This is a genomic window from Streptomyces sp. NPDC027189 (genome assembly GCF_055566975.1).
The window spans coordinates 1-57671 of record NZ_JBVHRI010000009.1; the positions used below are offsets into that span (position 1 = coordinate 1).

Below are 57671 nucleotides of genomic sequence, written 5' to 3' on the forward strand. Positions count from 1 at the left end.
GCTTTCCTCCGGGCGCTTCCCTTCGGTCTTGCGTTTCCGACTCTATCAGATCGTTTTCCGGTCCGATTTCCTCGGTGCTTTCCAGGTTTCCGCTTTCGCGTTTCCCTTTCCGGCGGTTCCGACTCTATCAGATCCTTTCGGGCCTGACTCCCAGTCAGCGGGGCTTGTCTTCGCAGCTGTTGGGCCGTTCTGACGTCCCAAACTTTAGCGGATCCTCTCGGCAGTTCCTAATCGGGCCGCCGAACCCAAATCGAATTGAATTCGGGCACGCCGAATTCCATCCCGTTGGGAGATCGTGCTGGTGGTTGGGTTGCCGCATCAGCGGCGGAGGTGCCACCGCAGAACCGTTACGGCTCCGTGGCAACTCGAAGAACCTTACGGATCGGGCAGGGTGATGTCAACCGCCCCTGTCAAGATCTTTAATCGAGGTCGCTGAGCCGGCCGCCCGCGTCCGGCTGGGCGTGCTCCACGCGTCGTAGAAGACGGGTCAGAACCTCGCCCAGGACGCCGCGTTCATCGGCGGACAGGTCCTGGAGCAGGTCCTCCTCGAAGACAGTGGCGAGGCGCATCGCCTCAAGCCACTTCTCGCGGCCCTCGTCCGTGAGCTCCACGATGACGCGTACCCGATTGGACTCATCGCGCTCTCGCGTGACCAGCCCCTCCGTGACCATGCGGTCGATGCGGTGGGTCATCGCGGCGGGGGTGAGGCCCAGTCGTTTGGCGAGGTCACTCGGGCCCATGCGGTACGGAGCCCCGGAGAGAACGAGGGCCTTGAGGACCTCCCACTCGGCGTTGCTGATGCCGAGCGCGGCGGTCTGGCGACCGTAGGCGACGTTCATCCGCCGGTTGAGGCGGGAGAGGGCCGAGACGATCTTCTCGATCTGGGGGTCGAGGTCCTGGAACTCGCGCTGGTAGGCGGCGATCTGTTCTTCGAGTGTCGGCTCGCTGACGCCGGGGGTGTCGCCCATGGTCGCAGTATCGCACGACGTCGCTTGGCGTTGAAGTCCTTCGAGGTGTACAGTTCAACATCTAACTTTAGCTTCGAAGTCTTCATGTCTGCATCGATGCACGGGGAAGCTTCACGACCAAGGCAGGTGAAAGTGACCAGGGCGATGGGCGCAGAGATGCGCCGGATCCACGTGGGCAACGCACTCAGCGCGTTCGGGCTCGGCTTTACCGTCCCCTTCCTCTACGTCTATGTGGCGCAGGTACGGGGACTCGGCTCCATGACGGCGGGCATCGTGCTCGCCGTCTTCGCCGTGGCCGCTCTCGTCGTGCTGCCGTTCGCCGGGCGGGCCATCGTCCGGCGCGGCCCGCGGCCGGTCCTGCTCGCCGCCCTGGTCACCGCCGCCTTCGGAGCGATGAGCCTGGGGCTCGCGAACAGTGCCACGACCGTGCTGCTGTCGGCGGCCGCGCTCGGTGCCGGACAGGCCGTGATGCAGCCGGCGCTCGCGACGATGATCGTGGACTGCTCCACGGCGGACACTCGCTCGCGCGCCTTCGCCATGCAGTTCTTCCTGCAGAACCTCGGGCTCGGCATCGGTGGTCTGATCGGCGGCCACATCGTCGACACCTCGCGGGCGAGCTCGTTCACGCTGCTTTTCGCGATCGAGGCGGCGATGTTCCTGCTGCTCGTCGTGATCATGTCGACCGTACGGATGCCGCACGCGCCGAAGGTGGAAGGTGCGCCGCAGGCCAAGGGCGGCAGCTGGAAGCAGCTGCTCGGCAACCGAGCCATGGTGCAGCTGTCCGTGCTGGGCTTCGTGCTGTTCTTCGCCTGCTACGGGCAGTTCGAGTCGGGGCTCTCCGCGTACGGCGTCGAGGCGGCCGGGATCTCCACCTCCGCGCTCGGTACGGCGATGGCGGCGAACACCGCGATGATCGTGGTCGCCCAGTTCGCGGTGCTGAAGTTCGTTGAGCGCCGGAAGCGGTCCCGGGTGATCGCCGCGGTCGGTCTCATCTGGGCCGTCGCATGGCTCGCGGCCGGTTACGCGGGACTCGGTCACGGCAGCCGGACCATGGCCACGGCGGCCTTCGTCTCTACGTACGCGCTCTTCGGGCTCGGCGAGGCGATGCTGTCGCCGACCGTCGCGCCGCTGGTCGCCGACCTGGCACCGACCGGCATGGCCGGTCAGTACAACTCCGCCTTCGCCCTGGTGAAGCAGCTCGCGCTGGCGGTCGGTCCCGCTGTGGGCGGTCCGATGGGGGCCTCGCTGCACGGCCCGTACATCGTGACGTTCCTGCTCTTCTCGCTCGGCATCACATTCCTGGCCGTGCGGCTGGGGCGGCAGCTCACCCCCGTACAGAACCACCCGTCGCTCGCGAAGAGCCGGGTGGTCGCGCAGGGCGGGGCGCCGGCGGAGCCGGTGCCGGTCCCGGCGAGCTCCTGACGGACCGATGCACGACGGCCGCGACCACCTGCACGGTGGTCGCGGCCGTCTTCGTGTGTCAGCGAACCCCCGTCACCAGGTTGGCGGTGAAGGGGAGGGTCGCGCTGCCGTCGGGGGCGGTGCGGTCCGCGAGGCGGGCGTGGACGGCGCGGCCTGCCCGTACGAGGGCGTCGTCGCCGGCGTTGTCGACGATCGACTGGCCCCAGGATGTCGACGAGAGCTGGCCGGGGGCGTATTCGGCGAGGGGCGGGAAGGCGATGCCGAAGCTGACCTCTCGTGATGTGACGTCGTGGAAGCCGGCGGAGCGCAGGGCGGTGGTGAGGCGCTCGGCGGTGCCGGAGAAGGCGCCCTCGTAGTCCGCGGCGATCTCCGGGAGGCCGTACTCCTTGACGGCCTCGTACTGGGCCACGAAGTACGGGATGCGGTCCCTGTCGGCCCAGGCGGTCGCGACGAAGCGGCCGCCCGGGCGGGTCACGCGGGCCGTCTCCGCGAGGGCCGCGGGCAGGTCGGGGAAGAACTGGACTCCCTGCTGGCACACGATCGCGTCGAAGGTCGCGGCTTCGTACGGGAGTTTGTCCGCCGGGGCCACTGTGAACTCGATGTCCGGGTACATGCGGGGTGCGTGTTCTCTGGCCACCCTGATCATGCCCTCGTTGACATCCGCGCCCGAGACACGGCCCGCCGGGCCTACGCGGGCGGCGGCCGCCCTTGCCGCGAAGCCGGTGCCGCAGGCCAGGTCGAGGACCGTGGCACCGGGGAACAGGTCGGCGGCGTCCAGGATCGCCGCCACGAAGGGCGCCATCAACGGCGCGGCGTACTGCTCGTAGCGCTCGGGAGCACTGCCTTTGAGCTGAAAGCCCGTTTCGTCTGCCATGGGGGAGCTAATAGCACTGGGCGCGGTGGGCGGCCAGGTGACGCGCGGAGGTGCGGGTGAGTGTTTTTCGCCCCCTCCGCCCCTTCCTTTCCCGTACCTGGGGGCTGCGCCCCCAGACCCCCGCTGAAAGATCGCGCAGTTCCCCGCGCCCCTTATGAACTGCGCGACCAGCCCCCACGGTCAGGGCCGGCGAGGGCGAAAAACTACCCACCCGGCAGGCCGAACTCGCACCAAACCGCCTTCCCACCCCCCGGCGTACGCCGCGACCCCCAGCCGGAGGCGATCGTGGCGACGATGGCGATGCCACGCCCGGCCTCGTCGCCGGGCTCGGCGCGGCGCCTGCGCGGCAGGTGGTCGTCACCGTCGGTGACCTCGATGATCAGGCGGCGGTCGGTGCGGCGCAGACGCAGACGCATGGGCGGGGTGCCGTGCTGCAGCGAGTTGGCGACGAGTTCGCTCGTGGCGAGCACGCCCAGGTCGTGCAGATCGGGCGGAAAGCGCCAGCTGGTGAGCACGCCGGAGGCGAAGGCACGCGCGCGTGGAGCCGCTTCGACGCCGCCGAGCAACTCCAGGGCGGCGTTCCGGAAGAGCTCGCCGTCCGGGCCCGTACGCGCCGGGTGTTGGAGGACGAGGACCGCCACGTCGTCGTCGTGGTCGGCCGTGACACCGGCCGAGCGGACCAGGCGGTCGCAGATCACCTGGGGGGTGCCCGTGGCGCCCGCCAAGGCACGCTCCAGGGACGCGATGCCCTCGTCCAGGTCCTCGTCGCGGCGCTCGACCAGGCCGTCCGTGTACAGGACGGCTGTGGAGCCGGGGCCCAGCGGCACCGAACCCGACGCGTGCAGCCAGCCGCCGGTGCCGAGCGGCGGCCCGGTGGGCTCGTCGGCGCGGTGGACGGTGCCGCTCTCGTCGCGGACCAGGATGGGCAGGTGGCCCGCCGAGGCGTACACCAGCCGGCCCTCGTTCGGGTCGTGGACGGCGTACACGCACGTGGCGATCTGGTTGGCGTCGATCTCGGTGGCGAGGCCGTCGAGGAGTTGCAGGACCTCGTGCGGAGGGAGGTCAAGGCGGGCGTACGCGCGTACGGCCGTACGCAGCTGGCCCATGACCGCTGCCGCGCGGACCCCGCGGCCCATGACGTCGCCGATGACGAGCGCCGTGCGGCCGCCGCCGAGGGTGATCACGTCGTACCAGTCACCGCCGACCGCGGCCTCCGTGCCGCCGGGCTGGTACGTGGCGGCGATGCGCAGGTCGTCGGGCTCCTCCAGCTCCTGCGGGAGGAGCGAGCGCTGCAGGGTGACGGCCGTTTCGCGCTGGCGGCGCTCGCTGGCGCGCAGCCGTTCGGCAGCTTCGGCGTGGTCGGTGACGTCGGTGGCAAAGATGAGTACGCCGCCGTCCTGGCCCGCCGGGGAGGTGTCGACGGGTGTGCAGGTGAAGGTGTACGAGCGCCCGCTCGGCACCTTGCGGGACTTGACCGTGCGGGGCTTCGCGCTGCGCAGGACCTGGTCGAGGAGCGGCAGCAGGCCGAGTTCGTCCAGTTCGGGCAGTGCCGCGCGCGCGGGCTCGCCGACGGTGCGTACGCCGAAGGTCGCCGTATAGGCGTCGTTGACGTACGCGACGCGGTGCTCGGGACCGTGCACCAGGGCGACGAGGGCCGGGATGCGGTCGAGGACCTCGCGCACCGGCAGCTCGTCGACGGCGAGCGCGGGCGGCGCGTCGTCATTCAGCCGCTCGGCGCGGGCCGCGGGCACGGAGCCTTCCCCTCGTCGGTCCGGGGAGACCGTGTGCTCGGTCCGCGCTGCGGCGCGGCGCTGCGTTCCGGGGAGCCGGGCGCTCCAGCGCGTGAAGTTCACGAATCCTTGCCTCGTGTTTGTGGACTACGGCCGGCACCGGTCGGTCGGGGGTCCGGCCCGCGGCGGAGCCGCTGTTGAGTGCTGCGTGCCCCGGGGGACTCGGCACAGTGGGGAAAAGCCTCGTGGTTTCAGAAGGGCGGGCGGTGGGCCCGCCCAAGGTCGTGGACCAGTCTGGCCGACCGGACCGACATCCGTCAGACGCCGGCCCAACCGGGGAAGTTCCTGGGCCCGGTCAGGACGACCCCTTCGGGTCGAGCTTGGGGTCGAGAGGATGCTTTCCACCGGCCGCGAGTTCGAACTCCGCACGGGGATGTTCGAGCGAACCGAGGGAAACGATCTCCCTCTTGAAGAGCCCCGCCAGGGTCCATTCGGCGAGCACACGGGCCTTGCGGTTGAAGGTGGGCACCCTGCTCAGGTGGTAGACGCGGTGCATGAACCAGGCAGGATAGCCCTTCAGCTTGCGCCCGTAGATGTGTGCGACGCCCTTGTGCAGTCCCAGGGACGCGACCGAGCCGACGTACTTGTGGGAGTACGTCTCGAGCGCCTCGCCGCGCAGGGAGTGCGCGATGTTGTCGCCGAGGACCTTGGCCTGGCGCACGGCGTGCTGGGCGTTGGGCGCGGTCTCCTTGCCGGGCTCGGCGGTGACGTCGGGGACGGAGGCTGCGTCTCCCGCGGCCCACGCGTGCGTGACGCCGTCAACGGTCAGCTGGGGGGTGCACTTGAGACGGCCGCGCCCGTTCAGGGGGAGGTCGGTGGCGGCGAGGACGGGGTGCGGCTTCACGCCGGCCGTCCACACGACCGTACGCGTGGGGAAGCGCGCGCCGTCACTGAGGACGGCGATGCGGTCCGCGCAGGAGTCGAGGCGGGTCTCCAGGCGTACGTCGATGTTGCGGCGGCGCAGCTGGCTGATCGTGTATTTGCCCATCTCCTCGCCGACCTCGGGGAGGATGCGGTTCGAGGCCTCGACGAGGATCCACTTCATGTCCTCGGGCTGCACGTTGTGGTAGTAGCGCGCGGCGTAGCGGGCCATGTCCTCCAGCTCGCCGAGCGCCTCGACGCCGGCGTATCCGCCTCCTACGAAGACGAAGGTCAGGGCCGCGTCGCGGATCGCGGGGTCGCGGGTGGAGGAGGCGATGTCCATCTGCTCGATGACGTGGTTGCGCAGGCCGATCGCCTCCTCGACCGTCTTGAAGCCGATGGCGTAGTCGGCGAGCCCGGGGATCGGGAGGGCGCGGGAGATCGAGCCGGGAGCAAGGACGAGTTCGTCGTACGTGATCTGCTCCGCGCCCGCGCCCTCCTCCTCGGTGGCGAGCGTCGTGAGCGTCGCGGTGCGCTTGGCGTGGTCGATCGACTGGACCTCGCCGATGACGATCCGGCACTGGTCCAGGACCCGGCGCAGCGGGACGACGACATGCCGCGGCGAGATCGAGCCCGCGGCGGCCTCGGGAAGGAATGGCTGATACGTCATGTACGGGTCTGGCGAGACGACCGTGATCTCGACCTCGCCCCGTTTCAGTTCAGGCTTCAACTTCTGCTGCAGGCGCAGAGCTGTGTACATCCCGACGTAGCCGCCGCCGACAATGAGAATGCGCGCACGTTCCTTCACCATCCCATGACGCACCCAGCTCTGGAGTTTGTCCACAGGCCCGGCAATTTGTGTGACCGGACGCCGACAACGCGCAGGGTTGGCCGATTTGCCGGAGTACGCGGAAGATGCGCAGGTCAGCAGGGATGAGCGGGGTGCGCGGAGGGGGCGCAATCGGGACGTAACCGCCCCGTACTCCGATCGGGGGGCGCTCCGTGCGGAACCTGCCCCTTCTGAATTGACCCCCTCTCAACTATGTTCGTGTGTCGACGGGGTGTAGGGGGATGCGCTCGACGAGGCCGCAGAGCGGACTCGTGCACACAAGCTTGTTCCGCACGCTCCGGCTACCAATGGCGGGGAGAGTCTCCGGGGGGAGACGTCATTACCGGGGGAACGCTTATGCACATTCAGGACTCTCATTGGTCTTCCGCGTCTGCCATCGCATCCGGTGGCACGGTCGGCGCGGCAGCGAGCGGCAACGGCCGCGGTCCGGGTGAAGGATCGCGCACAACGCCGCTGCGCGTGGACGCACAGCGCAATCTGGAACACGTACTGCGCGCGGCGCGCGAGGTCTTCGGCGAGCTGGGGTACGGCGCGCCGATGGAGGACGTGGCGCGGCGCGCGAGGGTCGGTGTCGGCACGGTGTACCGGCGCTTCCCGAGCAAGGACGTCCTGGTGCGCCGGATAGCCGAGGAGGAGACCTCCCGGCTGACCGACCAGGCACGCGCGGCGCTCGGCCAGGAGGACGAGCCGTGGTCGGCGCTCTCGCGCTTCCTGCGCACGTCGGTGGCCTCGGGCGCCGGTCGGCTGCTGCCGCCGCAGATACTGCGGGTCGGCGTCGCGGAGGACGGGGTCGAGGCGGACGAGGCGCGGGTGCCTCAACAGCGGTCCCAACTCACGCCCGAGCTGCGGCTCGTCGAGCGGCGGCCGGTACCCGAGGAGTCGGCGATCTCGGCGGCGGACGACGCCGGTGCGGCGGCGCTGCTCGACGTGGTCGGCCGCCTGGTGGAGCGGGCGCGCGCCGCGGGCGAGCTGCGGGCGGACGTCACCGTGGCGGACGTACTGCTGGTGATAGCGACGGCGGCGCCCTCGCTGCCGGACGCCGCCCAGCAGGCCGCGGCATCGGCCCGGCTGCTCGACATCCTGCTGGAGGGGCTGCGCTCGCGCCCGGCGTGAGCCGTCCCTCAAGCCCTCAAGTACCGGACCTTCACGGAGTTCGAGGTTTCCCGGAGTTCGGGGTTTCTGAGGTACTGGGTTTCCTGAGGTACTGGGTTCCTGGAGTAACGGGCTTCCCGGGATACCGGGTTCTCCCGGAGTAGCGGCCGTCCTGGACGCGGGTGCTGCGGCACTCGCGTACCGGGTGCCGCCGGTTACGCTTCGGACATTTCAGGCGTCGCGGCAACTCATGTGAGGGGGCCTTTTGTTGACCATTCCCCGAACGAGTGACCGCTAGTGCTGTCGTGTGGGAAGTCCCCACGGACGAGTGGTTGGTCCGTACTGAGGGAGGTCAGTCCCCTGAAGCGTGTGGCACTCTTTCCCGGTAGTCGGGTCCGAGTGTGCAGGCGGGGGCTTTCCGCGATGAGCTTTGACGGGCGGGACGAGTCGCTCGATGACGGTGGCGCGGACGGCGGCACGGGAACCGGCGGGCCGTCGACGCCACAGGTGCCCAGTCAGGGCGGGCGGCAGGGCGGCACCCCGGGCGCCTCGTCCTCGGATGACTTGTCCTCGGATGCCACGCCGTCCGGTGCCACGCCGTCCGGTGGCGCGCCGTCCGGTGGCGCGCTCGATGCCAGCGTTCCGTCGCAGCGGGACCGGTTCGACCGGCGCGACGGCGTTGCCCTGCCGCCACCTCCGGTCGATCTGCCGCCGTCCGACGCCGATCTGATCGAGCGGATGCGCGCGGGCTACGACACGGCGTACGAGGAGCTGTACCGGCGCCATGCGCAGGCCGTGCGCCGGTACGCCCGCACCTGCTGCCGGGACGCGCACACCGCCGACGACCTCACGGCCGAGGTGTTCGCCCGCATGCTGCAGGCGGTACGCGGCGGCAGCGGCCCCGAGCACGCCGTACGCGCGTATCTGCTGACGACCGTCCGCCGCGTAGCCGCGAACTGGACGAAATCGGCAAAGCGGGAACAACTGGTCGACGACTTCGCGGTGTTCGCGGCACAGGCCCTGCGCACCTCCGAGGTCTCCGACGACGACACACGGGACCTGGGCCCGGACGTCCGCGCGATGCACGAGGCCGAACAGTCCATGGCCATGCGGGCGTTCCGGTCGCTGCCCGAGCGCTGGCAGGCCGTGCTGTGGCACACGGAGGTCGAGGACGAGTCGCCGAGCGAGGTCGCCACGCTCTTCGGGCTCGACGCCAACGGCACCCGGGTCCTTGCCAGCCGCGCCCGCGAGGGACTCAAGCAGGCCTACCTCCAGGCACATGTGAGCGCCACGCTCACCATGGACGAGGAGTGCGCCCGCTACGCCGACCAGCTCGGCGCCTACGCCCGCGGCGGACTGCGCACGCGCGCCGAGCGCGGGCTGCGCAAGCACCTGGAGGAGTGCGCCAAGTGCCGGCTGGCCGCGGGCCAGATCAAGGAAGTCGCCAGCGGGATCCCCGCGGTCGTGCCGGTCGCGGTCATCGGTTGGTTCGGTGCCGCCGGGTACGCGAAGGCCGTCGCGCTCATCGCCGGTGGCGCCGGAGCGGGCGCGGCCGGAGCCGCGGGCGCGGCCGCCGCGGCGGGCGGCAGCTCCGGGGGCGCGAGCGCGGGCGGCGCCGCGGCTGCCTTGGAGGGGCTCGGCGCGCCGGTCAAGGCCGGTATCGCGGCGGGAGTCGTCGCGGTGGCCGTGGCGGCGGTGGCGCTCGCCCTGGTCGGCAACGACAGCCCGGCCAAGAAGCCCGATGCCAAGCCGCCCGCCTCGCCCGCTGTCGAAGCGCCGCTGCCGTCGCCGAAGCCGCCGAAGAAGGCACCCGCGCCGAAGCCGCCGGTGGCGGCGCCCACCCCGACTCCTACGCCGCCACCTTCTCCGACGTCCAAGCCCACCCCGAAGCCCACCCCGAAGCCCACGCCCAAGCCGTCGCCCACGCCCACGCCCAGCCCGACGAAGGCCGAGCCGAAACCCACGCCCAAGCCGACCCCGACCCCGACCCCGCCTCCTCCCGCCCCGGTCGTCTACCAGTGGAGCGAGCTGAACTACGGCGTCAACGGCGACCACACCAAGCCCGAGATGCGGCTCGGCGAGAGCAGCTGGGTGTGGCAGCGCGAGGGGGTGTCGGTCGCGAACAACCAGTACGCGCACGGCGTGACCGTCCACGGCCAGTCGTCCGTCACCATCGACCTCAACAGCGGCTGCTCCTCGTACGACGCGATGGTAGGCGTCGACGACCTGACGATGGGGCTCGGCAAGGTCCGCTTCTCGGTGTACGTCGACGGGTCCCAGGCCTGGCAGTCGCCGATGATCAAGGGCGGCGACCAGGCGGTCCCCGTTCATGTGAACCTCACCGGCCGCAGGACGATCCGCCTCGTCGTCGAGCCCCACACCCCCTTCGACTCGGCGGCACTGGCGGACTGGGCGGAGTCGAAGTTCCTGTGCCAGTGAGCGCGCGTCGGATACGCCGTTATTCGTCGGCGTGCTCCTTGAGCGCCTCGGCCAGGTCCCGCAGGGCGTCCTCCGTGGTGAACTCCGAACCCGTGGCGCGTTCGGACTCGTAGCGGACCGGGCCGAGGGCCGCCATCGCGGCGGCCTCCGTGCGCTCGGCATCGGCGCACTCGCGCGCGGCACGCGGATGGCCACCTCGCCACCGCGTGGCGGCCGCGAGCAGACGGATCGCGGGCGGGTGGTCGCCGAGCTCGGCGAGGAGGCCCGCCGCGACATCGACGAGGCCGGCTGCGACCACATCGGCGCACCGCGTGTCCAGTGCCTCCCGCAGGGCGTCGAACAGCTTCCGCAGACCGCGCTCCGGGCCGGACTCGGCGGCCGTGACGAGCGCATCAATCCAGTTCAGCGCCGCCATGAACTGCGGTGGCGGGGTGCCTTGAGAACTCTCCTCGCGTGCCAGCTCGAACAGTTCGCGCGCGAAGGCGACCTCGCCGTCGTCCAGGGCCAGCTGGGCGCGCAGGATGCGGACGAACGCCCGGGAGTCCGTCACCCCGTACCGGTCGGCCGCCGCGCTCGCCTCGTCCAGGGCGGTCAGCGCGCTGGAACGATCGCCCGCGCGGTAGGCGATCTCGGCAAGCCGCGCCATCAGGAAGGGCACCTCGGCATACGCGCCCACCTCGTAGGCGAGCCGCAGCGCCTCCTCGTACTCCCCCTTCGCCTCGTCGAAAAGGCTGCGCGCCATGGCCGCCTCACCGGCCGCGCTGCACACCTGGGCCCACATCCAGCGGTCTCCCACCCGCCGGCTGAGGTCGCGCAGCTCCGCCAGGTCTTCGTCCACCCCGTGCATACCACCCGGCGCGTCGACGACCATGTGCGTACGGAACATCAGGATGACGCCGATTTCCCACTCGCCGCCGTACGCACGGCAGTTGGCGACCGCCGCGTCCATGGTGGGCCGCATGTCTTCCGAGCCGTTCAGGAAGACGGCGGCCAGCGGCCAGGCGATGCCAGGCATGCGTGCCGCGTCCGGGCCGCCCTTCTCGAAAACGGCCCGCACCCGCCTCGCGTACTCCCGCATCCGGCCGTCGTCCCGCCCCTCCAGTGGTTCGACTTCCAGCTTCATGAACAGGTGGAGCATGCGCAGCCGCATCCGCATACCGCGCAGAGGGTGCTCGTCGCTCTCGGGGGCGTCGAGGAAGGCCCCCACCGGGTCCACTGCGTCCAACGCGGCGAGGTGGGCATCACCGGCGGCGCGGGAAGACCCGCCCGCCCGTCCGGTGATCCCCCCGACGGGCAGATCGCCGAGACTGATCGCCGCGCCCAGCCGCAGCACGAGATCCGTCCATTCCGTGCCCTCGCGGCGGAAGTTGCGCAGCCACCAGAACCAGCCCATGGCGAGAACCAGGGCCCCGGCCTCCTCCTCGTCAGCGGCGACGATCGCGCGGTGGAGGGCTGCCCTGATGTTGTCGAGCTCGGTCTCCAGGCGCCTGATCCACGGGAGTTGCTCGGCGGAGCGCAGCAGTGGTTCGGCCTCCTCGACGAGCCCGCGCACCCAGGCGCGGTGGCGCCGCTCGGCCGCGGCGCGCAGCTCGGGGACCTCGGCGGCGCGCTCGGTCGCGTACTCGTGGATGGTCTCCAGCATGCGATACCGCATGCCGCCACTGCCGTCCTCGTCGTCCGGGGTGGCGACGAGGAGGGACTTGTCGACCAGCGCCCCGACGAGGTCGGCCGCGGGCCCGGTGCACACGGCCTCCGCGGCCGCCAGGTCCCAGCCGCCCGCGAACACGGACGCCTCGCGCAGCACGGTCCGCTCCCGTTCGTCGAGCAGGTCCCAGGACCAGTCGACGACGGCGCGCAGGGTCTGCTGGCGGGGCAGCACCGTGCGGCTTCCGGAGGTGAGCAGCCGGAAGCGGTCGTCGAGCCGGTCGGCGATCTGACGAGGGGTGAGCAGCCGCAGCCGGGCGGCGGCCAGCTCGATGGCCAGGGGCAGACCGTCGAGCCGTCGGCAGATCTCGTCCACGGCCGCCGAGTCGTACGGCGCGGCGCCGGCGTGCGGGCGGACGACCGACGCCCGCTCCATGAACAGGCGCCGTGCGGGATCGGGCGGCAGGGGCTCGACCGGACGCACCAGCTCGCCCGGCACGCCCAGGGGTTCACGGCTGGTGGCGAGGATCGTGAGCCCCGGGCAGTGCGTCAGCAGGGTCTCGGCGAGCTCGGCCGCCGCGCCGATGACATGTTCGCAATTGTCAACGATCAGGAGCTGGCTGCGCGGGGCGCAGTACTCGACGAGCAGGGCGAGCGGGTCGTCCTGCGGGACCGCCATCTCGTTGGTGATCAGCACGGTTTCGCGCAGACCGAGGGCGCTGACCACAGCGCCCGGGACCGCCTCGGGCCGGTCGAGCGGAGCCAGCTCGACCAGCCACGCCTGCGGAAGCCCGGCGGCGGCTTCCTCGGCGAGGCGGGTCTTTCCCGAACCGCCTGGTCCGGTCAGGGTGACCAGGCGTGCCCTCTGAACATCCGAACGGATGGCCTCGAGTTCGGGTTCCCGGCCGACGAACGAGTTCAGACGCGGACGAATGTTCCCGTTCCGCGGGGCACGCGAGGAGTCTCCCGGCTCGGCGGAGCCCGCGTGCGACGTCCCACCGGCGCGGGCTTGGTGATGAGCCGTGCCGCTCCCCGGCCACGTCCCGTCCCCCTCGTCCCACCGCGGCCGGGGATCCAACAACTCCTCGTACAGGGCACGCAGTTCCGGCCCGGGATCCGCGCCCAGCCCCTCCATCAATGCGCGGCGCACCCCCTCGTACGCGGCCAGGGCGTCCGCGCCGCGGCCGGCGTCGCGCAGGGCGCGGATAAGCAGAACATGCAGCCCCTCGTCGTACGGGTGAGCCGCCGTCAGCTCTCTCAACTCCGGTACGACGTCGGTGGCGCTGCCGAGTCGCAGGTCCGCCTCGATGCGGGTCCGGGTCGCCTCCTGGCGGAAGGCCTCCTGGCGGGTCGCGGCGGTGCGGTCGGGGAGGTCCGCGAGGGCGGGGCCACGCCACAGGGCGAGCCCTTCGCGCAGCCGTTCGGCGGCGGTCGTGGCGTCGCCGCGCTCCAGCGCCGCCTTGCCCTCCCCCACCAGCCGCTCGAAGACGAACAGATCCACGTCGTCCTTGGCGGCCCGCAAGCGGTAGCCGCCCGCCTCGGAAGCGACCGTGTCCTTGCCGATGGCTCGGCGCAGCCGGCCGACGAGGGCCTGCAGTGCCGCGGGGGCGTCCAGCGGGGGATCGTCCGCCCACACCTCGTCGATCAGGGTGTCCGGGGTGGTGGTGCGGCCGAGGCGCTGCGCCAGCGCCGCGAGCAGCGCGCGCACGCGGGGGCCTCCGACGGCGACCTGGGCCCCTCGGTCATCCTCCACCTGGGTGACCCCCAGAATCCTGTACCGCACCCACCCATTCTCACCGCCTCCGGTACCGGAGACATCGGCTTTTCCCGGCGAGCCTCCGGCTTACCCGACGCGGTGGTGCGAGCGAGCAGGGTTTTCGCCCCCTCCGCCCCTACCCGTCCCGTACCTGGGGGCTCCGCCCCCAGACCCCCGTATCGGCCATGACGGCCACGTCCTCGAACACCGGACGGGCTGAAAGATCAAGCCCCGGCCGGGGGAAAGGGAGCGGACTGGGTGGGTGGGGAGCCGGGAGGACGCCGCAGCGTGAGAGGCGATCCGCCGGGACAAGAGGGATGGAGCCCCGCGGGTGCGGTACGGCCGGTGGTGGATCGGGCTCATCGCCTCGTCATCCCACTGGACAGGTGAGTTCCCGGCCGGTGTGAACGGTGAAGGCAGAGTCAGTGCGATGCACCCACAGCCGCCCACCGCACGCCCCCACCCATCCCCGGCCGCAAAAGGCCGCACGCCCCACCCATCCCCATCCGCAACAGGCCGCACGCCCCCACCCATCCCCGGCCGCAAGAGGCCGCACTTCCCACGCACCCGCAGTCGCCAGACCACGGAAGGGGCCGTGCCGGTACATCACATGCCCCGTCGCTTACGTGGTTGCCAACAAGCAGAGCCATGCAAGCCAAGCGATCTGCCACCGGCGACGGGGCGGATGTACCGGCACGGCCCCGACCCACCCACCGGCGGAAAGGCGGAACCACCCACCGACGGAACGACAGAGCCGCCCACCGACGGAACGGCGAAACCACCCACCGGCGGAACGAGGAAACACCCACCGACGGAACGGCGAAACCACCCACCGGCGGAACGGCGGAACCACCCACCACCGTGACCCGACCACGCACGGGCGAAAGGCGCACGCAGCCGCCCGCCCCCAGCTACCCCCGCCGAACCGCCCCGGCCCCCGCCCCCAAAGCCCGCCCCTGCGGCACGATCCCCGCAGGCACAGCCCGCTGCCGGGCAGGCGTCCCCGTCCAGCAGGTCCCCCGCCGGGCCAGCAGCCGCCGTAGCCACAGCTCCAGGGAGACGAGGTCGGCCAGCCCGTCCAGGGGCAGCGGCTCGCCCTCCGCGGCCGCGCGCAGCGCCTTGCGGACCACGCGGGCCTCGACCAGGCCCGCCTGGGCGAGCAACGGCGTGTCGAACAACGCGATCAAGGAATCCGCGGCCACCCGCAACCCCGTACGCGCGGCCGCAGCCGAGGACGCGTGGGACGGCGCACCCCACCCAGCGGGGAGATCGGCCACCCCCGCCCCCTCCAGCACCGTACGCAGAATCGCCGCCCGAGCCCCGGGCTGCACCCGCAGCGCCTCCGGCAGGTCACGGCACGCGCGGACCACCTGGTTGTCGAGGAACGGCGCGTGCAGCCGCTGGAAGCGGATCTCGGCGGCCTGCTCCAGGACACGCACATCCGCCGCGTGACGCGCGAGCGCCGCACGCGCGCGGAAGTCGCCCGGCCGCTGCCCGGGACCGACCCCGGGCCGCCCCGTCGCGCCCTGCAGGCGAACCGATACTTCAGCCAGCGCCTCCCCGGTCAGCCAGCGCGCCGCAGGCCCGGGTCTGGCCCAGGTGAGCGCGGCGAGCGACGCCCCCACAGCACCCCCCGGCTCCTCGAACCGCCGGTGCAGCAGCCGGTCGGCGAGCTCGTCGACACCGGTGCGGTACGGCGTACGGGCCAGCTTCCGCGCGGCGCCGTACACGCGCGCGGGGACCATCACCGACCCGTCGGCCTTGGCCAGCGCAGCGACGGGCTTCACCAGATGTCGCCGCTTGCGGTCCATCAACAGGTCGGCGAGCCGCGCCGGGTGGGCGTCCAGGACCTGCCGGGCGCCGTACCCCGTGAAGTGGTCCGCGCTCCCCGAGGAGAGCCGCGCGCGATGCCGGGCGGCCGTCACCAGCGACGGGCCCGGCTCGTCCGTCAGCGGGCCCTCCAAGTCGGCGTAAGGGAGCACCTCTTCGCCCCCGGCGACGACCACATGGTGCAGCCGGGGATTCGCGGCCAGCGTCCCGGCCCGCTCCAGCTCGGCCTCCCGCCCGCCGACGGCAAGGTCGTTGAAGGTGACCGCGAGAAGACGCTCACCGGCGCCCGTGCCGTGCCCAAGGACGGTCCCGGGCGCCCCCGGAAGCCCGGCCGCGAGCAGCGCCAGCGTCCCCGAGGCGGGCCCGCCCGAGAGGTCCGCGCCGATCCCCGGAACCGGCATCCCGCGCGCGGCACGCCGCTCCGCGGGCCCCATCCCGGGCACGGGCCCGGGGTCCACATCGGTTCCGGGCACATGGCGCGGCGCGGCAAGACGCGCGCGTACGGCCTCCACGAGGGCGTCGCGCACGGCGTCCACGGCGCGCGCAGGGTCGGCCGAGGGTGCCGCGACCGCGAGGGAGGCGACCGGCTCGTACCCGGCGATCTCGCGCGCCCCGGCGCGCAGGATCAGCGCGTGCCCCGGCGGGATGCGCCGCACACCGTCGTAAGGGGTCGAGTCGTGCACCGCGGCAGGTACGTCGGGGGCGGCGAGCAGCGCCGCCAGATGCCCGAAGTCGAGGTTCGCCTCGATGAGGTCGGCGAGGGGCAGCGCGGCGGTCGCGTAGGCGGTACCGCCCGCCCAGGGGGTGTAGAACACGGGCCGCGCGCCCGCGAGATCACCGCAGACGGTCACCCGCCGGCCCACCTGGACGACCGCCGTGTAGCTGCCGGACCAGTTGGTCAGATGCCGAAGTGCCCCTCCGCGCGCGGCGAACAGTCCGACCCGCAGCTCTTCGTCGGAGGCTCCGCAGGTGCCGAGTACGGCGATCCGGTTCTGCGCGTCGGCCTTCACCACGCGCACCTCGTCGGGGCGCCAGTCGCCGACGGCCCAGAGCGGATCGGGGTCGCCCCACAGGAGTTGGGAACCCACCGGGTGAACGGTTTCCCCGTCGCTTCCGGTGGCGCCCGCCGAGCCGATCTCAGGCGCTCTGGCGGCGGTACTGCTCCACCCCACCAACCATCGCATCGCCGCCTCCACAGGCTGTGGACAACCAGTGCACCGTACGAACTGGGCACCATGCTGCCACGAAGGAAGCGTGCGGGAGGGCCCCTGCGTCGGCTTGCGCTCCCTGAAGTGCGCCCCCAAGTGGGCGCCCACGCCGATCTGCAGTCGACGCACACCCGCCGTCGGCCCCACCCGCCGTCAACGGGGACCCGCCCCCAAGCGGTGCCGAGCGCCCCCTCGACCGACACCCGACCAGCCCCCGGGCCGACGCGAATGCGCCCCCGATACGCTCCCCCAGAACCCCCTGCGCGCCCTCAACTCACGTGGTAGGAGCCCTAATTGCCCCCGAGGGCCACCGTCGATTTTCGGCCAAATCGGCTGCGGATGGACAGGCGTGCACACGCTCCGTACAGGCCCTGCGCATCGCTCCGGCAACGCACAGTCCGGGAGGCGGAGTTCGCCTCCCGGACCGGTCCGCCGCCCGCGGGGATGGAGGCGGCGGTGTCCCCCAGCCCACTGGATCCAGTACAGCGGGCCGACCCACGCACGATCCATGGAAGCGCTCCCCCAATGGCCGGAGAAGAGCGCACGGACGGGCGCACGGCCACACAGTGGGAGCACGCCGCAACCGTCCGTACTGTCGTACGGACCACAATCCCGCCATCCGGAACTACGCCCCTTAACGCTTGGGATTGGGCGAACTACGCTGGGTTTACGAATGCCGCGTGGTTATGCCAGCGCGGCAGCCGTCTGTGTCGAGGGGTGGCGCATGTCCAGGGAGCAACGCGGGCCGAACGAAAAACTCGGCGCCGTTCTCGCCCTCGCGGGAATCAGCAACGCAGGGCTCGCGCGACGCGTCAACGACCTTGGCGCTCAACGCGGGTTGACTCTGCGCTACGACAAGACGTCGGTGGCGCGCTGGGTGTCGAAGGGAATGGTGCCCCAAGGTGCGGCGCCGCACCTCATCGCGGCCGCGATCGGCCAGAAGCTCGGGCGCCCGGTGCCGCTCCACGAGATCGGCCTCGCGGACGCGGATCCCGCACCGGAAGTGGGCCTCGCCTTCCCCCGTGACGTCGGACAGGCGGTGCGGTCGGCTACCGAGCTGTACCGCCTCGACCTCGCCGGGCGCCGGGCCGGCAGCGGCGGCATCTGGCAGTCGCTGGCGGGATCGTTCGCAGTGAGCGCATACGCAACTCCCGCGTCACGGTGGCTGATAACCCCGGCCGACAGCTCGGTGGCGCGCGAGGTGAGCCCCGGTGAGGGCTCCGGAGCACCGCTGAAAGTCGGCCACAGCGACGTGCAGAAGCTCCGCGAGGCGGCCGAGGACGCCAGGCGCTGGGATTCCAAGTACGGGGGCGGCGACTGGCGTTCGTCCATGGTGCCCGAGTGCTTGAGGGTGGAGGCGGCACCGCTGCTGCTCGGCTCGTACTCGGACGAGGTGGGCAGAGCCCTCTTCGGAGCGAGCGCCGAGCTCACCCGTCTCGCCGGGTGGATGGCCTTCGACACCGGCCAGCAGGAGGCGGCCCAGCGCTACTACATCCAGGCGCTGCGCCTGGCCCGGGCGGCCGCCGACGTGCCTCTGGGGGGCTACGTACTCGCCTCCATGTCCCTCCAGGCGACCTACCGCGGCTTCGGCGACGAGGGCGTCGACCTCGCCCAGGCCGCCCTGGAGCGCAACCGGGGGCTGGCGACAGCCCGCACCATGAGCTTCTTCCGCCTCGTCGAGGCACGCGCGCACGCGCGCGCCGGTGACGCCCAGGCGGCCGGCGCCGCCCTGCGGGCCGCCGAGGGCTGGCTGGAGCGGGCCCGCGACGGCGACAACGACCCGACCTGGCTCGGTTTCTACTCGTACGACCGCTTCGCCGCCGACGCGGCCGAGTGCTACCGCGACCTGAAGGCACCGCGTCAGGTGCGCCGCTTCACCGAGCAGGCGCTGTCGAAGCCGACGGAGGAGTTCGTACGCTCGCACGGGCTGCGCCTGGTGGTGTCGGCGGTCGCCGAGCTGGAGTCGGGCAACCTCGACGCGGCGTGCGAGCAGGGCGTACGGGCGGTGGAGGTCGCGGGGCGCATCTCCTCCGCACGCACCACCGAGTACGTGAAGGATCTCCTGCACCGGCTGGAGCCGTACGGCGACGAACCGCGGGTGGTCGAACTGCGGGAGCGCGCACGGCCGCTGCTGATGGCTCCCGCATAAGCGCTCCGCTGGGGGGCAGGGTTCCGACGCGTCTGCCTGGCGCCGCGGTCTCGGGGCCGCAGGTGGTGTGTGGCTGGTCGCGCCCACACGGCGGAGCCGCCCCGCGCCCCTTCGGGGCGCAGGGGCCACCCGCCGGGTTTGAGCGTGTTGTCAGTGGCGCAGTGCACTATCGAAGTCGGGAGGTGGTGCAGGTGCGGGAGCTCGCGTACGACTGCGATGTGCTGGTGATCGGCGGCGGCATCGTCGGCTTGTCGACGGCGTATGCGATCACGCGCGCGGCGCCGGGCACACGGGTGACGGTGCTGGAGAAGGAGCAGGGGCCCGCCCGGCACCAGACGGGGCGCAACAGCGGGGTGATCCACAGCGGGATCTACTACCGCCCGGGCTCCCTCAAGGCGCGGTACGCGGTGCGGGGCGCCGCCGAGATGGTCAAGTTCTGCGCGGAGTACGGCATCGCGCACGCCGTCACCGGCAAGCTGATCGTCGCCACGGACAAGGCGGAGCTCCCCCGGCTGCACGGACTGGTCCAGCGCGGCCGGGAGAACGGCATTCCGGTACGAGAGCTGGGTCCCGCCCAGATAGCGGAGTACGAGCCAGAGGTGCGCGGGCTCGCCGCCATCCATGTCGGCACGACGGGGATCTGCGACTTCGTCGCGGTGGCCCGGCAGCTCGCGGAGTCCTCCGGGGCCGAGATCCGGTACGGGGCGGATGTCGTCCGCGTCGACCGGCGGCCCGGGCGCGGCGCCGCCGTGCTCACCGCCGACGGGGCGGTGGTCCGCGGGCGCGTGCTGGTCAATTGCGCGGGACTGCACTGCGACGAGGTCGCGCGGCTCGTGGGGGACGATCCAGGAATGCGGATCGTGCCCTTCCGGGGCGAGTACTACTCGCTGGCGCGGCCCGAGCTGGTGCACGGGCTGGTCTATCCCGTGCCGGACCCCGCCTTCCCCTTCCTCGGGGTGCATCTCACCCGGGGGATCGACGGGGGCGTCCACATCGGGCCGAACGCGGTACCCGCACTCGCCCGGGAGGGGTACGGGTGGGGTGTCGTACGCCCTCGTGAGCTGGGGGCGACTCTGGCGTGGCCCGGGGCCTGGCGGATCGCTCGGCGGCACTGGCGGTACGGGGCGGGGGAGCTGCGGCGGTCGCTGTCGAAGCCGGCGTTCACGGATGCCGTGCGGCGGCTGCTGCCCGCGGTGACGCCGGACGATCTGGTCCCCGCGGCGGCGGGGGTCCGTGCGCAGGCCGTCCTGCGCGACGGGACGCTGGTGGACGACTTCCTGATCCGGGAGGGGCCCCGGACCGTGCATGTGCTGAACGCGCCGTCGCCTGCCGCTACGGCTTCACTGCCGATCGGGAGAGAGGTCGCCCGGAGGGCGCTGGGTGCGCTGGCGCGGGCGTGAGGAGTCTTTTCGCCCCCTCCCCCTTACCCCTCTCCCCCGAGCTCTCGGCTTCGCTCGAGCAGGGGACCCCCAGCGTTCCTGGGAGCTGCCGCCCCCGGCCTCCCGCTGAAAGATCGCTCAGTTCCCCGCGCCCCTGAACGGGCAGCGGGGGCCAGTAACCGCCGTAAAATCGACCCCACTGTGTCTGAGTCCTCCTTCACCTCCCCCGAAGAGCCGCGGCCCGTCTCACCCGCCGGCGGCTCGCTGCGTCACACCCGTGCCAAGGGAGAGCCCCGGTTCCCCGACGGACCGAAGGCCGACCCCGCCGGGTCGCACTTCGAGCGTCGGATCCGGAGTTTTCAGCCGCGGCGGAGTCGCGTGACCGCCGGACAGGCGGACGCGCTGCAGCGGCTGTGGCCCAAGTGGGGGCTGGACATCGACGGGCAGCGGACGATCGACCTGGCGGAGCTGTTCGGGGGCGACCTGCCCGTGGTGCTCGAGATCGGGTTCGGGATGGGCGAGGCCACCGCGCAGATGGCGGCCGAGGACCCGGAGACCGGAATCCTCGCCGTGGATGTGCACACCCCGGGACAGGGCAACCTGCTCAATCTCGCGGACCGGAGCGGTCTGTCCAACGTCCGGGTCGGCAACGGCGACGCGATCATCCTGCTCAGGGAGATGCTCCAGCCGGAGTCCCTGAGCGGCCTGCGCGTGTACTTCCCGGACCCCTGGCCGAAGAAGCGCCACCACAAGCGGCGGCTGATCCAGCCGGAGTTCCTCAGCCTCGTCGCGACCCGCCTCAAGCCGGGCGCCCTGGTGCACTGCGCGACCGACTGGGAGCCGTACGCCGAACAGATGCTCGAAGTGTTGAGCGCGCACCCGGACTTCGAGAACACCCAGCCCGACGGCGGTTACGCGCCACGTCCGGACTTCCGGCCGCTGACCCGTTTCGAGGGCCAGGGACTGGACAAGGGTCATGTGGTGAACGACCTCCTGTTCCGGCGCGTACAGCACCTCGTAGACCACCCGGACCAGCAACCGGACCATTAATCTGACCCGCAATCCGTCGACGGCTGAAGCCCGCTGAAGCTCCGCGGGGGGTTCACGGACGTCTCTCGGGAACCCTCGAAGCGGCACCAGGCACCGTCGCGGGCTGCGCCCCTCCCTCGTTAGGGTCGATGCCGTGGCCACCTGTCCCCCGTACCCGACGCACCCCAGCGGTTCCGCCGGCGGTGCGCTGCGGCACGCACACTGGTGGCAGCGGAAGTGGGTGCGGTACGGCGCGCTGATCGCGTTGCTCGCGATCTCCGGACTCGTGATCCTGGCCCTCGTCCGCGAACAGACCGGCACCGAGGGCTTTCTGGTCGGCCTCGGCCTCGCCGTGTTCCCGGTGCCGCTCCTCATAGCCGCCTTCCGCTGGCTGGACCGGGTCGAGCCCGGGCCCTGGCGGAACCTGCTCTTCTCCTTCGCCTGGGGCGCCTGCGCGGCCGCGCTCATAGCGATCGTCGCCAACAGCTTCGCGACCAGATGGATAGCGACCGCGACCGCGGATCCCTCCAGCGCCGACACGCTTGGCGCGACTGTCATCGCGCCCATCGTCGAGGAGTCCGCGAAGGCCGCGGCCGTGCTGCTGGTCTTCCTCTTCCGCAGACGGGACTTCACCGGGATCGTCGACGGGGTGGTGATAGCCGGGGTCACCGCCACCGGCTTCGCGTTCACCGAGAACATCCTCTACCTCGGCACCGCCTTCGGCACCGACCAGCTCAGCGGCGAGCGCGGGCTCGCGTCCGTCACCGCCGCGACCTTCTTCGTCCGCGTGGTGATGTCGCCCTTCGCGCACCCGCTCTTCACCGTGCTGACCGGCATCGGCTTCGGCATCGCGGCCCTGTCCGCCGAACGCCGGCATCTGCGCCGCGTCCTGCTCCCCCTCACCGGACTGCTGCTCGCCATGGGCATGCACTCCGCCTGGAACAGTTCGTCGAGCTTCGGGGAGTACGGGTTCTTCGCGGTGTACGCCGCGTTCATGGTGCCCGCGTTCGGGCTGCTGACCTGGCTGGCCATCTGGACGCGGCAGCGTGAGCTGCGCACCGTGCGCGCGGAACTGCCCGCCTACGCCGTCGCCGGCTGGCTGACCGCGCCCGAGCCGTATGTGCTCGGCTCGATGCGGGCGCGGCGGCTCGCCCGCGAGTGGGCCGGGCACCACTTCGGGAAGCCCGCGGCTCGCTCGGTCGCGGAGTACGAGGCGTACGCGACCTCGCTGGCGTTTCTACGGCATCGGGGGCGCCGTGGGCGCGCCGGTGCCGACTTCGTCGTACGGGAGCGGGAGTTGCTCGACGAGCTGTGGCGGCGCCGGGATGTCGCCCGCCCTGCCCTGTCCTACGCGGCCCGGGCCACAGCCCCGGTGGTCCCGGTGGTCCCGGTACCTCCACCGTGGCCCGCACCCGGCTACGCGTACACGTACAGCCACCCCTACGGGCCCGCGGCCACCCCATATCCCGCGTACAACCCGTACCGCTCGTAGTTTTTCGCCCCCGCCGCCCCTACCCTCCCCCACTCTCGGCTTCGCTCGAGCGGGGGGACCCCCATCGTCCCGGGGGGCTGCGCCCCCAGGCCCCCCTAAAAGATCGCGCAGTTCCCCGCGCCCCTCTACGGGCGCGGGGAACTGCGCGACAAGCCCCCGCGCACCCGCAGCCGAAAGGCTGGTACGGGACGAGTGGGGGCGGAGGGCGCGAAAAAACAACAGCCGTTACGCCGACGCCTCCGTCAACTTGACCAGCTCCCCGTCCGTCAGGACCAGGTCCGCCACCCCCAGCAGCGCCGGCAACTGCTCAGGCGTCCGCGCCGAGGAGATGGGCGCCGCGACCGTCGGCTGGGCGGCGAGCCAGGCGAGGGCGACCGTGGCGATCTCGGCGTCATGGGCCTGGGCGACCTCGTCGAGGGCGGCGAGCACACGAACCCCCCGCTCCGTCTCAAGGTGCTTGGCCGCACCCTGGGCCCGCGCCGAGTCCACCGTCGCCCCCGGCCGGTACTTACCGGTAAGGAAACCGGAGGCGAGGGCGAAGTACGGGACGGCCGCCAGACCGGAGCGCGACGCGATGTCCCGCAGCGCGCCCTCGTACGTGTCGCGCGAGACGAGGTTGTAGTGCGGCTGGAGGGCGACGTACCGCGCGAGCCCCTCGCGGTCGGAGAACTCCAGGGACTCCTGGAGCCGCTCGGGCGAGATGTTGGACGCGGCGATGTGGCGCACCTTGCCCGCCTTCACCAGCTCGTCGAGCGCACCGATGATCTCCTCGACCGGCACCTCGGGCTTGTCGAAATGGGTGTAGTAGAGGTCGATGTAGTCGGTGCCCAGGCGGCGCAGGGATGCGTCGGCCGCGGCCTTGATGTTGGCGGCGGACAGCCCCGGATACTCGGGGTGCTGGCTGACCTTGGTGGCGACCACGACATCCGAGCGGTTGCCGCGCGCCTTGAGCCACTTGCCGATGATGGTCTCGGACTCGCCGCCCTTGTTGCCCTCGATCCACGCCGAGTACGAGTCGGCCGTGTCGAGGAAGTTGCCGCCGGCGGCCGCGTACGCGTCGAGGACGGCGAAGGACTGGGACTCGTCGGCGGTCCAGCCGAAAACGTTGCCGCCGAGGGAGAGCGGGAAGACCTCGAGGTCGGAGGAACCAAGCTTGCGCAGAGAAGTCATGCTCAACTTCAACACCCGTGCCGGATGGATGTATTCCACACACGATTACCCGCACGATCACACGCCGAGACGCCGCGCGACTCCGCACACGCCTGACCGGCAGCCCTGACGTCGGGGGGGTGCCGTCAGGACCACCGGGGATCAGGGGAACGTAGGTGTCAGGGGTTGATGCCCTTGCTGCGCAGCCACGCCATCGGGTCGATCGCGTCGCCGCCGCCGGGGTGGACCTCCAGGTGCAGGTGCGGCCCGGTGACGTTGCCCGTCGCGCCCACGCGCCCGATCACGTCACCCGTGGCGACCTTCTGGCCCGCGCTGACGCTGATCGACGACTGGTGGCAGAACCACAGCTCCGTACCGTCGTCGAGGGTGAGAATCGTGCGGTAGCCGTACGCGCCGGCCCAGCCCGCCTCCGTGACGGTGCCGCTGTGGATCGCCTTGATCAGCGTGCCGGTGGGCGCGGCGAAGTCGAGACCCGTGTGGTAGCCGGAGGACCACATGGAGCCGGCCTCGCCGAACCGGGAAGTCAGCGTGTACGAGGAGGTGGGCAGCGAGTAACTCTTGGCGAGCTCGGCGAGGCGCTTGGCCTCGGCGGCCTGCCTGGCAGCCTCGTCCGCCTTCTTCTTCGCGGCGGCGGCCTTGGCCTCGGCGTCGTCCTGCTGCTTGGCGGCGAGCGCGACGGCCTGCTTCGCGGCGGCGGCCTCGGCGGCGTCCTGGGCCGCGCTGTCGACCTGGTCCTGCTGCGACTCGGCCTGCTGCATGATGCGGGCGCGCAGTGCCTCGCCCGCGTCGGTGGCGCCCTCCGCGGCGTCGGCGCTGGTCAGACCGGCGCTGGTGAGCGGGGTGGCGGAACCCTTCGGCGTGCTGGAGCCACCGTCGGATATCAGGGCCTTGGCGGATTCGGTGACCGACGACAGGTCGGGCAGCGAGATCGACACCGGCGGCTTGCCGGGCGCCGCGGTGGCCATGCCACCCGCGCCGACGGCGGCGATGACGCCTACGCCGAGAACCGTGGAGCTGCGGGCGAGTCCTCCGCCGCGCTGCTTGCTGACGCGGTGCCGGCCGCGGACGGGACGGACGGAATCCTCAGTGGGGTTCCACTCCTCCCAAGGACCCTCGTCATTGCCGTACGCGTAGCCGAAGGGCTGTGTGTCGCTGGGCGCGAACGAGGTTTGCTGGGCAGGCCGGTTGGACGCCACGTGGGCGTGCTCCTTTCCTTCCTTCTCGCCTACCGGGTTAGCTGACGGGTTCGGAGCAGGAAGGTCTCCTACGCGCGTCCACCACGGTTTCTCCACCGTGAAAGACGCTCGATTCACCCCAAGTTGGTGGTTCCCCGGTTCCCTTGCGGGATTCGGCGCGTGCGCACGGAGCCGCCTCTTGTGACGGCTGGGACGACCGCGCTGCGTTATCGAACGTTAATAGACTCGGGTACCGGATTCCAAGCTGTTCGGACTGATCATTAACGCTTTTGGCCAGGACTTTGGGGTCACCACCGGCCTAAATCGGGCGAGTTGACCACGCTTCACAACCTTCGAGTCAGCTGACGGTATGTCAGTTGTTATGCGGAGGGGCATCGTCCGATCACCCCTCGTGACAACGATCAAGAACGCCGCACGGACGACTCGCAGGGAAGCCATAGGGACGACTCTCAAGAACGCCGCACGGCAAGCAGCGCCATGTCGTCCGTCGTGCCGTCGACCGTGTGCCGGCGGACCTCCTCGGCGAGGGCCGCCAGCAGGGCGTCCGGCCCGGGGAAGACGCGTCCCGCGAGGCGCGCGGCGGGATCGTAGAAGCCCCCGCGCTCGTCGCGGGCTTCGGACAGGCCGTCGGTGTGCAGGAGCAGCGTCGCGCCGTGCGGGAACTTGGCCTGCACGGCCCGGTCGGGCCAGGTGCCCAACTCGCCCATGCCGAGCGGCAGCGCGGGATCCTCGGCGTCGAGTGTGACGAGCGTGCCGTCCGCGTGCAGCAGCAGCGGCGGCGGATGGCCGCGGTTGACGATCCGTACGACGTCCTCGCCGTGCGGGATCTCGGCGAGTACGGCCGTGGTGAACCCCTCGAAGGCGTCGAGGCCTTGGCGCCGGGTGCCTTCGCGCGCCAGCGCCCGCTCCAGGCGCTGCGCGACCGCCTCCAGCGTCGCCTCCTGCTCGGCCGCCTCCCGGAACGCCCCGATGACGACGGCGACGGCGGCCACCGCGCCCATGCCCTTCCCGCGTACGTCGCCCACGACCAGCCGTACGCCGTGCGGGGAGTCCTGCACCGCGTACAGGTCGCCGCCGATGAACGCGTCCGCCTGCGCGGCCTCGTAGCGCGCCGCGACCTCGAGGCCGCCGATCCGCTCGTCGGGTTCCGGCAGCACGGCGCGCTGGGCGGACTCGGCGATCTCCCGCACCGTGGCGAGCCGTGCGTCGCTGCGGCGGACGAGGATGTTGATGACGACGGCCAGGATGCCGGCCGTCGCCACCGTGACCACTTCGGTGACCGAGTCGACGTCCGGGACGATGCCGAGCCCGATGTGGATCGTGAACACCGCGGTGATGCCCGCGAGGCCGGTGAGCACCGTGCCGCGCAGTGAGTAGAGGGGTGCGGCCACGAGCGGCGCGGCCGTGAAGAGAGGGGCCGCGGTGAAGTCCGACGGCGTGAAGTAGTCGTAGCAGGCCCCGGCGACGATGAGCAGCGCGGGGAGCGCCCGGACGAAGGCCCGCGCCGTCGAGATCCTGCGCCGGCCGGGTTCCGCGGCGCCGGGCGGCCGGGTGTCCCCGAGGCCGGGGTCGGGCACGGGCACGGGGTCGCCGGGCAGCCGTCCACCGGACCGGTCGTACGGGCCCTCGGCCCACTGCTCGCCTGTTTGCTGCCCCACCCGTCCAGGCTTCCCGGAGCGGGGGCGGGGGGCGACCGGTGTGGACCGACCGGGGGACGAGGAGAGGTCGGGATGTGCGGAGCCGTGGTGGCCGGCAAACACCAAGGGCCGGAACTCGTGAATCCGAGTTCCGGCCCTTGGCCTTCAGTAGCGGGGACAGGATTTGAACCTGCGACCTCTGGGTTATGAGCCCAGCGAGCTACCGAGCTGCTCCACCCCGCGTCGTTGACATCAGTGTACGCCATCCGCGGGACCCGAAGCACACACGTTTAAACGGGCCCCCGTGCGGACCCCAGCGGCAGGTGTCGGCGGGATTCACAAAAGGTGCCGGTTGGGCGCCTTGGCGCGCTCCTCGTACTCCGGGAGTACGACCACGTCGGCGCCCTCGGCCACGAGGAGCCCGTTCCCGTCGGCCCCGGCGACGAACGTGTCGGGCTCCCGCCAAGCGGTGACCACCCGCCGTACCCCCGCGTCGAGAATCAGCCGGGCACACGGGGCCGGCCGGGAGGCCCGCCGGGCGCAGGGCTCCAGGCTGCTGTACACCGTGGCCGAGCCGAGGCGCGGATCGGCGGGGTCGATCTTGGCGAGCGCCGCCTCCTCGGCGTGCACCACGGAGTCGCCGCCCTCACGGGAGTACCCGCGCGCCAGCTCGGTCCCATCGGCGGCCACCACCACCGCGCCCACACTGAACGCGGTCTCCGAGGGCGGGCACAACGCGGCCAGCTCGCAGGCGAGCGTCAGCCAGTGCCGGTCCGCGGCGGCGGCGAGCCGACCGACGCCGGGCGCCGTGGGGACGTACCGGATGAGGACGACGTCCCCGACGGCCCGTGTCTCCATCAGCCGCATCCGCCCGGGGGGATAGGCCCCGGGCCCGAACAGCCGCGGCGCGTCCGGCTGCCCGACGAAGAGCGGCGCGACGGCGAGCTGCAGCTCGTCCGCGAGCTCCTCCCGCATCAGCTGGGTGTGCACCCGTCCGCCCCCTTCGACCATGAGGCGCCGCACACCCCGTACGTCATGAAGGTGTTCCAGGAGCACACGCCAGTCGAGTTCGGGGCCGGTCGACACGATGTCGACGCCGAGCCCGTCGTCGAGTCCGCGCAGGGCGTCGGTCGCCCGCGCGGCGCCCTTGTCCGTCGTATAGACGATCTTCTCGCCGCCCGTGTGCCAGAACTGGGCCGCCGGGTCGAGGTCGCCGGACCCGCTGACGGTGACCTTCAGCGGGTACTCGGGGCGGCCGGCGGCGACCCGCGCCGCGCGCCGCCTGGCCGAGTTGACCAGGAGCCGGGGATTGTCCGAGCGGATCGTGCCCGCGCCGACCAGGATCGCGTCGCTGGACGCCCGCTCCTCGTCGACCCGGTCGAAGTCGGCCGGGCCCGAGAGCAGCAGCCGCTCGGGGCCTGTGTCGTCCAGGAAGCCGTCGAGGGAGACGGCGGCGGACAACAGGACGTAGGGGTGGGGCATGGGGGCGCACCCTCCGGCTCGCGGTGGCTCGTACGGTTCGCGGACTCACGACGACTCGTACGGTTCAAGGACTCAGGATGACCCGTACGGTTGACTCAGAGCCTGTGGTTCAACTTTTAAACAATACCTACACTGGCGACATGACGACCCGCTGGCTCTCCCCCGCCGAACAGCGCGCCTGGCGCTCGTACGTCTCCGCCTCCTCGCTCCTGGAGGACACGATCGACCGCCAGCTCCAGGCGGAGGCGGGCATGCCCCACCTTTACTACTCCATCCTGGCCATGCTGTCCGAGGCGCCGGAGCGGCAGCTGCGGATGACCGAGCTCGCCGAGATTTTGAAGATCACCCGTAGCCGGCTGACATACGCGGTGACGCGGCTGGAGAACGACGGCGCGGTACGGCGCGAGGGCTGCCCCACCGACAAGCGAGGCCATGTCGCGGTCCTCACGGACGAGGGCATGACCCTCCTGGAGCGGACGGCGCCGGGGCATGTGGAGACGGTACGGTCGGCGGTCTTCGACCATCTGACGCCCGAGCAGGTGGGGCAGTTGGAGGAGATCTGCGGGAGCATCGCGCGGGCGATTCAGGGCGAAAGTTCCGGGGTCGGCGGGGAAGATCTGCCGTGGCGGCGGCGTTCCTCCACATCGTGAGGGACGCGAGGGGCGGGTAAAGTCCATTGCTTGAACTTTAAAGCACATGTACTGTCTCCCTCCAGGGGCATGCTTCAAATCTGAAGCACTGCCTGGCGAACCCGCTGGACCGGACCGGAGAGACAACATGCGCGACTACCCCACCGCCACCGTGCGCACCCGCGTCACGGTCCCCCTGCGCTTCGGCGACGGCTACTCGGTCGACGCGGAGCTGGTCACCTTCCACGGCCTCGCCGACGACAAGGAGCACCTGGCCGTCGTCCTCGGCGAGCCCGGGGCCGACCCGCTGGTGCGACTGCACTCCGAGTGCCTGACCGGCGACGTCTTCGGCTCGGCCCGCTGCGACTGCGGCCCGCAGCTGCGCGAGGCGGTGGAACAGATCGCGGAGCGGGGCGGGGTGCTGCTGTACCTGCGGCAGGAGGGCCGCGGCATCGGCCTCTACAACAAGCTCGACGCCTACGCCCTCCAGGACCAGGGCCTGGACACCTACGCCGCGAACGCCGCGCTGGGCCTGCCCGAGGACGGCCGCGACTACACGGCCGCCGCGCAGATGCTCCAGGCCCTCGGCATCGACTCCCTGGACCTGCTGTCCAACAACCCCGACAAGGCCGACCAGCTCCGCGACCTCGGCATCACGGTCTCCCACCGCGTCCCGACGGGCGTCTTCACGACCGCACACAACGTCCGCTACCTCCGCGCGAAGGTCCTCCAGACCCAGCACACCCTCCCGCTGCCGGAACTCACGGCGGGCTGACGCCTTCTTCTCCGACCAGCCCCCGAAGCCTGCGAACCTCCGCCACGAGCCGGGGCACCGTCTCCCGCGCCATCGCGATGAACGCCGCGTTCTCGTGCCAGCGCTCGTCCGCGCAGTCCACGTAACGCGGGTGCTGCACCAGCGTCGCGGCGACCATCTCGCGGTGGTCGAAGCGGGGCCACCGCTCACCGCGCCCGGTGTCCTCGGCGGTACTGACGGCGACGAGGTTCATGGCGTGGTCGTCGTCCAGGAGCCGGACGAACCAGGGCCCTGGCGTGGCCGCGGCGCACAGTTCGCCGATCGCGTCGAGATCGAGCACTTCGTCTGCCATTCCGCAGCCTCCACGACTTCCGTTGACGGAACCCTTGTCCCGGTCGAGGATCTCCCGAGAGGGCCGACAGGTCCCGTCAGGAGGAGTGGCCCGTGGACGACGCGGCGGCGCAGACCGGGTCGGAGGCCATCGCCCTCTTGCGCGAGCTCGGTGCGGAGCGGATCGACCATCCGGGGGGCACACTGCTGGCGCACCTGGTGCGGGTGCGGGACCGGCTGGCCCGCTGGGAGGCCCGGCGCGCGCTCCAACTCGCCGGGCTCTGCCACGCGTTCTACGGCACCGACGGCTTCGCCACCGCCCTGCTCCCGACCGACCGCCGCGCCGAGCTGAGATCCGTCATCGGCACCGAGGCCGAGGCCCAGGTCCACTTCTACGCGAGCTGCGACCGGACGGCCTCGTATCCGACCCTCGCGTCCGCGTCCCCGGCCTTCCGCGACCGCTTCACCGGCCGCACCTGGGCCCCCGCCCCGCCGCAGCTCCGCGACTTCGCCGAACTCACCGCCGCCAATGAACTCGACCTCGTCGACGAGAACCCCGACTGGCGAGCCCAGTGGGGCCCCGACCTGCTGACCCTCTTCACCGGCTTCCGCCCGCTCCTCAGCGACCAGGCCTGGCGCGACTGCGAGAAAACCCTGCTCACCGCCTGAACAACGACAACAGCGCCCCGCCCGACCGAAGCCGGGCGGGGCGCTGTGCGCGGTAGACCCTGTGGGACTCGAACCCACAACCAATGGATTAAAAGTCCACTGCTCTGCCAATTGAGCTAAGGGTCCACGCACCGGCCCGTATCGATCCCGTGCCGATGCATCCCCGAGCATAGCCGGACGTGGCCGGGACTCCGATCGGGTATCGGGGACCCGGCCACGTCAAAAGCGTGCAAGGTCATGGATCGACCGGTTCGGGCGTGCCCTTGCGGGCCTCCTCGCGGGCGATGGTGCGTTGGTGGTCGGGATTGAGGAACCAGTGGCGCGCCGAGGCCAGCCACCAGATCGCCGCGAAGCCGAGGACGACGAGGACGGCGATCGGGGCGTAGTTGAAGGTCTCCCAGGTGACCGGCGAGACCTGGGGCAGCATGAACAGGACGGTGATCACACCCACCCAGGCGACCGCGACGACGCCCACGAGCCGGGACCAGCGGCCCAGGTGCCAGGGCCCGCGTTCGAAGGCGTCGCCCTTGCGCACCCGCAGCAGCGTCGGGATGACGTAGGCGACGTAGAGCCCGATGACCGCGATCGAGGTCACCGCCGCGTAGGCCGTGTAGTTGATCAGGTACGGGAGGCCGAGCACCAGCGCTGCCAGCGCCGCCAGCCACACCGCCGCCACCGGTGTCCGCGTGCGCGGGCTGACGGTGTGCCACACATGCGAGAAGGGCAGCGCGCCGTCGCGCGAAAAGGCGTAGATCATACGGCTGTTGGCCGTGACCGACGCCATTCCGCAGAAGAGCTGCGCGCCGATCACGACCAGGAGCAGGAGTTTGCCCGCCGTGGCGCCCAGCGCGTCGAGCAGGATCTGCGCCGGGGGCGCGCCGGTCGCCGAGCCCAGCTCCTTGTCGTACGACTGGATGGCGAAGGTGAAGCCGAGAAGCAGCACGAATCCGGCTATCCACGATGTCCAGATGGACCGCACGATGCCCTTCGGGCCGGCCGTGGACGCGTCGTGGGTCTCCTCCGTCATGTGGGCGGAGGCGTCGTATCCGGTGAAGGTGTACTGGGCCATCAGCAGGCCGATGAGGACGACGTACACACCGCTGCCCCAGCCCGTGTTGTTGACGAACTTCGTGAATACGAAGGACGTCGACTGGTGGTGGTCCGGCACGAAGGCGAGCGCGCCCACGATGACCGCGACGCCCACCACGTGCCACCACACGCTGATGCTGTTGAGCAGGGCGACGATCCGTACGCCGAACGTGTTCAGGAGGCCGTGCAGGACCAGGATCCCGGCGAAGAGGAGGACCGTGCGGCCCGGCGTCACCTCGAAGTCGAACTGGAGGTTCAGATAGGCGCCGAGGAACGAGGCGGCGCCGAAGTCGATGCCCGCGGTCACCGCGACCTGACCGAGGACGTTGAACCATCCCGTGAACCAGGCCCAGGCGGCGGCCGTACGGGACGGGGCAAGCCGGTGCGCCCAGAAGTACAACCCGGCGGAGGTGGGATAGGCCGAACAGATCTCGGCCATGGACAGCCCGACGAACAGCGTCATCAGTCCGACCGCGACCCAGCCCCAGGTGATCACGGCGGGACCGCCGGTGTTCATGCCGAACAGGTACAGCGTCAGGCAGCCCGACAGGACCGAGATGATCGTGAAGGAGACCGCGTAGTTGGAGAACGCCGACATGCGGCGGGCGAGAACCTGCGTGTAGCCGAGCTGGGCAAGCCGTTCTTCGTCCGACAGCCCACTCGCTACGGCGTCATCTGTCATGCCCCCAGCGATTCCCTCGTCGAGGGCATGACATGCGCCGGGCGGGTGGCCAAAAAAGGCCCTTGTGGCTTTGCCGTCCGCTCGCGCCGTACGAAGACCTGACGAACCGGACGGACCAAGGGAACCGCTGCCACGGCAGCAGGGGGTGCACAGAAAAGTGGCCCCCACCCGAACCCGGGTGGGGGCCACTTCACTACGTCACTCGGCGTCAGCCGTTGCGCTTCCAGCGCGGCTTCTCGTCGCGGCGGAAGGAACCGGTGCCGGTGCCGGTGCCGCGGTGGTCGTCACGACGGCCGTACGGGCGGTCGTGGCTGCCGGAGCGGAAGCCGGTGGACGGGCGGTTGTCCTGGCGGTCGCGGTTGAAGGGACGGTCGCTGCCACGGTGGCCGCCTCGGTCGTCGCGACGCTCGAAGGAGCGCCCGCCACGGTCGTTGTCACGACGGAACCCACCACGGTCGTTGTCACGACGCTCGTCACGGCGGAAGCCGCCACGGTCGTTGTCGCGACGCTCGAAGGAACGGCCACCACGGTCGTCACGGTTGAAGCCACCGCGGTCGTCACGGTTGAAGCCGCCACGGTTGTCGTCACGACGCTCGAAAGAACGGCCACCACGGTCGTCCCGGCGGTCGCGGTTGAAGCCGCCACGGTTGTCGTCACGACGCTCGAAGGAACGGCCACCACGGTCATCGCGACGGTCGTCACGGCGGAAGCCGCCACGGTCGTTGTCACGACGGTCGCGGTTGAAGCCGCCACGGTTGTCGTCACGACGCTCGAAGGAACGGCCACCACGGTCGTCCCGGCGGTCGTCGCGGCGCTCGTAGTTGCCCCGCTCGTCGCGGCGCTGACGCGGCTGCTCGTACGCGGGACGCTCGGCGGTCTGCTCGGACACGGCGGGCACCTCGGCGGGAGCCTCGGTCACGGCCTGCTCGACGACGGCCTCGGCGGCGGCGGCGACCGCGGCCTCCGGGTCCTCGCCCCGCTCGCGCGCGGCACGGGCGATCAGCCGGTCGGCCTCCCCGCGCAGCTCGGCCGCACGACGCTGCGCGCGCTCCAGCTCCTTGGTGAGCTGCGAGACCTCGCGCTCGGCCTGCTGCGCGGCGTTGCCGGCGGACTCGGCCTGGACCTCGGTCATCGAACGGGCGCCGGTGATCTCGGCGACCTCGGGCTCGAAGGCCGTACCGGAGTTGATGATGTGACGCGAGGCGTCGACGCCCGCGTCCTCCATCAGCCGGAAGATCTGCCGGCGCTGGTGCGGCAGCGACAGCGAGACGACGGTGCCGGAGCGGCCGGCACGCGCGGTACGCCCGGAGCGGTGCAGGTAGTCCTTGTGGTCACCGGCGGGGTCCACGTTCAGCACCAGGTCGATGCCGTCGACGTGGATACCGCGGGCGGCGACGTCGGTCGCGACCAGCGCGTTGACGTATCCGTCCTTGAAGTCCGCCAGCGTCCGGGTCCGCGCGCCCTGGGTCATGCCGCCGTGCAGCGCGTCGGCCTTCACACCGGCGTCGCGCAGCTGCTCGGCGATGCGGTCGGCGCCCAGCTGGGTGCGGACGAAGATGATCGTGCGGCCCTTGCGGGAGGCGATCGCGGCGGTGACCGGCGCCTTGTCCTTGGGCTTCACGATGAGGATGTGGTGCGACATGGTCGTGACGGCGCCCTGGGCGGCGTCGACCTCGTGCGTGACGGGGTTGCTCAGGTAACGCTTGACCAGCGTGGAGATCTCGTTCTCCATGGTGGCCGAGAACAGCATGCGCTGGCCGCCGGCCGGGATCTGGTCGAACAGCTCGGTGACCTCGGGCAGGAAGCCCAGGTCGGACATCTGGTCGGCCTCGTCGAGGACGGCGACCTGGACGTTCTCGAGGGAGCAGGCGCCGCGGTTGATGACGTCGCGCAGCCGGCCCGGGGTGGCGACGAGGATGTCGACGCCGCGCTCCAGGGCGTAGATCTGGTTGCCCATCGACGTACCGCCGCAGACGACCTTCATCTTCAGGCCGAGGACGTCGCCGTACGGCTGCAGCGCGTCCGCGACCTGCATCGCGAGCTCACGGGTCGGGGTGAGGATGACGGCGCGCGGCTTCTTCTTCTCGGTGTGGCCGCCGGCGAGCTGCGCCAGGGTCGGCAGACCGAAGGAGAGCGTCTTGCCGGAGCCGGTGCGGCCGCGGCCGAGGATGTCCTTGCCGGCCAGGGCGTCCGGGATGGTCGCGGCCTGGATCGGGAAGGGGGTGGTCACGCCGTTCTGCGCGAGCTTGCGGACGACGCCCTCGGGCAGACCGAGGTCCGCGAAGGTGACCTCGGGAGCGGACTCGACGGTGTCGACGATCTCGACGATCTCGACGGCCTCGTCGCCCTCGTTGTTGTTCTCGGGCACGACGACGTGATCAGTACTGGAAACAGACATGCGAAATGCGAACCTTCCGGAGTTCTACGGCACGCGCCCAAACTCCGTGAAGTCGCAATCGACCGCCTCTATGCGGTCCGGCCACGGCAAGGGAGAGTACGCGCCACACGCGGCGCGCTCTGCGTTGGCGCCGGGCAAATGGGATCAAACGATCTACCACCATACGCACCCCCCACCCCCGAAGGCAAACTGAGCCCCAACGCCGCAGGTCAGGACCGAAGCGCCCCGCAAGCGGCGCGGGGAACTGCGCGACCAGCCCCCACGCGCCCGCGGTCAAGAAACAACCCAGGGGGTCTGGGGGCGGCGCCCCCCAGGTACGGGTATGGGCAGGGGCGGCGGGGGCGAAAACCCTAGACCGGCGACCCCGCCTCGGGCGCCGGCTCCCGCTCCATCAGCTGGGTCGCCTGCTCGTGCGCCGAGGACGACGGCTCGGCCGTAGCAGGATCGGACGCAGGCGGCGACGACGCGGGCGGAGGCGGCGGCTCCGCGGTCGTACGCGTGGGACTCGGCTCCCCCTGCGGCGGCGCGGGCTCCTCCGTCGGCCCCTTCCCACCCTTGTCCGGAGCCTTGGCGGACGGCTTCGCGCCCCCGGAGGCCGACTCCGACGGAGAAGCGCCCCCGGACGCGGACTCACCGGGCTTCGGGGAGGCGGACCCCTTCGCGTCCTTCCCCCCACGGAACCCGGCGCCGCCCCCGCTCACCGCGGACCCGCCGTCGGGCGCCTCCCCACCCCGCTGCCCCGCCGAGTGCGAGGGGCCGGGCCGCTTCCCGTCGGCACCCACGCTCATGCAACCGGCGGCCGCGGCGACGACCATGACCGTGGCGGCCAGACGGACGGGTACGTTCAAGGCGCGCACGGGCAGCCACCTCCGAGGGCGGAACGGGAGTCCCCCTGCCCAACTCCCGCCGCCCACAAGAAGACACGCGCCCCGACAGGCCAACCAAGCGGAACGGGCGAACGTCAGCCGTACCCGAGCGCGTGCAACCGCGCGTCATCGATCCCGAAGTGATGGGCGATCTCATGAACCACGGTCACTTCGGTCTCCGCGACCACGTCCTCGCGCGTGTCGCACATCCGCAGAGTCGGCCCCCGGTAGATCGTGATCCGGTCGGGCAGCACCCCCGCGTACCACTCCCCACGGTCCGTCAGCGGAGTCCCCTCGTACAGCCCGAGCAGCTCGGGATCCTCGGCGGGCGGTTCGTCCTCGACGAACACCGCCACGTTGTCCATCAGCCGCGTCAGCTCCGGCGGAATCCGGTCCAGGGCTTCGGCGACCAGTTCCTCGAACTCCTCGCGCGTCATCTCCAGCACACGCCCATTGTCCGGCACGACGCCGCCGCAGGAGAGTCGACGACAGCGCCGTACGCGAATCACGACGCCCGCGTACGAGACGGGTGACGACGCCGTAAGGGAGTCACGGGGACCACGTACGAGGCTCATGGCGACGCCGTACGAGAATCACGGCACCCGCGGACGAGAGTCACTACGCCCGTCCGACAGTAGGGACGCGCGCCGCATACCCGCCCGCACACTTGGGCATACGGGACCAATGGCCCGCGTCCCCGCTGCCGTAACCGCCGCCGCGCACCGCATACGAAGCCGCGCCCGTACGGCGACCCGCGCCCTGATCCGCCGCTACCGCGACCGCCGCGCGCTCCCGGCGGTCGAGCTCGTCCCCCAGCCGCATCCCTACCCCCGTGCGCTCGGCCTGCTCTGCGTGGTCCTCCTCGGCGCCTGGCTGGGACTGCTGATCGTGGGGAACGTACGCGTCCCGGTCGGCCCCATGAACACCACCATGACCCTGCGCCCCTCCCTCACCGGCGGCACGAAGATCAACGTTGCTCCGCTCGGCGCACTGGAGCTGCGCAGCCACGAGGCCCCGTTGCGTCTGGACGTGGATGTGGACCAGCTCGACCCGGTCCGCGCCGAGGCCCTGGTCGATCACCCCGAGCGGCTGTCCGGCCTCCAGGACGAGGTCGCGCGAGACGTCGAACACGGCACCCTCGACCTGGCCGTACGCTCCTGCATCGCGGTCGTCTCCGGCGCCACCGCACTCGGGCTCGCGGTCTACCGCCGCCCGCGCCGCGCCCTCGCCGCGGGCGGCCTGGCTCTCACCCTGCTGGCCGCGTCCGGAGCGACGGCCTTCGCCACCTGGAACCCGAACTCGGTCCTGGAGCCGAAATTCTCCGGGCTCCTCTCCTCGGCGCCCTCCCTGGTCGGCAACGCCCGCAGCATCGTCAGTGAATTCGACGTCTACCAGAAGGAGTTGGCGCGCCTGGTGACGAACGTGACGAAGCTCTACGACGTCACGTCCACGCTCCCGACGTACCAGCCCGACCCGACCACGATCCGGGTCCTGCATGTCTCGGACATCCACCTCAACCCGGCGAGCTGGAAGATCATCGCCTCGCTCGTGGAGCAGTACGACATCAACGTGATCGTCGACTCCGGCGACACGATGGACCACGGCACCGCGGCCGAGAACGGCTTCCTGGACCCCATCGCGGACCTCGGAACCCCGTACGTCTGGGTCCGCGGCAACCACGACTCCCTCCTCACCCAGCGCTACCTGGAGCGCATGAAGAACGTGCACGTCCTGGACGACGGCCGGGCGGTCACGGTCGCGGGACTGCGCTTCGCCGGCATCGGCGACCCGCAGTTCACCCCCGACCGCGCGGTCACACCGGGCGGCAACCCGGCGGAGGAGCTCGCGGGCGCCCGCCTGGCGTCGGCGCTGCACGACCAGCGGGCGGCGGGCACTCCCGTGGACGTCGCCATCGCCCACGAGCCGTCGGCGGCGCGCGAGACGGACGGCGAGGTGCCGATGGTGCTGGCCGGCCACCTCCACCACGAGGAGATGGAGGTCATGAAGTACGGCACCCGCCTGCGCATCGAAGGCTCGACGGGCGGCAGCGGCCTGCGCGCCGTGGAAGGCACGTACCCGGACCCCATCGAGGCCTCGATCCTCTACATGGACCGCGACACCCGCCGTCTGCAGGCCTGGGACGAGATCAAGCTGGGTGGCCTGGGCCTGACAACCGCCGAGGTCAGCCGCCACCTGCCGAAGGAGAACCAGCCGGGCGCCGGCCTGCCCGCGACCCAGTCCCCCACCCCCTCCGGGAGCACCCCGTAAACCGTTTTGGCGATACCTCCCGCCATCCCATATGCTTCTCACGTCCCCGACGCGCTGAGAAGCGCCCAGGCGGGCCGATAGCCCTCATCGTCTAGCGGCCTAGGACGCCGCCCTTTCAAGGCGGTAGCACGGGTTCGAATCCCGTTGGGGGCACGCAGTACGGTGTGCGACACTGGTTTCGCTTGTTCGCACACAACAGCTTGGTCCTGTGGAGCAGTTTGGAGTGCTCGCCACCCTGTCAAGGTGGAGGCCGCGGGTTCAAATCCCGTCAGGACCGCTGAGGTTTCACATGAAACCTCGTGGCTGGGTAGCTCAGTTGGTACGAGCGATCGCCTGAAAAGCGATAGGTCGCCGGTTCGACCCCGGCCCCAGCCACAGCCCGAAGGCCCCGTCCATTTGGACGGGGCCTTCGTCGTGCCTGGAACCCGGTGGGCACCTCCCCCGGCTCAACTTGGCATGTTCCCGGCACGCCGCTACGTTCGGGCCTGGCCGAAGCAGAGCTTTCGGGCCTGGCCGAAGCAGAGCTATTGGTGGGGGGACCATGACGACGATCCCTGACGGATCGGACGCCGCATCGCAAGGCGGGGCGGGAGCCGGTTCGGGAGCCCGTTCGGGAGCCGTGGCGCCGGCCACGGGTGAGTCGAAGGTCACGGGCGAGCTGAAGCTGGAGCGGGACCGTGCGCTCTTCGGGCTGATAGCCGTCGGACTGAGCAATGTCGTGATCGCGGCGATCGCCGGGGTCGCCGTGTGGCAGCTGAACGGCGACAAGTCGGTCGCCCTCGGCGTCATCAGCGCCGCTTTCACGGCTGTCAGCACGATGACCACCGCGTATCTCGGGATCAAGGCCGTTTCCAACACCGCGAAGGCCATGTCGCAGCGCGACACATCACCCCGCGACCAGGCCTGACCGAGGGCCGCACGCCCGCGCCCGAGCCGCCGGGCGCAAAAGCGTTCGCCAGGAATTTCGGCGAGGTGAGATCCTGGACGCCGTATGTCTACGCATCCTGCCCTCGCCCTCGGCGATCTCGCCCCCCGTCTGGCCGAGCTGTCCCTGCGCGACGCGCACCGGCTCGGGCGCAGGCTCGAAGGCGCGCGCAAGATCCGCAAGCCCGAGGCCCGCTCCGCCGTGCTCGCCGAGATCGAGGCGGAGGTCGCCAAGGGCGAGATCCGTATGGCCGAGCGCCGTAGCCGCGTACCCGCCGTCACGTACCCCGAGCAGCTCCCGGTCAGCCAGAGGAAGGACGAGATCGCGGAGGCCATCCGCGATCACCAGGTCGTCATCGTCGCGGGTGAGACCGGGTCCGGTAAGACCACCCAGATCCCCAAGATCTGTCTGGAGCTGGGACGCGGCGTCCGAGGCATGATCGGGCACACCCAGCCGCGTCGTATCGCCGCCCGTACCGTTGCCGAGCGCGTCGCCGAGGAGATGGACACCCCGCTCGGCGAAGCCGTCGGCTGGAAGGTCCGCTTCACCGACCAGGTGAACCAGGACGGCACCTTCGTCAAGCTGATGACCGACGGCATCCTGCTCGCCGAGATCCAGACGGACCGCGAGCTGCGCGCGTACGACACGATCATCATCGACGAGGCCCACGAGCGGTCCCTCAACATCGACTTCCTGCTGGGCTACCTGGCCCAGCTCCTCCCCAAACGCCCGGATCTCAAGGTCGTCATCACCTCCGCGACCATCGACCCCGAGCGCTTCTCCCGCCACTTCGGCGACGCTCCGATCGTCGAGGTCAGCGGGCGTACGTACCCCGTCGAGGTCCGCTATCGCCCCCTCCTCGAGGAGGACGGCGACGACGCCGACCGCGACCAGATCACCGCGATCTGCGACGCCGTCGAGGAGCTCCAGGCCGAGGGGAAGGGAGACATCCTCGTCTTCCTCTCCGGCGAGCGGGAGATCCGCGACACCGCCGACGCGCTGACCAAGAAGAACTATCGCTTCACCGAGGTCCTCCCCCTCTACGCCCGCCTCTCGCACGCCGAGCAGCACCGCGTCTTCCAGCCGCACACCGGACGCAGGATCGTTCTGGCGACCAACGTCGCCGAGACCTCGCTCACCGTCCCCGGCATCAAGTACGTCATCGACCCGGGCACCGCCCGCATCTCCCGCTACAGCCACCGCACCAAGGTCCAGCGGCTGCCCATCGAGCCGGTCTCGCAGGCCAGCGCCAACCAGCGCAAGGGCCGCTGCGGCCGTACGTCCGACGGCATCTGCGTCCGGCTGTACTCCGAGGACGACTTCCTCGCCCGCCCGGAGTTCACGGACGCGGAGATCCTCCGTACGAACCTGGCGAGCGTCATCCTCCAGATGACCGCGGCCGGCCTCGGCGACATAGACAAGTTCCCGTTCATCGACCCGCCGGACCACCGCAACATCCGCGACGGCGTTCAGCTCCTGCAGGAACTGGGCGCGTTGGACCCGGCGGAGAAGGATCCGCGCAAGCGGCTCACGGAGACCGGCCGCAAGCTGGCCCAGCTGCCCGTGGACCCGCGGCTGGCCCGGATGGTCCTGGAGGCCGACAAGAACGGCTGTGTACGCGAGGTCATGGTGATCGCGGCCGCGCTCTCCATCCAGGACCCGCGCGAGCGCCCGGCCGACAAGCAGACGCAGGCGGACCAGCAGCACGCCCGCTTCAAGGACGAGTCGTCCGACTTCCTCGCCTTCCTGAACCTGTGGCGGTACGTCCGCGAGCAGCAGAAGGAGCGGGGCTCGTCCGCGTTCCGCCGCATGTGCAAGCAGGAGTACCTGAACTTCCTGCGCATTCGCGAATGGCAGGACATCTACTCCCAGCTCCGCACGGTCGCCAAGCAGATGGGCATGCATCTGGAGGAGCCGTCGGCGGGTACTTCCGCGGCCGACCAGAGCGTCCACGTCTCCCTGCTCGCCGGCCTGCTCTCGCACGTCGGGATGAAGGACGTGAAGGAGGCCGGGGGGGAGGGCGGGAGAAGCACTGCGAAGAACGAGTACCTGGGCGCGCGGAACGCGAAGTTCGCGATCTTCCCGGGCTCCGCCCTCTTCAAGAAGCCCCCGCGCTTCGTGATGTCCGCCGAGCTCGTCGAGACCTCCCGTCTCTGGGCCCGCGTCAACGCCAAGATCGAGCCCGAGTGGGTCGAGCCACTGGCCGGGCACCTGCTGAAGCGCACGTACAGCGAACCGCACTGGGAGAAGGACCAGGCCGCGGTGATGGCGTACGAGAAGGTCACGCTGTACGGCGTACCGATCGTCGCCCAGCGGAAGGTCAACTACGGCCGGATCGATCCCGAGACCTCCCGCGAGCTGTTCATCCGCAACGCGCTGGTCGAGGGCGACTGGCGTACGCACCACAAGTTCTTCTCCGACAACCGCAAGCTCCTCACCGAGGTCGAGGAGTTGGAGCACCGTGCGCGGCGCCGGGACATCCTGGTCGACGACGAGACGCTCTTCGACTTCTACGACCAGCGGGTGCCCGAACACGTCGTGTCCGGCGCGCACTTCGACTCCTGGTGGAAGCACAAGCGCCACGAGGAGCCCGAGCTCCTCGACTTCGAGCGCTCGATGCTCATCAACGAGAAGGCCGGGGCGGTCACGAAGGACGACTACCCCGACTCCTGGCGCCAGGACCGGCTCAAGTTCCGCGTGACCTACCAGTTCGAGCCGGGCGCGGACGCGGACGGCGTGACCGTCCACGTCCCGCTCCAGGTGCTCAACCAGGTCACGGACGAGGGCTTCGACTGGCAGATCCCGGGCCTGCGGGAAGAGGTCGTCACCGAGCTCATCCGGTCCCTGCCGAAGCCGATCCGCCGGAATTACGTCCCTGCCCCGAACTTCGCGCAGCGGTTCCTGGAGCGGGCCGTGCCCCTTCAGGAGCCGCTGACCACGACGATGGCGCGCGAGCTGAAGCGTATGGTCGGCGTCCCCCTCACGGCCGACGACTTCGACTGGTCCCGGGTCCCCGACCACCTCAAGATCACCTTCCGGATCGTCGACGAGCGGCGCCGCAAGCTCGCCGAGGACAAGGACCTGGAGGCGCTGAAGCTCCGGCTGAAGCCGAAGGCACGCAAGGCGATCTCGCAGGCCGCGGCGGCGACGGCGGAACGCGCGGGCGGCGAGTCCCTGGAACGTTCGGGGCTGACGGACTGGACGATCGGTTCGCTGACGCGCGTCTTCGAGACCCGTCGCGCCGGCCAGCCGGTGAAGGCGTACCCGGCGCTGGTCGACGACGGCGACACCGTCTCCGTACGGCTCTTCGACACGGAGGCCGAGCAGGCGCAGGCCATGTGGAAGGGCACCCGGCGGCTGATCCTGCGCAACATCCCGGTGAACCCGGGCAAGTTCGCCTCGGACAAGCTCACCAACCCCCAGAAGCTCGCCCTGTCCGCCAATCCGCACGGCTCGATCCAGGCCCTCTTCGACGACTGCGCGATGGCGGCGGCGGACAAGCTGATCGGGGACTTCGGGGGCCCCGCGTGGGACGAGGAGTCCTACCGGAAGCTGTACGACAAGGTGCGCGCCGAGATCGTCGACACGACGGTCCGTACGGTGGGCCAGGTGCAGCAGGTGCTTGCCGCCTGGCAGGCCTGTGAGCGCCGTCTGAAGGCCGTCAAGAGCCCGACGCTGCTGGGGAACCTCACGGACGTACGGACGCAGCTGGACGCCCTCGTGAAGCCCGGCTTCGTCACGGCGACCGGGCTGCGCCGGCTTCCGGACCTGATGCGTTACCTGGTCGCCGCCGACCGCCGGCTGCAGCAGATGCCGACCAACGTCCAGCGGGACACCACCCGCATGGAGAAGGTCCACGAGATGCAGGACGAGTACGCCTGGCTCCTGGAGCAGCTGCCGCAGGGCCGGCCGATCCCCTCGTCGGTCCTGGACATCCGCTGGATGATCGAGGAGCTCCGGGTCAGCTATTTCGCGCACGCGCTCGGTACGGCCTACCCCGTCTCGGACAAGCGCATCGTGAAGGCGATCGACGCCGCCATCTCGTAACCGCTCCTGTACGTTGGGTGAGTTCGACCCCGGGGTCACCCTCCTGTACAGTCTCTTCTCGCAGCACAACGCAAGAATGAGTTGCTGCGAAACCTGGTCCTGTGGAGCAGTTTGGAGTGCTCGCCACCCTGTCAAGGTGGAGGCCGCGGGTTCAAATCCCGTCAGGACCGCAGTGAACAAGGGCCCCGCATCCGACTCGGATGCGGGGCCCTTGTCGTGTGCGCCGTCGGGGCCGACGCAGGGGCGTTTTCTTCCCCCCTCCGCCCCTGCCCGTCCCGTACCTGGGGGCTGCACCCCCAGACCCCCGCCAAAAGATCGCACGGTTCCCCGCGTCCCTTCAGGGGCGCTGCGGCGGGGCGAATCCAACCCACCCCCAGCCCCCCGCCGCCTTGACGGCGTCACATTCCGCCGGTACCCAGAAACCAGGGCCCATCGACCCCTCGGAGGTGCGTATGGCGGCGTCCGCTAGGCACGAGACGCGAGCTCTGCTCCGCGCCCACCTGTCGGCCGCCTCCGGGTACCGCCACCTGACGCGGCACTGCCCCATCTGCCACCAGCTCCTGAGACTGGCCATGGAGCCCGCCCCATGGGGCGAGGAGGACCGCGAGAGCGCCGCCGAGGACGAAAGTCCCTCCAAGGCATGACCAGAGGCGGCGGACCCGCTCAGCGGGCGGTGGGAGTCCGGACGTATGTCCACCTGGGCGCGGCCTCAACTCCCCTAGCGCAGAAGCCTCGTAGCCATCAAGGACTGTGACATGTGACGGGTGTCACCGCATAAGTTTTCAGAACCGCGGAACTTACACCCCGCCTACAACTGGTCAATTTAATATGTGCAATTGCACCCCCACCTGGGGGCGCCCACAGGAGATCCGACAGCCCTCCCCAGACTCCGACAAGGCCGCTCGCAGGCCGGCCGCCCAGGCGCGAACAGGGCACAAAAAAGATCGCGCTGGACCCGGCGGAGTCCAGCGCGATCGACGACGCACCCTTGTCACGTACCAAAGAAGCTTGGGCGTGGGTTCTGTTGGGGCAGGACCCGCGTCGCTTGGAGCTGTGGTTCGGACGCCTCGGCGGGTTGGGGGACCTACCGAATTGCCCGGTTATGCAGTTGTTCAGGCCTCGCTGCGCTGCTGCGGGATACCCGCGAGCAGTGCGCGGACCTCAGCCTCGCGGTAGCGGCGGTGCCCGCCGAGCGTGCGGATGGACGTAAGCTTGCCGGCCTTCGCCCACCGCGTGACCGTCTTGGGGTCGACGCGGAACATCGTGGCGACCTCAGCCGGGGTCAGCAGCGGCTCGGCATCAGGGGTGCGAGCGGTCATGAGCGGCCTCCTCGGGAGAACCGAACCTTCTCGGTTCTTTCCTCTAAATTCTGCACCTTGACCCGCGTTGCCCGAAATGGTGGACGCGAGTCGAGTCGGTTATAGGACGAACGGCTTGTCCTCGGCACTACAACTACACCATCCGTCCAGCCGCGTCGGCCAAACCGATGGAATTGCCCTCCCAGGTGTTCATCAGCGACGGAAGCCGATGGACCATGCCATAGCGGACAGTCACGCCACTGTGACGATCAGTCACAGGGCGATCAGGAGTCATCAGACCCCCCATAGCGTGCAATGCTGAGATTCCACCCATACGTGGATGGATGGAGCCTTCCCCCGGGCTCCTTGTCCTATTTTGACACGAGGGGGGGTAAGCGTTGCAAGAGCCAGGTAAGTGCCGTCCATCACGCTTGACACCACCTTGACACCGCTTGGGACGAAAGCCCGGATCAGGACCTACGTCCCGGATGAGGGTTCTTCAGTGTGTGAGGACCATACGCGAGTTCGAGGCGAATGGGTGAGAACCAGATCACACGCCCCACGCACCCCAGGGGTCTCGCCCCAAGGGTTCACCCCAGGGCTGACCTCAGTTCGCCGAGCGCCGGTCCCTGACCGAACGCCACCGCTCCACGAGCCGCCCGTACGCCTCGCCCGCCGCGGCCCCGTCTCCGCCGCGCAGCGCCTCGATGCCCTCGGCGACGTCCGCGGCCGAATGGTCGCCCTCGAGCTGCCCGGCCGGCAGGACGTGCACGAGCCCGCCGTAGTCCAGCTCGACCAGCGAGCGCGGATGGAACTCCTCCAGCCAGCGCCCCACGTCCACCAGGCCGTCGATGAGCGGCCCCTCGTCGAGGGCGTCCCTCAGCGTCTTCAGGGCCCGCGCCGTGCGCCGCCGGGCCTGCACCATCGGCGTCCGGTAGCGCAGCACCGGCTCGGCGCCACCGGGCCCCGCCCCCTTCTCGTACTCCCGCTCCTCGTCGTTGACGAGCACGAACCAGTTCAGCGGGACCTGCCAGGTCGAGGTGCGGATCCACGGGCGGGCGTCGGGGTTGCGGGCCATCCAGCGCTCGTAGTCCAGGGAGGCCTGACGGCGTACCAACGGCGGCAGCACCGCGTCGAGGACGGGCGCCGGCAGCTCCTCGGCCAGCTCGCCCAGGGCCTGCCAGCCGCGCAGCCGCGTGCGCCAGGGGCAGACACAGAGCACCCCGTCGACCTCCACCACGAAGGCGTCGCCGCTCTCGTGCACCGGCACCGGGATCGGCGGGGTGGGCAGCAAGTCGGCCAGGGAGCGGCGCAGTTCGTCCTGGTACGAGGGGCGCTCCGCACGGCGGGCATAGCGCGCCCAGTGGCCGCGCTCCGGCTCCGGGAAGGCGGCCAGCGGCTCATACACGCGCAGATACGACGCGTACGGGACGATCACCGAGGACACCTTGGGCACGCCTGCTCCCTCCCCCGTTGGCCGCCAGGAAAACCAGCGGAAACCGCTCACAACCTCACGAGAAATCTATGCAAATCGAACCACGGCTGTACTCCGCCGGTAGGTGATCCTGAACACTGCACCGAAGGCGGGTGGGCGCAGGCTCTAGTCTCATGCCCACGGAGCCCGCCATCCGCACGGGCCCCGCCCCCAACCGCCGCTTATTACCTGGGAGTCACCACAGTGACCGACGTAACCGACGGCGTCCTGCACACCCTGTTCCACTCGGACCAGGGGGGTCATGAGCAAGTCGTGCTCTGCCAGGACCGCGCCAGCGGCCTCAAGGCCGTCATCGCCATTCACTCCACCGCGCTGGGCCCCGCCCTCGGCGGTACGCGCTTCTACCCGTACAAGAGCGAGGAGGAGGCCGTCGCCGACGCCCTGAACCTCTCGCGCGGCATGTCATACAAGAACGCCATGGCCGGTCTCGACCACGGCGGCGGCAAGGCCGTGATCATCGGCGACCCGGAGCAGATCAAGTCCGAGGCGCTGCTCCTCGCGTACGGCCGCTTCGTGGCCTCACTCGGTGGCCGGTACGTCACCGCGTGCGACGTCGGTACGTACGTGGCCGACATGGACGTCGTGGCGCGCGAGTGCCGCTGGACCACGGGCCGCTCGCCCGAGAACGGCGGCGCCGGGGACTCCTCCGTCCTCACCGCCTTCGGTGTCTTCCAGGGCATGCGGGCCTCCGCCCAGCACCTGTGGGGCGACCCGACGCTGCGCGGCCGCAAGGTCGGCATCGCGGGCGTCGGCAAGGTGGGCCACCACCTGGTGCAGCACCTGCTGGAGGACGGCGCCGAGGTCGTGATCACGGACGTACGCGAGGAGTCGGTGCGCCGGATCCTCGACAGGCACCCGGCCGGTGTCACGGCCGTCGCGGACACCGAGGCACTCATCCGCACCGAGGGCCTCGACATCTACGCCCCCTGCGCACTCGGCGGGGCGCTGAACGACGACTCCGTGCCCGTCCTCACCGCGAAGATCGTGTGCGGCGCCGCCAACAACCAGCTGGCGCACCCGGGCGTCGAGAAGGACCTCTCGGACCGCGGGATCCTGTACGCCCCCGACTACGTCGTGAACGCGGGCGGTGTCATCCAGGTCGCCGACGAGCTGCACGGCTTCGACTTCGAGCGGTGCAAGGCGAAGGCCGCGAAGATCTTCGACACCACGCTGGCCATATTCGCACGCGCAAAGGAAGACGGCATTCCGCCGGCCGCCGCGGCCGACCGGATCGCCGAGCAGCGGATGGCGGAGGCCCGTCGCCGCTGACGCGTGACGGGTACCCGCCGGCGGTAGTTAGAGAGAACTCTCACGTCCGTCGGCGGGTCGTCCGCCAAGAAGAGGTTAAAATCGCGGTTGACCAGCGAGGACGGGGCTCCTCGCGGGTTCTGCGCACACGCGCGTCCTGCGGGCGACGTACCGTATGGGCGTGGGCTCAGGTACCGTGGAAGCCCTACGGACCGGTCTCTCCACGGAGAGCCCGTTCCAGATCATGAACGCGTGTCAAGACTCTGGGGCCGTCGAGCCCCGTCACCGAGGGGGTCGAGCCATGGGGCGCGGCCGGGCCAAGGCCAAGCAGACGAAGGTCGCCCGCCAGCTGAAGTACAACAGCGGCGGGACTGACCTGTCGCGTCTGGCCAACGAGCTGGGCGCTTCGACTTCGAGCCAGCCGCCGAATGGCGAGCCGTTCGAGGACGACGACGAGGAAGACGACCCGTACGCCCAGTACGCGGATCTGTACAACGACGACGAGGACGAGGACGACGAGTCCGGTCCGTCGTCACAGCAGCGTCGCGGCGCTTGACTGTCCAGCAATGCTTCACCCGGTCCGGGGCGGATACGCGCCGGACCGGGTTTTGCGCTGCTGTCAGGTGCCGTCAGCTGCCGTCCGGGGTACCGCCCCCGGACGGGCTCACTGACTAGCCGGCGTAGTCCCCGATGAGCGCCGCGCCCGTCTGGTGCGCGCCGCGCTCGGTGATCTCACCGGCGATCCAGGCGTCCACCCCGCGGTCCGCGAGGGTGGCAAGTGCCACGTCCGCGGACTCCTCGGGGAGGATCGCGATCATGCCGACGCCCATGTTCAGCGTCTTCTCCAGCTCCAGGCGCTCCACGTCGCCGGTCCTGCCGACGAGGTCGAAGACCGGGGCCGGGGTCCAGGTCTCGCGGTCGACGATGGCGTGCAGCTCGTCCGGGATGACGCGGGCCAGGTTGGCCGCGAGCCCACCACCGGTGATGTGGCTGAAGGCGTGCACCTCGGTGGTCCGGGTCAGCGCCAGGCAGTCCAGCGAGTAGATCTTGGTGGGCTCCAGGAGCTCCTCGCCGAGCGTGCGGCCGAACTCCTCGACGTGCTGGTCCAGGCGCAGGTTCGCCCGGTCGAACAGGACGTGCCGGACAAGCGAGTACCCATTCGAGTGAAGACCGGAGGCCGCCATGGCGATCACCGCGTCACCCTTACGGATACGATCCGGGCCGAGCAGCTGGTCGGCCTCGACCACACCGGTGCCCGCACCCGCGACATCGAAGTCGTCCGGACCGAGCAGACCCGGGTGCTCCGCCGTCTCGCCGCCCACCAGGGCGCACCCCGCGAGCACGCACCCCTCGGCGATGCCCTTCACGATGGCCGCGACGCGCTCCGGGTGGACCTTGCCGACGCAGATGTAGTCGGTCATGAAGAGCGGCTCGGCGCCGCACACCACGATGTCGTCCATGACCATCGCGACCAGGTCGTGGCCGATGGTGTCGTACACGCCGAGCTGCCGGGCGAGGTCGACCTTGGTGCCCACGCCGTCGGTCGCGGAGGCGAGCAGCGGGCGCTCGTAGCGCTTGAGGGCGGAGGCGTCGAAGAGGCCGGCGAAGCCGCCGAGGCCGCCGAGGACCTCGGGGCGCTGCGTCTTCTTCACCCACTCCTTCATGAGCTCTACGGCGCGGTCGCCCGCTTCGATGTCGACGCCGGCAGCCGCGTAGGAAGCACCGGTGCTGCCCGTCGACGCAGTCGACTGATCAGATACAGCAGACATTGCCTGGGATCTTTCGGGTTGGTGAAACGGGGCTCTGCGGCGCTTACGGGCGACGGATGGCGTCAGCCGCGGCCGTGGCTGCGGGACCCGCGGCCAGCTCGGTCTCCAGGAGCTGCTTGCCGAGCAGCTCGGGGTCCGGGAGCTCCATCGGGTACTCGCCGTCGAAGCAGGCGCGGCACAGGTTCGGCTTGTCGATGGTCGTGGCCTCGATCATGCCGTCGATGGAGATGTAGGACAGGGAGTCGGCGCCCAGCGAGGTGCCGATCTCCTCGATGCTCATGCCGTTGGCGATCAGCTCGGCGCGGGTCGCGAAGTCGATGCCGAAGAAGCAGGGCCACTTCACGGGGGGCGAGGAGATCCGGATGTGGACCTCGGCCGCGCCCGCTTCCCGCAGCATGCGCACCAGCGCGCGCTGGGTGTTCCCGCGCACGATCGAGTCGTCGACGACGACCAGGCGCTTGCCCTTGATGACTTCCTTGAGCGGGTTCAGCTTCAGGCGGATGCCGAGCTGGCGGATCGTCTGCGAGGGCTGGATGAAGGTCCGGCCGACGTAGGCGTTCTTGACCAGACCCGCGCCGAAGGGAATGCCGGAGGCTTCCGCGTAACCGATCGCGGCGGGCGTCCCGGACTCCGGGGTCGCTATCACCAGATCGGCCTCCACAGGGGCTTCCTTGGCGAGCCTGCGGCCCATCTCGACGCGCGAGAGGTACACGTTCCGGCCGGCGATGTCCGTGTCGGGGCGGGCCAGATAGACGTACTCGAAGACACAGCCCTTGGGCTTCGCTTCCGCGAATCGCGACGTACGGAGGCCGTTCTCGTCGATGGCGACGAACTCGCCCGGCTCGATCTCACGGACGTAGGCGGCGCCGCAGATGTCGAGGGCGGCGGACTCGGAGGCGACGACCCAGCCGCGCTCCAGGCGGCCGAGGACCAGCGGGCGGATGCCCTGCGGGTCGCGGGCCGCATAGAGGGTGTGCTCGTCCATGAAGACGAGGGAGAAGGCGCCCTTGACCTGCGGGAGGACCGTGTGAGCGGCCTCCTCGATGGTCAGCGGCTTGCCGTCGTCGTCGACCTGGGCCGCGAGGAGCGCGGTGAGCAGGTCGGTGTCGTTGGTGGCCGCCACGCGTGTGGTGCGGCCGTCCTGCTTGGGCAGGTCGGCGACCATCTCGGCGAGCTGCGCCGTGTTGACGAGGTTGCCGTTGTGGCCGAGCGCGATGGAACCGTGCGCGGTGGCGCGGAAAGTCGGCTGGGCGTTCTCCCACACGGAGGCACCGGTGGTCGAGTAGCGGGCGTGACCGACCGCGATATGACCCTGGAGCGAACCGAGAGAGGTCTCGTCGAAGACCTGGGACACGAGGCCCATGTCCTTGAAGACGAGGATCTGGGAGCCGTTGCTGACCGCGATTCCCGCGGATTCCTGACCCCGATGCTGGAGGGCGTAAAGCCCGAAGTAAGTGAGCTTGGCGACCTCTTCGCCCGGAGCCCAGACACCGAAGACGCCGCAAGCGTCCTGGGGGCCTTTCTCACCGGGGAGCAGATCATGATTGAGTCGACCGTCACCACGTGGCACGCCATCGAGTGTAGGCGAGATCGACCACTGGTCCGAATTGGGGATACGGAGCCTTAATGGATCACTCGCCGGCCACAGCGTTGACGACGGTGCCGTTTGCGCTGGTCAGCGTGAGGGTGCGGTGATCCAACTTGTATCCGACCGTGCCGTCGAAGAGGCCGAGCAGGGTCTTCTCGGTGTCCATGAGTGAGCCGTCGCACATCATGCGGGTGGTCTTGGCAGCGCCGAGGGTGATGTGTCCGTCGCGGACGGTGGCCTTTGCGGACACGTGGTTGCAGCCGAGGCTGCCGCTGACAGTGCCCTGCTTCTTGTCGAGGACGAGGTATGCCTTGGCTCCGGCGGGAAGGGAGTGGGCCACGTCGGCGTCGCCGAGAGCCGTGACGTTCCACTTGGTGCCGTAAAGGGGGGCATCCTGCTCCTTGGTGAGGTTGACGCGGTCGCCGTCGTCCGTGGTGAGCGTCAACTCGTCGCCCTTGATCTTGCTGGTGAACGTGCCGCTCGCGAAGGTGCGGCTCAGGCTCTCCTCGAAGGCCATCGGGGCCTTCGGGCAGCCCATGTCGGTCATCTGGATCTCCCCGAGGTCGACACGGTCGCCCTTGAGGGTGGCGGTCGAGCCGAAGCTGTTGCAGCCGGCGTTGCCGCTGACCCGGCCGTCCTCGCCGATCCGCAGATACGCGCTCTCGGGTGCCTGCCTGGTCCTGCCGTCCACCGTGAGGCCCTCGACGGTCCAGTGGACTCCGGTGACGGGTGACGAACCCGCCCCCACGGAGCTGCTGCCGCCGCCCGGCTGGGTGCCACAGGCCACCGCGAGCGGAAGCAGGGTCAGTGCGGTGAGCGTCAGTCGCTGCTTGTCCATGCCGATGTGACGGGAGGGGTGGGGTGGTCGGTTCCCGGGTTTTCTCGCCCCGTCCGCCCCTACCCGTCCCGTACCGGCCTTTCGGCTGCGGGTGCGTGGGGGTTGTTCGCGCAGTTCCCCGCGCCCCTTTGAGGGGCGCGGGGAACTGCGCAGTCTTTTGGCGAGGGTCTGGGGGCGGCCCCCAGGGACGATGGGGGTCCCCCCGCTCGAGCGAAGCCGAGAGTGGGGGAGGGTAGGGGCGAAGGGGGCGAAAAAAGCCTTACGCGGGCGCCGGCGGCACGGCCCAGCCCATCAACCCATCAACCCATCAGCGGGAGGAGCCCCCCGAGGTCCGCGCGCTCCCCGCTCGCCCTGACCTTGGCATCCTCCAGCGCCGCCCGCCAGGCCGTACGCCCCGTAGCAAGCCGGATCCACGTCAGCGGATCGGTCTCCACGACGTTCGGCGGAGTCCCGCGGGTATGCCGCGGCCCTTCCACACACTGCACGACGGCATACGGCGGAATCCGCACCTCCGTCGACGCCCCGGGCGCCTTCACGGCAAGCGCGTCGGCGAGCAGCCGAGTGCAGGCGGCGAGCGCCTGCCGGTCGAAGGGGATCTCGGTGCCCGCGGCGCGGTTCAGGTCGTCGGTGTGGACGACGAGCTCCACGGTGCGGGTGACGAGGTAGTCGGCGAGGGTCATCGCACCGGTGCGCGCCGCGAGCAGCCGGTCGTCCGGAGCCGTCGGCAGACGCTCGACGATCCGCTGCTCGGTGCGGTCGTAGAGCGCGTCGAGGTCGGGGTTCTGTGCGGCGAGCGCGCGGCTGCCGTCGGCGATGTCCCCGGCCCGCGAGGCGGTCGCGAACGGCCAGTCGAGCAGGCCGAGTTCGGCCTTCACCGGCTCGTCCCGGTCGAGGTTCCGGCTCACGGTCTCGACGGCCGTCGTGATGTGCGCGGCCAACTCCCGCACACTCCAGTCCCCGAGGTGCGTGGGCCGCGCCAACTGCTCCTCGGTGAGAGCGCGAACGCCGTCTCGTACGTTCCCGAACTGCGCGAACACCGCCGCGCGGATCTTGGCGGAGTCGTACGTACGGGCGCGTCTCTTGGCCGGGGGCATGGTCATCACCCTAGGGCTTGACGGCGTATCCGCTCAGACCCTTTTCGATCAGGTCGAAGGCGTGCCGGGCGCGTTCGGCGGCGTCGGCGGCGACGGCGTCCGGGTTCTCGCCTGCCTCGATGCGGTTGTGGTGCTCCTCGATGAGGGCGTTGCGGGCGGCGCTCAGTGTGGCGGCGACGACCGTGGCGAGCATCGCGTCGCCGGTCTCCTCGGCGAGGACGCCGGCCAGGTCTCGCGTGCCCTTCTGGGCGGCGAGGAAGGCGCGTTCCATCAGGGCCGGGGTCTCCATGACGAGTCGGCGCACCTGGCGGGCGAAGGGCTCGCTGTGCAGGCCGACCGAGGGATCGCGGGCCTCGACCATCTCCAGGAACTGACGGCGTACGGCGTCCACCGCGGATTCGCCCGGCTTCCGCTCGCGCACGGCGCGGGCCACGTCGCCGAAGTGCTCCTCCACGGGGCGAAAGACCAGGTCTTCCTTGGTGCCGAAGTAGTTGAAGACCGTCATCTTCGACACCTCGGCCGCTTCGGCGACCTCGTGCACCGAGACGTTGTCGAAGCCGCGCTCGACGAAGAGGGCGATCGCCGTCCGGTAGATCCGCATCGCCGTCTGCAGCTTCTTGCGCTCGCGCAGCCCCATCGCCTCAGCCATGGCACCACTGTACCAAGGCGCGATGTACCCGGATTAAATTTAAGCTCGGATAAAACATTGACTCGGTCCATATTTCTCGGGCAGGGTGACGCCCATGACCGAGACCCAGCGCAAAGCCGGCTTCCTCATCTGTCTCGTCACGATCGTGCTGGCCGTCCTGGACCTGCAGATCGTGTCGGCGGCGACCGTCCCGATCGTCCGGGACCTCGATCCGGACCACGGCGTCGACAAGATCCCCTGGCTGGTCAGCGCGTTCGCGCTGGCGTCGGCCGCGATGCTGCCGCTGTACGGCAAGCTCTGCGACACCCTCGGCGCCAAGCGCGTCTTCACCGGCGCGATCGCCACGTTCCTGCTCGGCTCCGCGTTGTGCGGCGCCGCCCAGTCGATGGACCAGCTCATCGCGGCCCGTGCGGTGCAGGGCCTGGGCGGCGGCGGACTGATGAGCGTGACGATGGTGGTGATCGCCCACCTCAAAGGCCCGGACGAGGAGGGCGCCGGCAAGGGCGGCACCGCCGGCGGACTCGTCGCGGGGGCCGGAATGGCGATCGGCCCGTGGATCGGCGGTCTGCTCGCCGACCACGCGAGCTGGCGCTGGATCTTCTACGTCAACCTGCCCATCGGCCTCGCGGTCCTGGCCGCCTCCGCCTTCGTCCTCAAGCTCCCCGACCACCCGGTGCGCCGCCCGCTCGACTACCTGGGCGCCGCTCTCGGCGCCGCGTTCTCCAGCGCCCTGCTCCTGGTCACGGACTGGGGCGGCCACCGGTACGCCTGGTCGTCCCCGGTCGTCGTCGCACTGATCGTCACGGCCGCCGCGGCCCTCGCCCTGTTCCTGTGGCGGCAGAACCGCGCGGCCGAACCGATCCTCCCGCTCTCGCTGTTCCGGGTCCGCGAACTCCGCCTCGGCTTCGTGATCCAGGCCATCGTGGGCGCCGCCATGATGTGCGCCATCTACTACGTACTCGTCTATCTGCAGATCGCCCGCGGTGTCGCCAGCTCCTCGGCCGGCCTCTACCTGATCTTCATGGCGATCGGGATGTCGACGGCGGGTCTGCTCTCCGGCAGGCTCACCGCCCGCGGCTGGTCGGCGCGGACCTTCACCCTCAGCGGCACGGCCACCACCGCCCTCGCCTTCGCCGTCCTCGCCATCACGACCGGTCCCGCCAGCTCCCTGTGGCTGGTCCGCGCCGCGCTCCTGCTGATGGGCCTCGGACTGGGGCAGCTCATGGGCCAGCTGATCCTGCTCGTGCAGTTCGCCGCCCCGCGCCACCAACTCGGCGTCGCCACCACCGGCATCCGGTTCTTCCAGACCCTCGGCGGCGCGCTCGGCGCCTCCGTCTTCGGTACGGTCCTGGCCCGGCTGTACGCCGCCGACGGACCCGGCGGCGACGTCAGCGCCCTCGCCCGGCTGACCGGAACCGCCCACGCCGAGGGTGTGCGCGCCTTCGTCTCCGCGACGGACGTGGTGTTCTGGAGCGGCGCCGCGCTGATGACGCTCGCCGCCATCCTGGCGGTGCGGCTGCCCAGGCCCGGGCGGCCGGAGGACACCGAGCAGCCCGTGCGGCAGCCGGAGCCCGTCCCGGCCTGACCATCGGATCCCGGTGTGACAGCCAGGCGCCGGTCCAACGGCCGGGTCCGGGCCCGACGCACACATGATGAAGGCCCCGCCCGTTCACCGGGCGGGGCCTTCATCGTCGTGCGACTGCCGAGTACTACGCGAGCAGCGCCGGGATCGTGCCCTCGTGCGCCGTCCGGAGCTCGTCCAGCGAGAGGGCGAACTCGCCCTGGACGTCGACCGTGTCACCGTCCACGACACCGATGCGGGTGACGGGCAGACCCCGCGCACCGCACATGTCGTTGAAGCGGAGCTCCTCCGAACGCGGGACGGCGACGACCGCGCGGCCCGCCGACTCCGAGAAGAGGAAGGTGAAGGCGTCGAGGCCGTCGGGGACGATCAGCCGCGCGCCCGTGCCGCCGAGCAGCGCCGACTCGACCACGGCCTGGATCAGACCGCCGTCGGACAGGTCGTGCGCGGAGTCGATCATGCCGTCGCGCGAGGCCGAGATGAGAATCTCCGCGAGCAGCCGCTCGCGCTCCAGGTCGACCTGCGGCGGCAGGCCGCCGAGGTGGTCGTGGACGACCTGCGACCAGGCCGAACCGCCGAACTCCTCGCGGGTGTCGCCGAGGAGGTAGAGCAGCTGCCCTTCCTCCTGGAAGGCGACGGGCGTGCGACGGGCGACGTCGTCGATGACGCCCAGCACGGCCACGACCGGGGTCGGGTGGATGGCGACCTCGCCCGTCTGGTTGTAGAGCGAGACGTTGCCGCCGGTCACCGGGGTGCCCAGCTGCTGGCAGGCGTCGGCGAGACCGCGGATGGCCTCGGCGAACTGCCACATGACGGCCGGGTCCTCGGGCGAGCCGAAGTTCAGGCAGTCGGAGACGGCGAGCGGCTTGGCACCGGTCGTCGCCACGTTGCGGTACGCCTCGGCGAGCGCGAGCTGCGCACCCGCGTACGGGTCGAGCTTGGCGTAGCGGCCATTGCCGTCCGTGGCGATGGCGACGCCGAGTCCGGTCTCCTCGTCGATGCGGATCATGCCCGAGTCCTCGGGCTGGGCCAGCACCGTGTTGCCCTGCACGAAGTGGTCGTACTGGGAGGTGATCCAGGACTTCGAGGCCTGATTGGGAGACGAGACCAGCTTGAGGACCTGGTCCCTCAGTTCCTTGCTGTCGGCCGGTCGCGGGAGCTTGTTGGCGTCGTCCGCCTGAAGGGCGTCCTGCCACTGCGGACGGGCGTACGGACGCTCGTAGACCGGGCCTTCGTGCGCTACCGTGCGCGGGTCGACGTCGACGATCTTGCCGCCGTGCCAGAAGATCTCGAGGCGGTCGCCGTCGGTCACCTCACCGATGACGGTGGCGATGACGTCCCACTTCGCGCAGATCTCCAGGAACCGGTCGACCTTCTTCGGCTCGACGACCGCGCACATGCGCTCCTGCGACTCGCTCATGAGGATTTCCTCGGGCGAGAGCGTGGAGTCGCGCAGCGGTACGTCGTCCAGGGTGACGCGCATGCCGCCGGAGCCGTTGGAGGCGAGCTCGGAGGTGGCACAGGACAGACCGGCCGCGCCGAGGTCCTGGATGCCGACGACCAGCTTCTCCTTGAAGGCCTCCAGGGTGCACTCGATGAGGAGCTTCTCCTGGAAGGGGTCGCCGACCTGGACGGCGGGACGCTTGGACGGCTTCGCGTCGTCGAAGGTCTCCGAGGCCAGGATCGACGCGCCGCCGATGCCGTCTCCACCGGTCCGGGCGCCGTACAGGATGATCTGGTTGCCCGCGCCGGACGCCTTCGCGAGGTGGATGTCCTCGTGCCGCATGACGCCGATGGCACCGGCATTGACGAGCGGGTTGCCCTGGTAGCAGGCGTCGAAGACGACCTCGCCGCCGATGTTGGGCAGGCCCAGGCAGTTGCCGTAGCCGCCGATGCCGGCGACGACGCCGGGCAGGACGCGCTTGGTGTCCGGGTGGTCCGCCGCACCGAACCGCAGCGGGTCGACGACGGCGACCGGGCGCGCGCCCATCGCGATGATGTCGCGCACGATGCCGCCGACGCCGGTGGCCGCGCCCTGGTAGGGCTCGACGTACGACGGGTGGTTGTGCGACTCGACCTTGAAGGTGACGGCGTAGCCCTGGCCGACGTCGACGACACCGGCGTTCTCACCGATGCCGACGAGGAGGGCGTCGGACTGCGGGGCCTTCTCGCCGAACTGGCGCAGGTGCACCTTCGAGGACTTGTAACTGCAGTGCTCGGACCACATGACGGAGTACATCGCGAGCTCGGCACCGGTGGGCCGGCGGCCGAGGATCTCCACGACCCGCTCGTACTCGTCCTTCTTCAGACCGAGTTCGGCCCAGGGCAGCTCGACGTCGGGGGTCGCGGCCGCGTGCTCGACCGTGTCCAGAGGCGTGCGGCTCATGCGTTGACCAGCTTCTTGAGGATCGAGGTGAAGAAGGGGAGGCCGTCGGTGCGGCCGGTCCCGACGAGGGGCTCGACGGCGTGCTCGGGGTGCGGCATGAGACCGACCACGTTCCCGGCCTCGTTGGTGATGCCCGCGATGTCCCGGAGGGAGCCGTTGGGGTTGAAGTCGAGGTAGCGGAAGGCGACCCGGCCCTCCGCCTCCAGCATGTCGAGGGTGTGCTCGTCGGCGACGTACCGCCCGTCCATGTTCTTCAGCGGGATGTGGATCTCCTGGCCCGACTCGTAGTCGGTCGTCCAGGACGTCTCCGCGTTCTCCACCCGCAGCTTCTGGTCGCGGCAGATGAAGTGGAGGTGGTTGTTGCCGAGCATCGCGCCGGGGAGGAGGTGCGCCTCGGTGAGGATCTGGAAGCCGTTGCAGATACCTAGGACCGGCATTCCGGACTTCGCCTGCTCGATGACGGTCTCCATCACGGGCGAGAAGCGCGAGATGGCACCGGCACGGAGATAGTCGCCGTACGAGAAACCGCCGGGGAGCACCACCGCGTCGACCTGCTTGAGGTCCTTGTCCTTGTGCCAGAGAGCGACGGGTTCGGCACCGGCGAGCCCGATCGCGCGCTGCGTGTCGCGGTCGTCGAGGCTGCCGGGAAAGGTGACGACTCCAATACGAGCGGTCACTTTCCTGCCTCCGCGACTTCCTCGACCTTGACGGTGAAGTCCTCGATCACGGTGTTGGCGAGGAAGGATTCCGCAAGTTCATGGATGCGGGCGAGCGCGGCGTCGTCCACCGGTCCGTCCAC

The 57671-nt window shown here is 70.5% G+C and carries 42 protein-coding genes, 6 tRNA genes and 1 riboswitch (1 of these 49 running past the window's edge); of the genes, 21 read left to right on the forward strand and 27 right to left on the reverse strand.

Translation table 11 applies throughout. The features are described from left to right. Nucleotides 1-419 precede the first annotated feature (419 nt). Nucleotides 420-968, reverse strand: coding sequence for a MarR family winged helix-turn-helix transcriptional regulator (locus tag ACZ4RZ_RS22525; protein ID WP_467746986.1), 549 nt, complete (start codon nucleotides 966-968; stop codon nucleotides 420-422). Between the two features lie 144 nt (nucleotides 969-1112). Here ACZ4RZ_RS22525 and ACZ4RZ_RS22530 point away from each other — a divergent pair, with 144 nt between their 5' ends. Continuing rightward, nucleotides 1113-2390 carry an MDR family MFS transporter gene (locus tag ACZ4RZ_RS22530; RefSeq protein WP_467747386.1) on the forward strand — a complete coding sequence of 426 codons (1278 nt, stop codon included), beginning with the start codon at nucleotides 1113-1115 and terminating at the stop codon, nucleotides 2388-2390. Between the two features lie 58 nt (nucleotides 2391-2448). On the opposite strand, the gene ACZ4RZ_RS22535 is transcribed toward ACZ4RZ_RS22530, so the two are convergent. The 3 genes from ACZ4RZ_RS22535 to ACZ4RZ_RS22545 all read right to left on the reverse strand — a co-directional run bounded on the left by ACZ4RZ_RS22535 (nucleotide 2449) and on the right by ACZ4RZ_RS22545 (nucleotide 6726). Further along, on the reverse strand, nucleotides 2449-3264 hold the full coding sequence (locus tag ACZ4RZ_RS22535) for a class I SAM-dependent methyltransferase (RefSeq protein WP_467746987.1): 816 nt from the start codon (nucleotides 3262-3264) through the stop codon (nucleotides 2449-2451). 203 nt (nucleotides 3265-3467) lie between these two features. Then, on the reverse strand, nucleotides 3468-5117 hold the full coding sequence (locus tag ACZ4RZ_RS22540) for an ATP-binding SpoIIE family protein phosphatase (protein ID WP_467746989.1): 1650 nt from the start codon (nucleotides 5115-5117) through the stop codon (nucleotides 3468-3470). Between the two features lie 232 nt (nucleotides 5118-5349). Further along, nucleotides 5350-6726, reverse strand: coding sequence for an NAD(P)/FAD-dependent oxidoreductase (locus tag ACZ4RZ_RS22545; protein WP_467746991.1), 1377 nt, complete (start codon nucleotides 6724-6726; stop codon nucleotides 5350-5352). A 375-nt stretch (nucleotides 6727-7101) separates the two neighbouring features. On the opposite strand from ACZ4RZ_RS22545, the gene ACZ4RZ_RS22550 reads away from it, so the two are divergent. Continuing rightward, nucleotides 7102-7878, forward strand: coding sequence for a TetR/AcrR family transcriptional regulator (locus ACZ4RZ_RS22550; protein WP_467746992.1), 777 nt, complete (start codon nucleotides 7102-7104; stop codon nucleotides 7876-7878). Nucleotides 7879-8280: 402 nt separating this feature from the next. After that, on the forward strand, nucleotides 8281-10296 hold the full coding sequence (locus ACZ4RZ_RS22555) for a sigma-70 family RNA polymerase sigma factor (protein WP_467746994.1): 2016 nt from the start codon (nucleotides 8281-8283) through the stop codon (nucleotides 10294-10296). Nucleotides 10297-10315: 19 nt separating this feature from the next. Here the strand turns inward: ACZ4RZ_RS22555 and ACZ4RZ_RS22560 are convergent, their stop codons facing one another. Together ACZ4RZ_RS22560 and ACZ4RZ_RS22565 are read right to left on the reverse strand one after the other, a co-directional pair. Beyond that, nucleotides 10316-13723: an AfsR/SARP family transcriptional regulator gene (locus tag ACZ4RZ_RS22560; protein ID WP_467746995.1), complete on the reverse strand. Its 3408-nt coding sequence runs from the start codon at nucleotides 13721-13723 to the stop codon at nucleotides 10316-10318. A gap of 884 nt (nucleotides 13724-14607) precedes the next feature. After that, a complete protein-coding gene (locus ACZ4RZ_RS22565; RefSeq protein ID WP_467746997.1) occupies nucleotides 14608-16710 on the reverse strand; it encodes an asparagine synthase-related protein in 2103 nt (700 codons plus the stop codon). Nucleotides 16711-17458: 748 nt separating this feature from the next. Between ACZ4RZ_RS22565 and ACZ4RZ_RS22570 the strand changes: the two genes are divergently transcribed. From ACZ4RZ_RS22570 to ACZ4RZ_RS22585, 4 genes are all read left to right on the forward strand, one after another. Beyond that, nucleotides 17459-18883 (forward strand): MFS transporter, encoded by a 1425-nt coding sequence (locus ACZ4RZ_RS22570; RefSeq protein WP_467746999.1) that lies wholly within the window; start codon nucleotides 17459-17461, stop codon nucleotides 18881-18883. Nucleotides 18884-19065: 182 nt separating this feature from the next. Then, nucleotides 19066-20283, forward strand: coding sequence for an L-2-hydroxyglutarate oxidase (gene lhgO, locus ACZ4RZ_RS22575; protein WP_467747388.1), 1218 nt, complete (start codon nucleotides 19066-19068; stop codon nucleotides 20281-20283). A 243-nt stretch (nucleotides 20284-20526) separates the two neighbouring features. After that, entirely contained in the window at nucleotides 20527-21312 is a 786-nt protein-coding gene (gene trmB, locus ACZ4RZ_RS22580) for a tRNA (guanosine(46)-N7)-methyltransferase TrmB (protein ID WP_467747390.1), read from the forward strand. Nucleotides 21313-21445: 133 nt separating this feature from the next. Then, complete coding sequence (locus ACZ4RZ_RS22585) at nucleotides 21446-22783, forward strand: PrsW family intramembrane metalloprotease (RefSeq protein ID WP_467747001.1); 1338 nt, start codon at nucleotides 21446-21448, stop codon at nucleotides 22781-22783. 225 nt (nucleotides 22784-23008) lie between these two features. On the opposite strand, the gene ACZ4RZ_RS22590 is transcribed toward ACZ4RZ_RS22585, so the two are convergent. From ACZ4RZ_RS22590 to ACZ4RZ_RS22610, 5 genes are all read right to left on the reverse strand, one after another. Beyond that, on the reverse strand, nucleotides 23009-23953 hold the full coding sequence (locus tag ACZ4RZ_RS22590; protein WP_467747391.1) for an aldo/keto reductase: 945 nt from the start codon (nucleotides 23951-23953) through the stop codon (nucleotides 23009-23011). A 158-nt stretch (nucleotides 23954-24111) separates the two neighbouring features. Continuing rightward, nucleotides 24112-25149: a M23 family metallopeptidase gene (locus ACZ4RZ_RS22595; RefSeq protein WP_467747002.1), complete on the reverse strand. Its 1038-nt coding sequence runs from the start codon at nucleotides 25147-25149 to the stop codon at nucleotides 24112-24114. 11 nt (nucleotides 25150-25160) lie between these two features. Next, nucleotides 25161-25317: riboswitch (cyclic di-AMP (ydaO/yuaA leader) on the reverse strand. A gap of 281 nt (nucleotides 25318-25598) precedes the next feature. Continuing rightward, nucleotides 25599-26807, reverse strand: coding sequence for a PP2C family protein-serine/threonine phosphatase (locus ACZ4RZ_RS22600; protein ID WP_467747004.1), 1209 nt, complete (start codon nucleotides 26805-26807; stop codon nucleotides 25599-25601). Nucleotides 26808-26955: 148 nt separating this feature from the next. Further along, a tRNA-Met gene (locus ACZ4RZ_RS22605) sits at nucleotides 26956-27029 on the reverse strand. 93 nt (nucleotides 27030-27122) lie between these two features. Further along, on the reverse strand, nucleotides 27123-28268 hold the full coding sequence (locus tag ACZ4RZ_RS22610) for a dihydrofolate reductase family protein (RefSeq protein ID WP_467747006.1): 1146 nt from the start codon (nucleotides 28266-28268) through the stop codon (nucleotides 27123-27125). 140 nt (nucleotides 28269-28408) lie between these two features. Here ACZ4RZ_RS22610 and ACZ4RZ_RS22615 point away from each other — a divergent pair, with 140 nt between their 5' ends. Then, the gene (locus ACZ4RZ_RS22615) at nucleotides 28409-28918 is read left to right on the forward strand and encodes a MarR family winged helix-turn-helix transcriptional regulator (RefSeq protein WP_467747008.1); all 510 of its coding nucleotides are present in this window, start codon (nucleotides 28409-28411) and stop codon (nucleotides 28916-28918) included. Nucleotides 28919-29045: 127 nt separating this feature from the next. Next, nucleotides 29046-29672 (forward strand): GTP cyclohydrolase II, encoded by a 627-nt coding sequence (locus ACZ4RZ_RS22620; protein WP_467747010.1) that lies wholly within the window; start codon nucleotides 29046-29048, stop codon nucleotides 29670-29672. Here the strand turns inward: ACZ4RZ_RS22620 and ACZ4RZ_RS22625 are convergent. Further along, on the reverse strand, nucleotides 29659-30003 hold the full coding sequence (locus ACZ4RZ_RS22625) for a hypothetical protein (RefSeq protein ID WP_467747011.1): 345 nt from the start codon (nucleotides 30001-30003) through the stop codon (nucleotides 29659-29661). The genes ACZ4RZ_RS22620 and ACZ4RZ_RS22625 overlap by 14 nt on opposite strands. A 92-nt stretch (nucleotides 30004-30095) precedes the next feature. Between ACZ4RZ_RS22625 and ACZ4RZ_RS22630 the strand changes: the two genes are divergently transcribed. Next, on the forward strand, nucleotides 30096-30650 hold the full coding sequence (locus tag ACZ4RZ_RS22630) for a DUF6817 domain-containing protein (protein ID WP_467747012.1): 555 nt from the start codon (nucleotides 30096-30098) through the stop codon (nucleotides 30648-30650). A 53-nt stretch (nucleotides 30651-30703) separates the two neighbouring features. Here ACZ4RZ_RS22630 and ACZ4RZ_RS22635 read toward each other — a convergent pair. From ACZ4RZ_RS22635 to ACZ4RZ_RS22655, 5 genes are all read right to left on the reverse strand, one after another. Further along, nucleotides 30704-30776: transfer RNA gene (locus tag ACZ4RZ_RS22635), tRNA-Lys, on the reverse strand. A 109-nt stretch (nucleotides 30777-30885) separates the two neighbouring features. After that, nucleotides 30886-32421 (reverse strand): amino acid permease, encoded by a 1536-nt coding sequence (locus ACZ4RZ_RS22640; RefSeq protein ID WP_467747013.1) that lies wholly within the window; start codon nucleotides 32419-32421, stop codon nucleotides 30886-30888. A 208-nt stretch (nucleotides 32422-32629) separates the two neighbouring features. Beyond that, entirely contained in the window at nucleotides 32630-34819 is a 2190-nt protein-coding gene (locus ACZ4RZ_RS22645) for a DEAD/DEAH box helicase (RefSeq protein WP_467747014.1), read from the reverse strand. Nucleotides 34820-35169: 350 nt separating this feature from the next. Next, nucleotides 35170-35676 (reverse strand): hypothetical protein, encoded by a 507-nt coding sequence (locus ACZ4RZ_RS22650; RefSeq protein ID WP_467747015.1) that lies wholly within the window; start codon nucleotides 35674-35676, stop codon nucleotides 35170-35172. A gap of 104 nt (nucleotides 35677-35780) precedes the next feature. Beyond that, on the reverse strand, nucleotides 35781-36131 hold the full coding sequence (locus ACZ4RZ_RS22655) for a metallopeptidase family protein (RefSeq protein WP_369234815.1): 351 nt from the start codon (nucleotides 36129-36131) through the stop codon (nucleotides 35781-35783). A gap of 238 nt (nucleotides 36132-36369) precedes the next feature. Between ACZ4RZ_RS22655 and ACZ4RZ_RS22660 the strand changes: the two genes are divergently transcribed. The 8 genes from ACZ4RZ_RS22660 to ACZ4RZ_RS22695 all read left to right on the forward strand — a co-directional run bounded on the left by ACZ4RZ_RS22660 (nucleotide 36370) and on the right by ACZ4RZ_RS22695 (nucleotide 43569). Beyond that, nucleotides 36370-37953 (forward strand): metallophosphoesterase family protein, encoded by a 1584-nt coding sequence (locus tag ACZ4RZ_RS22660; RefSeq protein WP_467747016.1) that lies wholly within the window; start codon nucleotides 36370-36372, stop codon nucleotides 37951-37953. Between the two features lie 80 nt (nucleotides 37954-38033). Further along, nucleotides 38034-38106: transfer RNA gene (locus ACZ4RZ_RS22665), tRNA-Glu, on the forward strand. Between the two features lie 49 nt (nucleotides 38107-38155). Continuing rightward, nucleotides 38156-38230: transfer RNA gene (locus ACZ4RZ_RS22670), tRNA-Asp, on the forward strand. A gap of 24 nt (nucleotides 38231-38254) precedes the next feature. Continuing rightward, a tRNA-Phe gene (locus ACZ4RZ_RS22675) sits at nucleotides 38255-38328 on the forward strand. 166 nt (nucleotides 38329-38494) lie between these two features. After that, a complete protein-coding gene (locus ACZ4RZ_RS22680) occupies nucleotides 38495-38860 on the forward strand; it encodes a hypothetical protein (protein ID WP_467747018.1) in 366 nt (121 codons plus the stop codon). Nucleotides 38861-38944: 84 nt separating this feature from the next. Next, on the forward strand, nucleotides 38945-42925 hold the full coding sequence (hrpA, locus tag ACZ4RZ_RS22685; RefSeq protein WP_467747019.1) for an ATP-dependent RNA helicase HrpA: 3981 nt from the start codon (nucleotides 38945-38947) through the stop codon (nucleotides 42923-42925). Between the two features lie 95 nt (nucleotides 42926-43020). Continuing rightward, nucleotides 43021-43095, forward strand: a tRNA-Asp gene (locus tag ACZ4RZ_RS22690). A 282-nt stretch (nucleotides 43096-43377) separates the two neighbouring features. Continuing rightward, nucleotides 43378-43569: a DUF6274 family protein gene (locus ACZ4RZ_RS22695; RefSeq protein ID WP_467747021.1), complete on the forward strand. Its 192-nt coding sequence runs from the start codon at nucleotides 43378-43380 to the stop codon at nucleotides 43567-43569. Between the two features lie 468 nt (nucleotides 43570-44037). Here ACZ4RZ_RS22695 and bldC read toward each other — a convergent pair whose 3' ends face one another. Further along, nucleotides 44038-44244, reverse strand: coding sequence for a developmental transcriptional regulator BldC (gene bldC, locus ACZ4RZ_RS22700; protein WP_003949541.1), 207 nt, complete (start codon nucleotides 44242-44244; stop codon nucleotides 44038-44040). A 586-nt stretch (nucleotides 44245-44830) separates the two neighbouring features. Further along, on the reverse strand, nucleotides 44831-45679 hold the full coding sequence (locus ACZ4RZ_RS22705) for a DUF8083 family protein (RefSeq protein ID WP_467747023.1): 849 nt from the start codon (nucleotides 45677-45679) through the stop codon (nucleotides 44831-44833). A 222-nt stretch (nucleotides 45680-45901) separates the two neighbouring features. On the opposite strand from ACZ4RZ_RS22705, the gene ACZ4RZ_RS22710 reads away from it, so the two are divergent. Beyond that, nucleotides 45902-46987: a Leu/Phe/Val dehydrogenase gene (locus tag ACZ4RZ_RS22710; RefSeq protein WP_467747025.1), complete on the forward strand. Its 1086-nt coding sequence runs from the start codon at nucleotides 45902-45904 to the stop codon at nucleotides 46985-46987. Nucleotides 46988-47267: 280 nt separating this feature from the next. Beyond that, nucleotides 47268-47522 (forward strand): DUF3073 domain-containing protein, encoded by a 255-nt coding sequence (locus tag ACZ4RZ_RS22715; protein WP_005315345.1) that lies wholly within the window; start codon nucleotides 47268-47270, stop codon nucleotides 47520-47522. Nucleotides 47523-47637: 115 nt separating this feature from the next. Here the strand turns inward: ACZ4RZ_RS22715 and purM are convergent, their stop codons facing one another. The 5 genes from purM to ACZ4RZ_RS22740 form a co-directional block, all read right to left on the reverse strand. Continuing rightward, nucleotides 47638-48735: a phosphoribosylformylglycinamidine cyclo-ligase gene (purM, locus tag ACZ4RZ_RS22720; protein WP_467747027.1), complete on the reverse strand. Its 1098-nt coding sequence runs from the start codon at nucleotides 48733-48735 to the stop codon at nucleotides 47638-47640. A gap of 43 nt (nucleotides 48736-48778) precedes the next feature. Further along, the gene (purF, locus tag ACZ4RZ_RS22725) at nucleotides 48779-50305 is read right to left on the reverse strand and encodes an amidophosphoribosyltransferase (protein WP_467747029.1); all 1527 of its coding nucleotides are present in this window, start codon (nucleotides 50303-50305) and stop codon (nucleotides 48779-48781) included. Nucleotides 50306-50366: 61 nt separating this feature from the next. Further along, a complete protein-coding gene (locus ACZ4RZ_RS22730) occupies nucleotides 50367-51161 on the reverse strand; it encodes an META domain-containing protein (RefSeq protein ID WP_467747031.1) in 795 nt (264 codons plus the stop codon). Nucleotides 51162-51460: 299 nt separating this feature from the next. Then, nucleotides 51461-52255, reverse strand: coding sequence for a maleylpyruvate isomerase family mycothiol-dependent enzyme (locus tag ACZ4RZ_RS22735; protein ID WP_467747033.1), 795 nt, complete (start codon nucleotides 52253-52255; stop codon nucleotides 51461-51463). 10 nt (nucleotides 52256-52265) lie between these two features. Further along, nucleotides 52266-52904, reverse strand: coding sequence for a TetR/AcrR family transcriptional regulator (locus ACZ4RZ_RS22740; RefSeq protein ID WP_467747035.1), 639 nt, complete (start codon nucleotides 52902-52904; stop codon nucleotides 52266-52268). Nucleotides 52905-52998: 94 nt separating this feature from the next. Between ACZ4RZ_RS22740 and ACZ4RZ_RS22745 the strand changes: the two genes are divergently transcribed. Then, complete coding sequence (locus ACZ4RZ_RS22745) at nucleotides 52999-54489, forward strand: MFS transporter (RefSeq protein WP_467747037.1); 1491 nt, start codon at nucleotides 52999-53001, stop codon at nucleotides 54487-54489. A gap of 124 nt (nucleotides 54490-54613) precedes the next feature. Here ACZ4RZ_RS22745 and purL read toward each other — a convergent pair whose 3' ends face one another. The 3 genes in view from purL to purS are tightly spaced (each overlapping or abutting the next) and all read right to left on the reverse strand, a layout consistent with a single transcriptional unit that may run on beyond the window. Beyond that, nucleotides 54614-56872 (reverse strand): phosphoribosylformylglycinamidine synthase subunit PurL, encoded by a 2259-nt coding sequence (purL, locus tag ACZ4RZ_RS22750; protein ID WP_467747038.1) that lies wholly within the window; start codon nucleotides 56870-56872, stop codon nucleotides 54614-54616. After that, the gene (gene purQ, locus ACZ4RZ_RS22755) at nucleotides 56869-57549 is read right to left on the reverse strand and encodes a phosphoribosylformylglycinamidine synthase subunit PurQ (protein WP_467747040.1); all 681 of its coding nucleotides are present in this window, start codon (nucleotides 57547-57549) and stop codon (nucleotides 56869-56871) included. The genes purL and purQ overlap by 4 nt, the downstream gene beginning before the upstream one ends. After that, nucleotides 57546-57671, reverse strand: the 3' portion of a protein-coding gene (gene purS, locus ACZ4RZ_RS22760) for a phosphoribosylformylglycinamidine synthase subunit PurS (protein ID WP_005482678.1). 138 nt of this gene lie beyond the right edge of the window; the window shows 126 of its 264 coding nt (coding positions 139-264); the start codon falls outside the window, past its right edge; the stop codon is at nucleotides 57546-57548. The genes purQ and purS overlap by 4 nt, the downstream gene beginning before the upstream one ends.

Excerpts from the sequence above, each read along its gene's own strand:
- bldC (WP_003949541.1), bottom strand. The coding sequence starts at position 44,244 with ATGACCGCTCGCACCCCTGATGCCGAGCCGCTGCTGACCCCGGCTGAG.
- ACZ4RZ_RS22555 (WP_467746994.1), top strand. The coding sequence starts at position 8,281 with ATGAGCTTTGACGGGCGGGACGAGTCGCTCGATGACGGTGGCGCGGAC.
- ACZ4RZ_RS22645 (WP_467747014.1), bottom strand. The coding sequence starts at position 34,819 with ATGTCTGTTTCCAGTACTGATCACGTCGTCGTGCCCGAGAACAACAAC.
- ACZ4RZ_RS22565 (WP_467746997.1), bottom strand. The coding sequence starts at position 16,710 with ATGCGATGGTTGGTGGGGTGGAGCAGTACCGCCGCCAGAGCGCCTGAG.
- purM (WP_467747027.1), bottom strand. The coding sequence starts at position 48,735 with ATGTCTGCTGTATCTGATCAGTCGACTGCGTCGACGGGCAGCACCGGT.
- ACZ4RZ_RS22525 (WP_467746986.1), bottom strand. The coding sequence starts at position 968 with ATGGGCGACACCCCCGGCGTCAGCGAGCCGACACTCGAAGAACAGATC.
- ACZ4RZ_RS22535 (WP_467746987.1), bottom strand. The coding sequence starts at position 3,264 with ATGGCAGACGAAACGGGCTTTCAGCTCAAAGGCAGTGCTCCCGAGCGC.
- ACZ4RZ_RS22545 (WP_467746991.1), bottom strand. The coding sequence starts at position 6,726 with ATGGTGAAGGAACGTGCGCGCATTCTCATTGTCGGCGGCGGCTACGTC.
- purL (WP_467747038.1), bottom strand. The coding sequence starts at position 56,872 with ATGAGCCGCACGCCTCTGGACACGGTCGAGCACGCGGCCGCGACCCCC.
- ACZ4RZ_RS22625 (WP_467747011.1), bottom strand. The coding sequence starts at position 30,003 with ATGGCAGACGAAGTGCTCGATCTCGACGCGATCGGCGAACTGTGCGCC.
- ACZ4RZ_RS22715 (WP_005315345.1), top strand. The coding sequence starts at position 47,268 with ATGGGGCGCGGCCGGGCCAAGGCCAAGCAGACGAAGGTCGCCCGCCAG.
- ACZ4RZ_RS22735 (WP_467747033.1), bottom strand. The coding sequence starts at position 52,255 with ATGCCCCCGGCCAAGAGACGCGCCCGTACGTACGACTCCGCCAAGATC.
- ACZ4RZ_RS22680 (WP_467747018.1), top strand. The coding sequence starts at position 38,495 with ATGACGACGATCCCTGACGGATCGGACGCCGCATCGCAAGGCGGGGCG.
- ACZ4RZ_RS22550 (WP_467746992.1), top strand. The coding sequence starts at position 7,102 with ATGCACATTCAGGACTCTCATTGGTCTTCCGCGTCTGCCATCGCATCC.
- ACZ4RZ_RS22570 (WP_467746999.1), top strand. The coding sequence starts at position 17,459 with ATGTCCAGGGAGCAACGCGGGCCGAACGAAAAACTCGGCGCCGTTCTC.
- ACZ4RZ_RS22695 (WP_467747021.1), top strand. The coding sequence starts at position 43,378 with ATGGCGGCGTCCGCTAGGCACGAGACGCGAGCTCTGCTCCGCGCCCAC.
- hrpA (WP_467747019.1), top strand. The coding sequence starts at position 38,945 with ATGTCTACGCATCCTGCCCTCGCCCTCGGCGATCTCGCCCCCCGTCTG.
- ACZ4RZ_RS22730 (WP_467747031.1), bottom strand. The coding sequence starts at position 51,161 with ATGGACAAGCAGCGACTGACGCTCACCGCACTGACCCTGCTTCCGCTC.
- ACZ4RZ_RS22740 (WP_467747035.1), bottom strand. The coding sequence starts at position 52,904 with ATGGCTGAGGCGATGGGGCTGCGCGAGCGCAAGAAGCTGCAGACGGCG.
- ACZ4RZ_RS22660 (WP_467747016.1), top strand. The coding sequence starts at position 36,370 with ATGGCCCGCGTCCCCGCTGCCGTAACCGCCGCCGCGCACCGCATACGA.
- ACZ4RZ_RS22640 (WP_467747013.1), bottom strand. The coding sequence starts at position 32,421 with ATGACAGATGACGCCGTAGCGAGTGGGCTGTCGGACGAAGAACGGCTT.
- ACZ4RZ_RS22590 (WP_467747391.1), bottom strand. The coding sequence starts at position 23,953 with ATGACTTCTCTGCGCAAGCTTGGTTCCTCCGACCTCGAGGTCTTCCCG.
- ACZ4RZ_RS22620 (WP_467747010.1), top strand. The coding sequence starts at position 29,046 with ATGCGCGACTACCCCACCGCCACCGTGCGCACCCGCGTCACGGTCCCC.
- ACZ4RZ_RS22530 (WP_467747386.1), top strand. The coding sequence starts at position 1,113 with ATGGGCGCAGAGATGCGCCGGATCCACGTGGGCAACGCACTCAGCGCG.
- ACZ4RZ_RS22745 (WP_467747037.1), top strand. The coding sequence starts at position 52,999 with ATGACCGAGACCCAGCGCAAAGCCGGCTTCCTCATCTGTCTCGTCACG.
- ACZ4RZ_RS22610 (WP_467747006.1), bottom strand. The coding sequence starts at position 28,268 with ATGCCCCACCCCTACGTCCTGTTGTCCGCCGCCGTCTCCCTCGACGGC.
- ACZ4RZ_RS22615 (WP_467747008.1), top strand. The coding sequence starts at position 28,409 with ATGACGACCCGCTGGCTCTCCCCCGCCGAACAGCGCGCCTGGCGCTCG.